Annotated in this window: 51 protein-coding genes and 3 tRNA genes (2 of these 54 running past the window's edge); 27 read left to right on the forward strand and 27 right to left on the reverse strand. The window is 71.7% G+C overall.

The window, feature by feature from the left end; genetic code table 11:
- Positions 1-427: the 3' end of a glycine betaine/L-proline transporter ProP gene (gene proP, locus ACIRL2_RS22345; RefSeq protein WP_395863288.1), read on the forward strand. The gene continues 989 nt to the left of window position 1, outside the view; 427 of the gene's 1,416 nt are visible here — the last part of the coding sequence; its start codon lies off the left edge, out of view; its stop codon occupies positions 425-427.
- A gap of 15 nt (positions 428-442) precedes the next feature.
- Here the strand turns inward: proP and ACIRL2_RS22350 are convergent, their stop codons facing one another.
- A complete protein-coding gene (locus tag ACIRL2_RS22350) occupies positions 443-2,086 on the reverse strand; it encodes an amidohydrolase (RefSeq protein ID WP_395863286.1) in 1,644 nt (547 codons plus the stop codon).
- A 66-nt stretch (positions 2,087-2,152) separates the two neighbouring features.
- Positions 2,153-3,601 carry a purine-cytosine permease family protein gene (locus ACIRL2_RS22355; RefSeq protein WP_402234144.1) on the reverse strand — a complete coding sequence of 483 codons (1,449 nt, stop codon included), beginning with the start codon at positions 3,599-3,601 and terminating at the stop codon, positions 2,153-2,155.
- A gap of 199 nt (positions 3,602-3,800) precedes the next feature.
- Here ACIRL2_RS22355 and ACIRL2_RS22360 point away from each other — a divergent pair, with 199 nt between their 5' ends.
- The 3 genes from ACIRL2_RS22360 to ACIRL2_RS22370 all read left to right on the forward strand — a co-directional run bounded on the left by ACIRL2_RS22360 (position 3,801) and on the right by ACIRL2_RS22370 (position 5,379).
- Entirely contained in the window at positions 3,801-4,436 is a 636-nt protein-coding gene (locus tag ACIRL2_RS22360; protein WP_402234146.1) for a TetR/AcrR family transcriptional regulator, read from the forward strand.
- 204 nt (positions 4,437-4,640) lie between these two features.
- Positions 4,641-4,724, forward strand: a tRNA-Leu gene (locus tag ACIRL2_RS22365).
- Between the two features lie 163 nt (positions 4,725-4,887).
- Positions 4,888-5,379 carry a hypothetical protein gene (locus ACIRL2_RS22370; RefSeq protein WP_402234148.1) on the forward strand — a complete coding sequence of 164 codons (492 nt, stop codon included), beginning with the start codon at positions 4,888-4,890 and terminating at the stop codon, positions 5,377-5,379.
- Positions 5,380-5,484: 105 nt separating this feature from the next.
- On the opposite strand, the gene gndA is transcribed toward ACIRL2_RS22370, so the two are convergent.
- Positions 5,485-6,921, reverse strand: a complete 1,437-nt coding sequence (gene gndA / locus ACIRL2_RS22375) for an NADP-dependent phosphogluconate dehydrogenase (RefSeq protein WP_395863279.1) — start codon at positions 6,919-6,921, stop codon at positions 5,485-5,487.
- 360 nt (positions 6,922-7,281) lie between these two features.
- Between gndA and ACIRL2_RS22380 the strand changes: the two genes are divergently transcribed.
- Positions 7,282-7,935, forward strand: a complete 654-nt coding sequence (locus tag ACIRL2_RS22380) for a hypothetical protein (RefSeq protein ID WP_395863277.1) — start codon at positions 7,282-7,284, stop codon at positions 7,933-7,935.
- Positions 7,936-7,992: 57 nt separating this feature from the next.
- Here ACIRL2_RS22380 and ACIRL2_RS22385 read toward each other — a convergent pair whose 3' ends face one another.
- Positions 7,993-8,628 (reverse strand): TetR/AcrR family transcriptional regulator, encoded by a 636-nt coding sequence (locus tag ACIRL2_RS22385; protein ID WP_395863275.1) that lies wholly within the window; start codon positions 8,626-8,628, stop codon positions 7,993-7,995.
- 35 nt (positions 8,629-8,663) lie between these two features.
- On the opposite strand from ACIRL2_RS22385, the gene ACIRL2_RS22390 reads away from it, so the two are divergent.
- On the forward strand, positions 8,664-8,990 hold the full coding sequence (locus tag ACIRL2_RS22390) for a rhodanese-like domain-containing protein (RefSeq protein ID WP_395863273.1): 327 nt from the start codon (positions 8,664-8,666) through the stop codon (positions 8,988-8,990).
- A 112-nt stretch (positions 8,991-9,102) separates the two neighbouring features.
- On the opposite strand, the gene ACIRL2_RS22395 is transcribed toward ACIRL2_RS22390, so the two are convergent.
- The 4 genes from ACIRL2_RS22395 to ACIRL2_RS22410 form a co-directional block, all read right to left on the reverse strand.
- Positions 9,103-9,564: a hypothetical protein gene (locus ACIRL2_RS22395; RefSeq protein ID WP_395863271.1), complete on the reverse strand. Its 462-nt coding sequence runs from the start codon at positions 9,562-9,564 to the stop codon at positions 9,103-9,105.
- A gap of 204 nt (positions 9,565-9,768) precedes the next feature.
- Positions 9,769-10,209, reverse strand: a complete 441-nt coding sequence (locus tag ACIRL2_RS22400) for a DUF6325 family protein (protein WP_395863269.1) — start codon at positions 10,207-10,209, stop codon at positions 9,769-9,771.
- Between the two features lie 230 nt (positions 10,210-10,439).
- Complete coding sequence (locus tag ACIRL2_RS22405; protein WP_402234150.1) at positions 10,440-13,025, reverse strand: serine/threonine-protein kinase; 2,586 nt, start codon at positions 13,023-13,025, stop codon at positions 10,440-10,442.
- 65 nt (positions 13,026-13,090) lie between these two features.
- On the reverse strand, positions 13,091-13,732 hold the full coding sequence (locus ACIRL2_RS22410; RefSeq protein WP_395863265.1) for a hypothetical protein: 642 nt from the start codon (positions 13,730-13,732) through the stop codon (positions 13,091-13,093).
- 781 nt (positions 13,733-14,513) lie between these two features.
- Between ACIRL2_RS22410 and ACIRL2_RS22415 the strand changes: the two genes are divergently transcribed.
- Complete coding sequence (locus tag ACIRL2_RS22415) at positions 14,514-15,044, forward strand: cell division protein SepF (protein ID WP_395863263.1); 531 nt, start codon at positions 14,514-14,516, stop codon at positions 15,042-15,044.
- A 61-nt stretch (positions 15,045-15,105) separates the two neighbouring features.
- Here the strand turns inward: ACIRL2_RS22415 and ACIRL2_RS22420 are convergent, their stop codons facing one another.
- Both ACIRL2_RS22420 and ACIRL2_RS22425 read right to left on the reverse strand, forming a co-directional pair.
- Positions 15,106-15,693: an NTP transferase domain-containing protein gene (locus ACIRL2_RS22420; protein WP_402234153.1), complete on the reverse strand. Its 588-nt coding sequence runs from the start codon at positions 15,691-15,693 to the stop codon at positions 15,106-15,108.
- A 259-nt stretch (positions 15,694-15,952) separates the two neighbouring features.
- Positions 15,953-16,026, reverse strand: a tRNA-Lys gene (locus ACIRL2_RS22425).
- A 206-nt stretch (positions 16,027-16,232) separates the two neighbouring features.
- On the opposite strand from ACIRL2_RS22425, the gene ACIRL2_RS22430 reads away from it, so the two are divergent.
- From ACIRL2_RS22430 to ACIRL2_RS22465, 8 genes are all read left to right on the forward strand, one after another.
- A complete protein-coding gene (locus tag ACIRL2_RS22430; RefSeq protein WP_395863258.1) occupies positions 16,233-17,576 on the forward strand; it encodes a hypothetical protein in 1,344 nt (447 codons plus the stop codon).
- Between the two features lie 44 nt (positions 17,577-17,620).
- The gene (locus ACIRL2_RS22435) at positions 17,621-19,678 is read left to right on the forward strand and encodes an AAA family ATPase (protein WP_402234155.1); all 2,058 of its coding nucleotides are present in this window, start codon (positions 17,621-17,623) and stop codon (positions 19,676-19,678) included.
- Positions 19,671-20,945, forward strand: coding sequence for a hypothetical protein (locus ACIRL2_RS22440; protein WP_395863255.1), 1,275 nt, complete (start codon positions 19,671-19,673; stop codon positions 20,943-20,945). Before ACIRL2_RS22435 ends, ACIRL2_RS22440 begins: the two co-directional genes overlap by 8 nt.
- Positions 20,946-20,952: 7 nt before the next feature.
- Complete coding sequence (locus ACIRL2_RS22445) at positions 20,953-21,414, forward strand: hypothetical protein (protein WP_395863253.1); 462 nt, start codon at positions 20,953-20,955, stop codon at positions 21,412-21,414.
- A complete protein-coding gene (locus ACIRL2_RS22450; RefSeq protein WP_402234157.1) occupies positions 21,414-22,295 on the forward strand; it encodes a hypothetical protein in 882 nt (293 codons plus the stop codon). The genes ACIRL2_RS22445 and ACIRL2_RS22450 overlap by 1 nt, the downstream gene beginning before the upstream one ends.
- Positions 22,292-24,859 carry an Hsp70 family protein gene (locus ACIRL2_RS22455; RefSeq protein WP_402234159.1) on the forward strand — a complete coding sequence of 856 codons (2,568 nt, stop codon included), beginning with the start codon at positions 22,292-22,294 and terminating at the stop codon, positions 24,857-24,859. The genes ACIRL2_RS22450 and ACIRL2_RS22455 overlap by 4 nt, the downstream gene beginning before the upstream one ends.
- Before the next feature lies 1 nt (position 24,860).
- On the forward strand, positions 24,861-25,268 hold the full coding sequence (locus ACIRL2_RS22460; protein ID WP_395863247.1) for a hypothetical protein: 408 nt from the start codon (positions 24,861-24,863) through the stop codon (positions 25,266-25,268).
- A 68-nt stretch (positions 25,269-25,336) separates the two neighbouring features.
- The gene (locus ACIRL2_RS22465; protein WP_402234161.1) at positions 25,337-25,900 is read left to right on the forward strand and encodes a Uma2 family endonuclease; all 564 of its coding nucleotides are present in this window, start codon (positions 25,337-25,339) and stop codon (positions 25,898-25,900) included.
- A 14-nt stretch (positions 25,901-25,914) separates the two neighbouring features.
- Here ACIRL2_RS22465 and ACIRL2_RS22470 read toward each other — a convergent pair whose 3' ends face one another.
- The 6 genes from ACIRL2_RS22470 to ACIRL2_RS22495 form a co-directional block, all read right to left on the reverse strand.
- Positions 25,915-26,838: a M56 family metallopeptidase gene (locus tag ACIRL2_RS22470; protein ID WP_395863244.1), complete on the reverse strand. Its 924-nt coding sequence runs from the start codon at positions 26,836-26,838 to the stop codon at positions 25,915-25,917.
- 4 nt (positions 26,839-26,842) lie between these two features.
- On the reverse strand, positions 26,843-27,226 hold the full coding sequence (locus ACIRL2_RS22475) for a BlaI/MecI/CopY family transcriptional regulator (protein WP_395863242.1): 384 nt from the start codon (positions 27,224-27,226) through the stop codon (positions 26,843-26,845).
- 45 nt (positions 27,227-27,271) lie between these two features.
- On the reverse strand, positions 27,272-28,321 hold the full coding sequence (locus ACIRL2_RS22480; RefSeq protein ID WP_395863476.1) for a cation diffusion facilitator family transporter: 1,050 nt from the start codon (positions 28,319-28,321) through the stop codon (positions 27,272-27,274).
- Positions 28,322-28,359: 38 nt separating this feature from the next.
- Complete coding sequence (locus ACIRL2_RS22485; RefSeq protein ID WP_402234163.1) at positions 28,360-28,605, reverse strand: hypothetical protein; 246 nt, start codon at positions 28,603-28,605, stop codon at positions 28,360-28,362.
- Entirely contained in the window at positions 28,565-28,954 is a 390-nt protein-coding gene (locus ACIRL2_RS22490) for a hypothetical protein (protein WP_402234165.1), read from the reverse strand. Before ACIRL2_RS22490 ends, ACIRL2_RS22485 begins: the two co-directional genes overlap by 41 nt.
- Before the next feature lie 348 nt (positions 28,955-29,302).
- Entirely contained in the window at positions 29,303-30,505 is a 1,203-nt protein-coding gene (locus tag ACIRL2_RS22495) for an amidohydrolase family protein (RefSeq protein WP_402234167.1), read from the reverse strand.
- Between the two features lie 212 nt (positions 30,506-30,717).
- On the opposite strand from ACIRL2_RS22495, the gene ACIRL2_RS22500 reads away from it, so the two are divergent.
- On the forward strand, positions 30,718-31,728 hold the full coding sequence (locus ACIRL2_RS22500; protein ID WP_402234169.1) for an acetamidase/formamidase family protein: 1,011 nt from the start codon (positions 30,718-30,720) through the stop codon (positions 31,726-31,728).
- Positions 31,729-31,811: 83 nt separating this feature from the next.
- Complete coding sequence (locus ACIRL2_RS22505) at positions 31,812-32,513, forward strand: endonuclease V (RefSeq protein WP_402234171.1); 702 nt, start codon at positions 31,812-31,814, stop codon at positions 32,511-32,513.
- A 200-nt stretch (positions 32,514-32,713) separates the two neighbouring features.
- Here the strand turns inward: ACIRL2_RS22505 and ACIRL2_RS22510 are convergent, their stop codons facing one another.
- The 3 genes from ACIRL2_RS22510 to ACIRL2_RS22520 all read right to left on the reverse strand — a co-directional run bounded on the left by ACIRL2_RS22510 (position 32,714) and on the right by ACIRL2_RS22520 (position 37,388).
- On the reverse strand, positions 32,714-35,281 hold the full coding sequence (locus ACIRL2_RS22510; RefSeq protein ID WP_395863230.1) for an ABC transporter permease: 2,568 nt from the start codon (positions 35,279-35,281) through the stop codon (positions 32,714-32,716).
- Between the two features lie 22 nt (positions 35,282-35,303).
- Entirely contained in the window at positions 35,304-36,062 is a 759-nt protein-coding gene (locus ACIRL2_RS22515) for an ABC transporter ATP-binding protein (protein ID WP_395863474.1), read from the reverse strand.
- Between the two features lie 333 nt (positions 36,063-36,395).
- Positions 36,396-37,388 carry a helix-turn-helix transcriptional regulator gene (locus ACIRL2_RS22520; RefSeq protein WP_395863228.1) on the reverse strand — a complete coding sequence of 331 codons (993 nt, stop codon included), beginning with the start codon at positions 37,386-37,388 and terminating at the stop codon, positions 36,396-36,398.
- A gap of 63 nt (positions 37,389-37,451) precedes the next feature.
- Here ACIRL2_RS22520 and ACIRL2_RS22525 point away from each other — a divergent pair, with 63 nt between their 5' ends.
- Entirely contained in the window at positions 37,452-37,949 is a 498-nt protein-coding gene (locus tag ACIRL2_RS22525; protein ID WP_402234173.1) for a pyridoxamine 5'-phosphate oxidase family protein, read from the forward strand.
- A gap of 171 nt (positions 37,950-38,120) precedes the next feature.
- Here the strand turns inward: ACIRL2_RS22525 and ACIRL2_RS22530 are convergent, their stop codons facing one another.
- On the reverse strand, positions 38,121-39,764 hold the full coding sequence (locus tag ACIRL2_RS22530; RefSeq protein ID WP_402234175.1) for an ABC-F family ATP-binding cassette domain-containing protein: 1,644 nt from the start codon (positions 39,762-39,764) through the stop codon (positions 38,121-38,123).
- A 231-nt stretch (positions 39,765-39,995) separates the two neighbouring features.
- Positions 39,996-40,802, reverse strand: a complete 807-nt coding sequence (locus tag ACIRL2_RS22535) for a YoaK family protein (protein ID WP_402234177.1) — start codon at positions 40,800-40,802, stop codon at positions 39,996-39,998.
- Between the two features lie 267 nt (positions 40,803-41,069).
- On the opposite strand from ACIRL2_RS22535, the gene ACIRL2_RS22540 reads away from it, so the two are divergent.
- The gene (locus ACIRL2_RS22540) at positions 41,070-42,344 is read left to right on the forward strand and encodes a hypothetical protein (RefSeq protein ID WP_395863220.1); all 1,275 of its coding nucleotides are present in this window, start codon (positions 41,070-41,072) and stop codon (positions 42,342-42,344) included.
- 240 nt (positions 42,345-42,584) lie between these two features.
- Here ACIRL2_RS22540 and soxR read toward each other — a convergent pair whose 3' ends face one another.
- The gene (gene soxR / locus ACIRL2_RS22545) at positions 42,585-43,067 is read right to left on the reverse strand and encodes a redox-sensitive transcriptional activator SoxR (protein ID WP_395863218.1); all 483 of its coding nucleotides are present in this window, start codon (positions 43,065-43,067) and stop codon (positions 42,585-42,587) included.
- Positions 43,068-43,201: 134 nt separating this feature from the next.
- Here soxR and ACIRL2_RS22550 point away from each other — a divergent pair, with 134 nt between their 5' ends.
- Together ACIRL2_RS22550 and ACIRL2_RS22555 are read left to right on the forward strand one after the other, a co-directional pair.
- Positions 43,202-43,909, forward strand: coding sequence for an SDR family NAD(P)-dependent oxidoreductase (locus tag ACIRL2_RS22550; RefSeq protein ID WP_402234179.1), 708 nt, complete (start codon positions 43,202-43,204; stop codon positions 43,907-43,909).
- Positions 43,906-44,922 (forward strand): S-adenosylmethionine:tRNA ribosyltransferase-isomerase, encoded by a 1,017-nt coding sequence (locus ACIRL2_RS22555; protein ID WP_395863214.1) that lies wholly within the window; start codon positions 43,906-43,908, stop codon positions 44,920-44,922. The genes ACIRL2_RS22550 and ACIRL2_RS22555 overlap by 4 nt, the downstream gene beginning before the upstream one ends.
- Before the next feature lie 55 nt (positions 44,923-44,977).
- On the opposite strand, the gene ACIRL2_RS22560 is transcribed toward ACIRL2_RS22555, so the two are convergent.
- From ACIRL2_RS22560 to ACIRL2_RS22570, 3 genes are all read right to left on the reverse strand, one after another.
- Positions 44,978-45,643, reverse strand: coding sequence for a DUF6629 family protein (locus tag ACIRL2_RS22560; protein WP_402234181.1), 666 nt, complete (start codon positions 45,641-45,643; stop codon positions 44,978-44,980).
- Between the two features lie 266 nt (positions 45,644-45,909).
- Positions 45,910-47,097, reverse strand: a complete 1,188-nt coding sequence (locus ACIRL2_RS22565) for an Ig-like domain-containing protein (RefSeq protein WP_395863210.1) — start codon at positions 47,095-47,097, stop codon at positions 45,910-45,912.
- Positions 47,098-47,251: 154 nt separating this feature from the next.
- Entirely contained in the window at positions 47,252-48,508 is a 1,257-nt protein-coding gene (locus ACIRL2_RS22570; protein ID WP_395863207.1) for an Ig-like domain-containing protein, read from the reverse strand.
- Between the two features lie 960 nt (positions 48,509-49,468).
- Between ACIRL2_RS22570 and ACIRL2_RS22575 the strand changes: the two genes are divergently transcribed.
- The 5 genes from ACIRL2_RS22575 (at position 49,469) to ACIRL2_RS22595 (ending at position 53,777) form a co-directional block, all read left to right on the forward strand.
- Positions 49,469-50,977 (forward strand): ATP-binding protein, encoded by a 1,509-nt coding sequence (locus ACIRL2_RS22575; RefSeq protein WP_402234183.1) that lies wholly within the window; start codon positions 49,469-49,471, stop codon positions 50,975-50,977.
- 83 nt (positions 50,978-51,060) lie between these two features.
- Positions 51,061-51,525, forward strand: a complete 465-nt coding sequence (locus tag ACIRL2_RS22580; protein ID WP_395863203.1) for a roadblock/LC7 domain-containing protein — start codon at positions 51,061-51,063, stop codon at positions 51,523-51,525.
- Positions 51,522-51,881, forward strand: a complete 360-nt coding sequence (locus ACIRL2_RS22585; RefSeq protein ID WP_395863201.1) for a DUF742 domain-containing protein — start codon at positions 51,522-51,524, stop codon at positions 51,879-51,881. The genes ACIRL2_RS22580 and ACIRL2_RS22585 overlap by 4 nt, the downstream gene beginning before the upstream one ends.
- Positions 51,862-52,485 (forward strand): GTP-binding protein, encoded by a 624-nt coding sequence (locus tag ACIRL2_RS22590; protein ID WP_395863199.1) that lies wholly within the window; start codon positions 51,862-51,864, stop codon positions 52,483-52,485. Before ACIRL2_RS22585 ends, ACIRL2_RS22590 begins: the two co-directional genes overlap by 20 nt.
- Complete coding sequence (locus ACIRL2_RS22595) at positions 52,482-53,777, forward strand: cytochrome P450 (RefSeq protein WP_395863197.1); 1,296 nt, start codon at positions 52,482-52,484, stop codon at positions 53,775-53,777. The genes ACIRL2_RS22590 and ACIRL2_RS22595 overlap by 4 nt, the downstream gene beginning before the upstream one ends.
- Before the next feature lie 45 nt (positions 53,778-53,822).
- Here the strand turns inward: ACIRL2_RS22595 and ACIRL2_RS22600 are convergent, their stop codons facing one another.
- Together ACIRL2_RS22600 and ACIRL2_RS22605 are read right to left on the reverse strand one after the other, a co-directional pair.
- Entirely contained in the window at positions 53,823-55,037 is a 1,215-nt protein-coding gene (locus tag ACIRL2_RS22600; protein WP_402234186.1) for a cytochrome P450, read from the reverse strand.
- 216 nt (positions 55,038-55,253) lie between these two features.
- Positions 55,254-55,327, reverse strand: a tRNA-Lys gene (locus tag ACIRL2_RS22605).
- A gap of 256 nt (positions 55,328-55,583) precedes the next feature.
- Here ACIRL2_RS22605 and ACIRL2_RS22610 point away from each other — a divergent pair.
- A protein-coding gene (locus tag ACIRL2_RS22610; protein WP_402234188.1) for a hypothetical protein crosses the window boundary here: on the forward strand, positions 55,584-56,300 show its beginning. It continues 1,089 nt past the right edge of the window; 717 of the gene's 1,806 nt are visible here — the first part of the coding sequence; its start codon is at positions 55,584-55,586; its stop codon lies off the right edge, out of view.

Consider the following 56,300-nt stretch of genomic DNA (forward strand, 5'->3'; position numbering starts at 1 on the left):
GATCATCGCCGGGTGCGTGGGCTTCATGGTGCTGCCGATCCCGTGCTTCGTGCTGATCAAGCAGGGCGACCTGGTACCGATCTTCATCGGCCTGCTCATCCTGGGCCTGGTCCTGGTCTGCTTCCTGGCCACCATGTCCGCCGCGTTGCCCGCCCTGTTCCCGACCGAGATCCGCTCCGGGGCGCTGTCCGTCTCGTTCAACATCTCGGTCTCGCTGTTCGGCGGCACCACCCCGTTCGTGGCCGAGGCGCTGGTCGACGGGACGGGCAACGACTACATGCCGGCCTTCTACATGATGCTCGCGGCGGCCGTCGGCCTGGCCGCCGCGCTCACGATGGCCGAGACGGCCCGCAAGCCGCTGATGGGTTCGCCACCGGCGGTGGAGACGGTCGAGGAGGCCCGGGAACTGGTCGCCGCGCAGCGGTGATCCCGACCGACGACGTTATGCGGTGTGCACGACCTCACCGCCGACCGCGACGATCTCGCAGACCGTGCCGGGGATGTCGGCCGGCGCGATGCCCATGATGTCGCGGGAGAGCACGACGAAGTCGGCGAGCTTGCCGACGGTGAGCGAACCGCGCTCGTGCTCCAAAAAGTTCGCGTACGCCGAGCCCATCGTGTAGCCGTGCACGGTGGTCTCGATGTCGAGCGTCTCGGTCGGGATCCAGGACGGGCCGCCGGCCAGCGGTGCCCGGGTGAGCGCGGTGTACACGCCGACCATCGGGTCCATCTCGGCCACGTTCCAGTCGCTGGACAGCGCCAGCACGGCGCCCGCGGCATGCAGGCTCCGCATCGGCCACGCCTTGTGCCAGCGCTCCTCGCCGACGTTCTCGGCCCAGTCCTGACCGGGCCCGGCGATCTCCGGCGCGCAGTGCCGCGGCTGCATGCACGCGACCACGCCCAGTTCGGCGAAGCGCGACACGTCCGCCGGGTCCAGGCACTCCACGTGCACGACCTGGTGGCGCGCGTCGCGTGCGCCGTTGACCGTACGGGCGTGCTCGACCGCGTCCAGGACGGTGCGGATGCCCCGGTCGCCGGTGGCGTGCACGAAACACTGGAAGCCCCGGCCGTCCAACTCGGCGAGCAGGCCGGCGAACTCCTCGGCCGGGTAGAACGTCTCGCCCCGGTGGTGCGCGCAGCCGCGGTACGGCTCCAGGAGCGCGGCCGTGCGCGGCTCGACCACGTCGTCGATGTACAGCTTGAGCGGGCCCACCCGCAGCCGGTCGTCGTTGTGCGCCCGGGCCGCCTCGGCGAACTCGTCCAGGTCCGCGGCGGTGGTGCCGCGCGGGTGGAACAGCGCCGCCACGATGCGCGAGCGCAGTCGGCCCTCGTGCCGGGCGCGGGTGTACAGCGCGAGGTCGTCGAGCGAGTTCTGCGGCTCGACCACGGTGGTGATGCCGAACCGGATCGCGTCGTCCAGGCTCTTGGCCAGTCGGCCGTACTGCCGGTCCGCCGAGGCCCACGGCAGGCCCAGCTCGCGCAGTGCCCGGTGCCCCTCGCGGGAAAGCCCGCGGATCGCGAAGTCCTTGACGAAGCCGGTCGGCTCGCCCGTCTCCGGGTCCTTGTCCACCCGACCGAACGGCAGCACGTCGCTGTCCCGGGTGATCCCCAGGCGCTTGATCGCCGCGCTGTTCAGCCACGCGGTGTGCACGTCGTAGCTGAGCACGAACGCGGGCACGTCGCCGGTGACCGGGTCCAGGTCGCTCGCGCGCGGCATCCGCCCGTCGGGGATCGCCGAGTAGTCGAACGCCTCGGCCTCGATCCACTCGGCGTCCGGGTTGGCCGCCAGCCACGCACCGATCCGCTCGTGGATGCCGGCGAGCGTGCGCACGCCGGCGAGTTGCACGCACGCGTCGTCCGAGCCGAGCCGGACGTGGTTGTGCGCGTCGATGAAGCCGGGCAGCACCCGCCGCCCGGCGCCGTCGAGCACGGTGGTGTCCGGGCCGATCCAGGCCGCCGCGTCGGCGTCCGCACCCACCCAGGCGATCCGGCCGGCGCGGACGGCGAGCGCCTCGGCTTCGGGCAGGTCGGGGTCGACGGTGTGGATGCGGGCGTTGCGCAGGACCAGATCGGCGGTGTGGGACACGGTGACTCCAGGGTGGTGCGGAAACGTGGTGCGGGGTGGGTCTTCGGGTGGGCCGCGCGCGGTCGGTCAGCGCTTGGCGAATTGTGGTTCGCGGCGGGCGAGTGCCCAGTACAGGACGCCGGAGACGACCGCGCCGAGCAGCGTGAGGTCGCCGTCGAAGGTCTCGACCAGCGCGCCGGTCCACAGCGCGGACTCGGCGGTCAGGCACGCGAAGACGATGCCGGCGGCGAGCGCGATCATCCCGGCGGGATGGAAGCCCCTGGTGTACCAGTACGCGCCGCCGCGCATGTCGTGCAGTCCGGCGTCGTCGTAGCGACAGCGGCGCATCAGCGTGTCCGCGATGAACACGCCGCCCCACGGCGCGAACACCACCACGAGCACGGACAGGAAGCTGGTCAGGTTGTCGGTGAAGTTGCCGTTGAACAGCGCCCACAACGAGCCGACCAGGATGAACGCGGTGCTGACCAGGATGCCCTTGGCACGCGACCACGGGATGCCGAGCACCTGGAGATTCAGGCTGGAGGAGTACAGGGTCAGGATCGAGTTGGTGATCGAGCCGCCCACCACGAGCAGCAGGAACAGCGCCTCGAACCAGCCGGGCACCAGACCGGCCACGCCGGCCACCGGGTCGGTCATGTCCGCCTGGGTGGCGGCGGCCACGCCGACCACGCCCAGCAGCACCGAGGAGAGCATGCCGCCGGCCGCGCCCCACAGGGTGATCGAGCGCAGCGAGGTGTCCCGGGGCAGATAGCGGGTGTAGTCCGAGGGCATCGGCAGGTAGGAGATCGGGCCGGCGACCAGGACGAGCACGGCGAGCGAGATCGCGTGGAAGTTGTTCGAGGTCTCCGGCGCGGACCCGGTCTCCAGGCCCGGTACGACGAACAGGATCAGCAGGCCGAAGCCGATGCCCAGGACGTAGGCCAGCCAGCGCTCGGCGGCCTGCACGGTGGCATGGCCCCACATCGCGACGGCGAAGGTGAGCGAGAGGGTGATCGCGAGCGCGACCACCCGGGCGAGGTCGCCGCCGGCCCAGCCGAGCTTGCCGAACAGCCCTTCCAGGGCGAAGGTGCCGACCACGGTGTTGAGGATGGTGTAGCCGATCCCCACGACCCAGTTGAGCAGGCCGGCCGGGAAATTGCCGTGTACGCCGAACGCGGCGCGCGAGATGACCAGGGTCGCGGTGCCGGTGCGGACGCCCGCGAAGCCGAGCGCGCCGACCGCGAAGAAGGCCAGGCCGGTGACCACGACCACGGCGATGGCGGCCCAGAAGGACAGGCCGAACATCACCGCGAGGGTGCCGTTGATGACGAACGTGAAGGACAGGTTCGAGCCGAACCAGAGCCAGAAGACATCCTTGGCACTGCCGTGTCGTTCGGCGTCCGGGATCGGGTCGATCCCGTGTACCTCCACCTGGAAGAGCTCGTCGGAGGCGACCCCCGTACCGAAGCCGGCCGGGGTGGCGCTGGTGGCGGCGCTCGGAGTGTCGCTCGCGGAGTCCGTGTGGGGCAGGGTCACCGGACCTCCTCTTCGTGGTGTGCGGTTCGGCTTCGAGGGCGTGCGCCGGCCGGACCGGAAGCTTGAATGTCATTCAAGAACTTTGAACGCCACTCAAGGTGCGCTGTGGGTCGGCGAGGTGTCAAGAGTTCGTGACGAATCGGACCGGAATTTGACTGTTGTTCAAGATCGACGCCGCCGGCGGGATAGGGTCGAGCCCTTGCGCGAGCGGGTCGGCCGCGCGGTCGAGAGGCGGGTGTCGGTGGTGGCCACGAGGCGGAGCGACGGTCGGATCGCCCAGGACCGGATGCTCGAGGAGGCCATAGCGGCGATTGCCGAGCACGGCCTGGCCAAGCTGACCATGTCCGGCCTCGCGGAGCGCCTGGGCACCAGCGGCGGGCACATCCTGTACTACTTCGGCAGCAAGGATCAGCTGCTGCTGGCCGCGCTGCGCTGGAGCGAGGACCGGTTGGCCGAGGAGCGCGCGCGACTGCTCGCGCGCCGGGTGCCGGCGGACCGCAAGCTCGATCTGTTCCTGGGCCTGTACCTGCCCGCCGGCCCGCGCGATCCGCGCTGGATGTTGTGGGTGGAGCTGTGGGCGCGGACCGCCGGCAACGCGGAACTGCGGGTCGCGCAGGACGAGATCGACCGGGGGTGGCAGGACGACCTGGTCACCGTCCTGGTCCGGGGCGCGGACAAGGGCGTGTTGGTGATCGACGACCCGGTCGCGGAGGCGTCCGAGCTGCTCGCGTTGTTGGAGGGGCTGAGCACGCGGACGGTGCTCGGGTTGGGCGGGACGACTCGGGACGGCGCGTTGGCGATGGCGCGGCGGGCGACCGGGCGGCTTCTTCGCTGAGGGGGCGTCTCGGGGGATCGCTCGGGGGCGGCCGGGGTCGCCTCGGGCTGGGGGCGGGCTGGGGGTCGGCTCGGGCTCTCGGACTCGGGCTCCGGCTCGGCCGGATGGTTGGTCGCGGGGGGATATGTGCCGGCCGCTCGATGCGGCGGGCACTAGCATGAAGCCTGGTCGACCTCGGGGCGTTGTCGCGCAGGTCGGTCGCGCGCGGCCGTGGCGCAATTGGTTGACGCAGCAGGTTTAGGTCCTGCCGTCCGAGAGGATATGAGGGTTCGAGTCCCTTCGGCCGCACAAGTGGTGATTTTCCGGTGATTTTCGGCCGGTCTTGTGCTGGCGACCCCGACCTCGCGCGCGCTAGCTTGCGGCATGTCGTCCCTGGGGAGGCGCCATGCACTGCGAGTACTGTCCGAAGGTTTCCGGCGGCCGGGCGCAGACGCCCCCCGCGGAGATGATCGTGCCGAAGATCGCCGGTGACTGGGTCGGGTGGGCGCGGGTCGCCGAGGCGCGGGTCGTCACCTCCGGGCGGGCGCTGCCGGCCGAGCCCGGCGCGGACTGCGTGATGAGCTTCGGCCGTCGGGTCTTCGAGGGCTCGCCGAAGCGCGGACTGCACGCCGAGATGGATTGCCTCCAGCAGGCCCGAATGCTCGGACTGCCCTTGGAGACGGGCGAGTTCACCGATGTCGCGAGCGGCTGCTGTCTGCTCTGCACGACCGCCCTCGCCGCGGTCGGCGTGCGTCGGGTGCCGGCTGTGGATCCCGATCCGGACGTGTGTGTGAACTGGCACGCTCCGGCGTTTCTGTTCGAGGATCCGTTGCTGTGTGCGGGGTTGATGGGTGACCGGGCGGCGCACCTGTGGCTGCGGCATCTGGCTCCGCCGGTGCGGCGGCAGTTGCGCGGGGTGTTGACCGGTGCGACGACGCGGTTGTTGGCGGGGCGCTGGGAGTGAGGCGGCGCCGGGCGCGCGTGGGTACGGGGCACCGGGAGTAAGGCGGGCTCGGCCGGTCGGCGGGGACGTGTGTCGTCCCCGCCGGGGGCGGCCTTCGGCTTCGGGTCAGACCGTGTGTTCCTTGCGGTCGCCGGACCACTCGGTGTGGAAGGAGCCCTCGCGGTCCACCCGGCGGTAGGTGTGCGCGCCGAAGAAGTCCCGCTGACCCTGGATCAGCGCGGCCGGCAGCCGCGGCGAGCGCAGGCCGTCGTAGTAGGACAGCGCGGCGGCGAAGCCCGGGGTGGGGATGCCCAGTTCGGCGGCGGTGGCCACCACCCGGCGCCACGCGTCCTGGGCACCGGAGATCGCGTTGCGGAAGTATTCGGCGGTCAGCAGGGAGTCGGGCTTTCGGTCCGCCGCGTACGCCTCGCGGATCCGGTTCAGGAAGCGGGCCCGGATGATGCAGCCGCCGCGCCAGATCTCGGCGACCGTACCCGGGTCGATCGACCAGTCGTATTCGGCACTGCCTGCCTGGATCTGGTGGATGCCCTGCGCGTAGGCCACGATCTTGGACGCGTACAGCGCCTGTTCGACGTCGTCGGCGAAGCGGTCGGCGTCGTCCCCGTCGAGCGTGCTCCGGGTCGGTCCGGGCAGACCCTGCGCCGCCGCGCGCAGGTCGGCGTGGCCGGAGAGCGATCGCGCGAACACCGCCTCGGCGATACCGCTGACCGGAACTCCCAGGTCGAGGGCGGTCTGCACGGTCCAGCGGCCGGTGCCCTTCTGCTCGGCGCGGTCCTGGACCACCTCGACGAACGGCTTGCCGGTGGCCGCGTCGGTGTGCGCGAGCACCTCGGCGGTGATCTCGATCAGATAGGACTCCAGCCGACCGGAGTTCCAGGTCTTGAACACCTCGGCGATCCGGTCGGGTTGCATCCCCAACGCGCGGTTGAGCAGGTCGTACGCCTCGGCGATGAGCTGCATGTCGGCGTACTCGATGCCGTTGTGCACCATCTTGACGAAGTGGCCGGCGCCGTCCGGGCCCATGTGCGCGCAACACGGTACGCCGTCGACCTTCGCGGCGATGTCCTCCAGGATCGGGCCGAGCGCGGCGTACGACTCGGGGGAGCCGCCGGGCATGATGCTCGGGCCGAGCAGGGCGCCTTCCTCGCCGCCGGAGATCCCGGTGCCGACGAAATGAATGCCGCGCTCGCGCAGTGCGGCCTCGCGACGGCGGGTGTCGGCGAAGTGCGCGTTGCCGCCGTCGACGATCATGTCGCCGGGTTCCAGGAGTGCGGCGAACTCGTCGATCACCGCGTCGGTGGGCGCGCCGGCCTTGACCATGATCACCAGCCGCCGGGGCGGCTCGAGTAGTGCGACGAACTCCTCGGCGGTGTCGGCGGGTAGGAAGGTGCCCTCGCCGCCGAACTCCTCGACTAGCGCGTGGGTCTTGGCCGAGGTTCGGTTGTGTACGGCGACGGTGTGCCCGTGTCGGGCGAAGTTGCGGGCCAGGTTGCGGCCCATCACGGCCAGTCCGGTCACGCCGATGCGAGCTCGCTCCGCCATCTTCTTCGTCAACTCCTGCTGTCGGTCCGGACGTCCGTCCGGAGGGAGGGCGGGATCGGGGCGGTCGTCGAGGCCGCGGGCCGATCCGTGATCGGCGCATGCGATCACTGGGACAACATCGTGCGTGTCCGGCGTTAATCCCCCGCGTACAACACGCCGGCCGTTGGTGGGCGGTACGGCAGGTCGGCAGGTCGGTCGGTCCCGGTCGGGGATCGCGGATGGGCACGGGCGTCCGGCCGGCGGCATCGGTGGACGCCCCGGAATCGGGAAGTCGTGCCGTGCGTGGTCGCCTTCGGCGGCGGTGGTTCGGCCGCGAAATCCGGTTGTCCGGGAGCTGCGGCCACCGGTACCCATGGGGCCATGAAGTCATCGATTCGACGTACCCGGCACGCGCTGCCGCGAGGTGAGGCGGAGCTCTGGGCGCCGGTCTCCGCGCGGTACGGGATACCGCCGTACGGCTGCAAGTATCTGTACACGGCCGGCGTGTTGCGCGAATTCATGGTGTCGGCCGGGTTGTTGGTGGCGCAGGGGCAATACCTCGCCGCGGCGTCGCTGTCCCTCAACGGTGCCGAACTCGTCGGGCGGTGCGTCTCGGAGCGCACCGAGCAGGGCGTCACGCAGCGGTTGCGCAACGGGTTGGGCTATCTGGAGAACCTGGAGCCGGCCGAGGAGGGGCGGTACATCCCCGAGTCCGACGCCCTGGTCAAGCTTCGCGGTTTCACCGCCCATCCCACCCTGGAACCGCCCGCCGGGTCCGAACTCCAGTTCTCCCACGCCACGTTCGAGTACCTCCTCGACCGTCTCGCGCTCGCCGCCGACCGCCTGTGGACGGACGCCGACCCGAGCATCGTCCGCAAGTTCTCCGGCGCGAAGGTCACCCCGATGCGCACGGACGGTGAAAACCTGTACGTCGAAACCCTGCTCGCGCACATCGACGCGGGCCACACGCCGGGTACCCGGATCCCGTACGAGGAGAGTTGGCGGGCACGCTCCGTGCCGGCGGTCGCCCGCTGAGGTCCCATCCTTCGGGCCCGATGCGCGAAGCGCCGGGGTGCGCGCGCCGGGGATCCGTCAGGCGCGGCCGGGGTGCACCTCGGCCAGGGCCGACCGGAGTACACCCGCGCGGATCCGTTCCGGACCCAGTTCCGGAAGCAGCGCGGTGACGTGTTCGGCAGCCAGCGGGGCCAGCAGGGCGTGCGCGGTGTAGTCCGGGTCGGGGGTTGCCGAGCCCAGCAGGATCGCCGCGTGGCGGTGCCAGAAGCGGTAGGCGCCGATGCGGTAGCGGGCGCCGGGGGACGAGGTCTCCGACACGCGAATCAGGTCCAGGTGTTCCAGTAGGTAGTCGAGGTAGGCGTCGAGGAACGCGGTGAGGCGTTCCTCCGCCGGTGCTCCCGGGCCCAGGGGTGGTGGGCCGTGCAGGACCGCCTCTTGCAGGGCGCGCTCTCGGGCGTCGAGGAGCGCTGTGGCCAAGCCGGACTTGTCGCCGAAGCGGCGGAAGAGCGTGCCCTTGCCGACGCCGGCCGCTGCCGCGATCTGGTCCATCGACACGGCCGCGACGCCCTGTTCGGCGAACAGCCCGGCCGCGGCCTCCAGGATGGCGGCTCGATTGCGAGCCGCGTCGGCGCGCTCCTTGGGGGGCGGGGTGCGGAGCAGATCCAGAGGGATTGCAGAAGCGGACTGCGGTCCGTTAATGTCGTCGTGAGCCACAACCGGACTATAGTCCGATTCTCTGGAGGTATGCCATGACCGCACTGATCACCCGGGACGAGCTGCGCGCCGAGATCGCCGCCGGGAGCGTGACCGTCGTCGACGCGCTCGGCGGCGAGTACTGGGCCAAGCAGCACCTGCCGGGCGCACTCGCCCTGGTCCGGGACCAGGTCGACACGCTGGCCCCGACCCTGCTGCCCGACCGCGACGCCGCGATCGTCACGTACTGCTCCAATCCCGCCTGCCCGAACAGCGGCCAGGTCGCCGACCGACTCACCCACCTCGGCTACACCAACGTCCGCAAGTACGCCGAGGGCATCGAGGACTGGACCAACGCCGGCCTCCCCACCGAATCCGCCTGATCCACGACCGCACGACGAGGGCGCCTTCGCCGCGGCGAAGGCGCCCTCGTGACGGTGTGTCGGATCGGTGACCCGCCGGGTGCGCGGTGGGCCTCAGGGCTGTTGGGGCGTGCTACCGGGGGGCGTCGGTCAGGTCGGTGATTCGGCCGCCGGACAGGGGGACCCGGTACCAGACGTCGATGGTGGAGTCGCCGAAGTGTTCGGTGACGACCACCGACGCGCTGCCCGCGCCGCTGCCCTCGTAGCGCACGTCGCGGCTCTGCGGTGTGTTCTGGGCGCGGAAGACCGGGTCGGCCATGTGCTGTTCGGCCCACGCGTCCAGGCGCGCGTTGAGTTCCGGGGTGAGGAACTCGTTCCGGACCTCGGTCGGGTTCATGTCCGGGTTGGTGCCGTTGACGGCGGACAGGTACTGGTCGTAGAAGGCGGTCACCTTCTCCACCACGCCGATCCTGCGGATCTGCTGCTCGCCGGGCGGTGAGCCGTCGGCGGCGAGGGCCGGAGCGGCGGCGCCGGCGGTGACGAGGAGTCCGGCGGCCAGGGTGATGGCGGCCGTACGGCGAATCCTGGTGGTCATGTCGACCTCCGCTTGCTGGGGGGTTGTGCCCTTGCACCGGTGGAGACGCCCAACCGGTAGGGCGGGTTGCCAGACTTTGCCCGGCTTTACCCTTTGGAAATCAAGTCGTTCCTTCGCGGCCGGGACCGGCCGACGCAGGCCGACGGCAGTCGGCGGGGGCGGACGCCGCCGGCACCGGCCGAAGCCACCCGCCCCCATTCGCCCTCAACTGCCGTCCGACGTACCCGCGAGCGCCTCTTCCGCGTCGTCCAGGACGGACTGCGGCAACCGGGTGTACGAGAGCAACCGACCGCCCGAGTCGCGGATTCGACCGGCTACCTCGCGGGCCCAGATGTTCTCCACGAACAGCACCACCACCAGCGAATCCGGCGGCATGACCTGCCCGATCTGCTCGGCGTCCTCGGCCCCGGCCAGGCCCAGCATCTCGCGCGCGGCCAACTCCGCCGCCATGTCGCGCAGCCCCTCGAACTCGCTCACCTCGTGGCTGGTCACCTCACCCGAGATGTCCTTGACCACGATCAGCGCGTCGATCAACCGCACGTCGCCGCGCTCCTCGACCGCCTCGAACGCGTCCAGTACGGACGAGGTCAGCCGCTGGCCCGGAAAGCCCAACACGATGGCGTCGACGGGTCCCAACTCGACCATGCTTCCTCGTCTCGGGGAGTAGGTGCTCTGCGGCGTACGCGTCCGAGGGAGCAGGTGTCTCGCGGAGCACGTGCGTCGGTGGAAACGGGCACATGCCCGCAACCTCGTTCCCGTTCCCGCTGCGCGCGCTTTCATGTGTCACGGATGGAGCGGTCCGTCCCTCGCCCGGCGCTCCGTCCCCGGGTCACGGTGGGGGCCGTCGCTCGGTGACTCGACCCGCCGACCCCGGCTCATGCCTCGTACGCGACCACCGATGCCGCCGGCCTCGCGGAGTTCGAGGACTGCCACTGGCCGAGATAGGCGTTGCCCTTCGCCAACACCACCCGCGACGAGACGGGCGCCGGCAACACGACCTTCCAGGCCGGTTCGCCGGTCTTCACCCGCAGCGCGAACAACTGCGCGACATCGTCCCCCGTCGCGTCCGCCGCCGTGGCGTCCATCGAGACGTACACCTTGCCGTTCTCCACGACCGGTGTCCCCAGTACGCCGAAGGACGGCAACTCGCGCGACCACACCACCACGCCGGTCCTCGCGTTCAGCGCGTAGACCTTGCTCCTGGTCACCGACGTGGGCGGCTCGCCCGTGGGCGACGCGCTCGCGGTGCTGCTCGGCTTCACCCCCGCCTGGACCTTGGAGGGGTGGTTCGTCACATAGACGACGTCCCCCACCCGGGTGATCTCGCCGACGTTGCGTGCCTCCATCTCGTACTTCCACATCTCGGCGCCGGTCACCGGATCCACCGCCACCACGCCCGACTTGGCCGTGTCGTCGGCGCCGTCGTAGGCGAGGTACGCGATGTCGCCGGCGAGGGTGAAACCGCGGCTCTGCCCGCCCTTGACCGAGATCGGACCCCAGGCCGGCGCGCCGGTGGCCGCGAACCGGGCGTAGCGCTGCCAGGTGTAGACACCGCCGCTGCTTCCGGAGGTCACCACAGTCAGTACCCGCTCGCCGGCCACCACCACGTCGCGGCCCCAGGGACAGTCCTTGAACGGGATCTCCCACTTCGGGTTCCCGTTGCGTTCGTAGGCGCGGATCACCGACGGGTACGAGGAGTACCTCGGCTGGGCGAACACGTACACCATGCTCCCGGTGAACACCGGCGTCGACGGCATTCCGGCGTCGCCGGTCATCTCCGCCCTCCACACCTCCTTGTTCCTGGTCACGTCGATCGCGACGATCCGGCCGGCATCGGGTGAGGTCGAGTTCTCCTCGGAGACGCCCAGGTACAGCACGTCGCCGTCCAGGGCCGCCGGCAGGTTGACCCAGCGAGCGGCGTACTCCTGGCTCCAGCGCTGTTCGCCGTCGCCCAGGGCGAAGGCGTGCACCGTGCAGATCGAGGGCTGGGTCTTCTCCGCCGACGCCGAACCGTCGACCGTCCAGGAGACGACGAACACGTGGTCCTTCGCGGTCAGCGGCGCGGACACCGAACTGCCCGCGGTGGCCTTGCGCCAGACCTGCTTGCCGGACTCCGCGTCGATCGCGGTGATCTGGCCCTTGGCGCCGCCCACACCGTCCGCGACGTGGTAGACGAGATCGCCCTGCACCTTCAGCGACGAGGCGGCGGCGGCGCCGGCCGCGTACTGCCACACCTGCTTGCCCGGATCGGCCTCGTCGCCCATCAGCAGCCACCCGGCGCCACCGCCCATCGCGGCCACCGCGAGCGCACCGCCGCCGAACAGGAAGGCGCGACGGGCCAACGCCCTTTTCTCGGGCGGGGGTTCCGGCATGCCGACGGTCGGTGGCAGGCTCGGTTGCGGTGGCGGCCTCTTCCGGCCGGCGGGCGGCGCGGACTCCGCGGCCCGGGTCTGCCCGGCGCTCGCGCCGTTCTCCACCCCGACGCCCAGCGCCCGGGTCGGCGGCTCCGTGACCTCGCCCGTCGGCTCGACCGGCGAGAGCGCCGACCCCGACGCCGGTGCCGGTGCCGCCGGGTCTCCCAGGTGCCGCCGCTCCAGTTCGGCCGCGAGCGCAACCGGCAGCCACGACGTCGTGGCCGGCGGCTCGTCGTCGCCCATGAAGCGATTCAGCACGGCGGTCGGCGTGGGTCGCCGGTCCGGGTTCTTGTCCAGGCACTCGGCGAGCAAGTCCCTTACGCCGTCCGGCACTTCCGCCAGTGTCGGTTCGTCGCGCAGCACCCGCATCATCATCTGCAACTGCGGCACCGGCGCGTCCTGGTGGAACGGACCCTGCCCGGTGGCCGCGAACACCAGCACCGAGCCGAGCGAGAAAACGTCGCTCGCCGGTCCCAGTGCTCGACCACCCGCCTGCTCCGGCGACATGAACGCCGGCGACCCCACCACCCGTCCGGTCCCGGTCAGACCTTGGCCGCCTTCGTCCACCGCGCGCGAGATGCCGAAGTCGATCACCCGCAGCCGATCGCGGCCCAGTACGACGTTGGACGGCTTGAGGTCGCGATGGATCAGGCCCGCGCGGTGGATCGCCATCAGCGCCTCGGCCAACTGGGCACCCAGGATGCGCAGCGCGCCCTCGGGCAGTGGGCCGTACCGGTTGATCGCCTCGGACAGCGACAGCCCGGTCAGGAACTCGGTTGCCAGCCACGGGGGTTGCGCGTCCGGGTCGGCCTCGGCGATCGGCGCGGTCCACGCGCTGTCCACCCGCCGGGCGAGGTCGATCTCACGTCGGAACCGGTCCCGGAATCCGTGGTCGGTCGCGAACTCGGGACGGACGGTCTTGACCGCGACCCGCACTCCGCTCGGAGACGTGCCGAGGAACACCTCGCCCATCCCGCCCTCGCCCAACCGGCCGCGCAGCCGATACGGCCCGAGCCGTATCGGATCCCCGTCGCGCAGTTCTTCCATGTCTACCGTTCCCCGTTCCGGCCGTACAGGAGTGGCTACTTTAGCCGCCGCCCGTCGGCCCGAATTCAGCCGCTTCCCCCTCGGAAATACCGTTGCCAGACCTGGGTCTGTCGGGTCTCCGCGTGGTCGGGGCCGAGTACCCGGACGAAGTCGGCGATCAGCGGGTCGTACAGGGCCAGCGCCTCGCCCCGGTAGCCGGCGAGTCCGCGATTGATCGCGTGGCCCGCGCGCGCCACCAGCGACTCCAGGCAGTCGGCGCCCAGGATCCGGATCGAGTCCAGGGCGAGCGCGCCGTACATCCCGGCGGCCCGGAGCGGATCGCCGGACTCGCCGGTGAACCGGGCCAGGAAGCTGCGCGCGGTCAGCGTGCTCTCCGCCTCCGGCCCCAACGCGCGGGTCATGTCGGCGACGATCTGGATGAACAGCGCGACCGCGCGCGGTGCCTCGCCGCCCTCGCCGGTGAACCGGGCGTGACACAGCCGCATGTCGAGGGTGACCCAGTCGCCGGGGCCCAGGTGCTGCGTGGCGACCGGGATCAGGCCGGCCAGCAACTGCGCGGCACGCCGGGGATCGCCGTCCTGGCCGACGAAATGCGCGTACGCCCGGCGGATGTTGAGCGTGTCGCGATCGGTGCTGCCGAGCACCCTGCTCGCGACCTCGCCGAGGTGGTGGTAGAGCCGGATGGCCGCGGCGGGATCCTCACGCATCCCCCAATCCCAGACGACTCCCACCTGTTCGTTGATGCGGGCCCGTGAGGGATACGGCTCTTCGAGCGGACGAGGGGGCCGCACGATGCGGAAAGGCGAATCCATGCTCACCTCCGAAGATGTCGCATCCGAGTGTGCGACCTGCCCCCGGTCCACCGGTAGAGGTGCGCCGGGGCGGACCGCACGGGATTCCCGGGGTCGGGTACGGGGCTTGCCGAGGGCTCGCGCGGGCACGTCGGTGATCCGCAACGGCCCTGCCGGTCAACGGGGTTCGGTCATCCCAACGCTTTGCTGCGGGCCGGGGTTCGGCCGAGCGTCGCGGACCGGGCGTGGGAGGTGGAAAGGCGGTGGGGCGTGCGGTTCCTCGCGTGCTTCCGCGCCCGCCGTCCTTCCGGTGCCGCGCTCGCTTCCTCGTTGGGATCCGCGCCCGCGTTCGCTTCCGCTTCCGCGCCTGCCTCCGCTTCCGTTCTCCGCCCGAATCCTCGCGCGTTTCCTGCGCATGGCGTCGGAATTCCCGACTTTCGTACATCAGTTCGAGTTATTGTGTTCGACCGGTGCGGGTCGGAATTACGATGCGGTTCGATTCGGAATGCACGGATAAAGATCTCAAATGGCGTCAGAAGCCGCACTGGGTACGCCCGTTCGAGGTTGCTTGGATGATCTGTCCGTTTATAGGCGCGTCGTTCGACGCATCAGACCCGGCACTCGCATACAGTTCGGTCGAGTGGAGGATGACGAGATAGCCCGGACGGGGCCGGGACGAGCGGACGCGGAGGTGCCCATGGGCGCATTGCGCAAGGCCGGCTCGTGGCTCGGGATCGGTTCGGGGGACGTGGACGACGACCTGTACCGCACCGGCGCGGGTGCCTACGAGACCGGTACATACGACGCAGACGACGACGACACGGGGTCGCGCTGGGTCTACGACGACGAGCCCGAGGAGTCGCGTTCGCGTGCCCTGGAGGGCAGCGTGGTTCCGGCGTCGGAGGTGTTCGCCGCGCGGGCGGCCGCCACGGAGACGCCGGCTCGGCCGAGCACGCGCATCGCCGTCGTACACCCGAAGAGCTACCACGAGGCAAGGGCGATAGGCGAATACTTCCGGCAGGACATTCCGGTCGTGATCGACCTGACGGCGATGGACGAGTCGGACGCCAAGCGGGTCGTCGACTTCGCCTCCGGGCTGACCTTCGGTCGGCGCGGCGCGATCGAGCGGCTGGCGAAGCGGGTCTTCCTGCTGATGCCGGCCGACGCACGGCTGCTGACGGGCGACCCGTCCCAGCAGAACCACGACGGGTTCTTCAACCAGGCGTGACCCGCGCCGCACACAACGCCTCGCGCGGACCCGGGCCCCGCCGGCTCGGGTCCGCGCGCCGTCAGGAGTCGAGCCGGTCCAGGTCGGCGGGGGTGTCGATGTCGTACGGGTCGGCGATATCGGCGCACTCGATCAGACGTACCCGGGCGCGCTGCGCGGCCAGCAGGGCCCGGGCGCCGGCGTCGCCCTCGGCGGTACGCATCAACTCGGGCCACCAGGCGCGGCCGAGCAGGACGGGGTGGCCGCGGGTGCCGGCGTAGCCCGCCGCGATCAGGTCCTCGGGGTCGCCGGCCGCGGCGATCAGGCGCGCGACGGCCGGGGCGCCGACGCCGGGCATGTCCACGAGGGTGACCACGACCGCGTCGGCGTCGGTGGGCAGGGCGGCCACTCCGGCGGCGAGCGAGGAGCCCATACCGCTCGCCCACTCGTCGTTGCGCACCACGACACAGCCGGTCAGATCCGCCTCGGCCAGTACGGCGTCGGCCTCGGCGCCGAGCACCACGACGACCCGCTCACACCCGCCGCGCACCAGTTCGCCCACTCCGAACTCGACCAACGGCCGGCCCCGATGCGTCAACCGCGCCTTGGCCCGCCCCCCGAGCCGTCGCCCACCACCGGCCGCCAACAACAACCCGACCACAGCAACCACGGAATGCTCCCGTCCTTGTCCCCACCGATACCCAGACCGTCACCCGAACCGCCCCGACGCACGGCGGCGGGCCCGAGCGCGCCGCGCCGGAGCGCGGTGCACCCGCGGGCTCGGTGCGTGACGCGACGGGCGGAGCGGGCGGGCACACCCTACGAATCCCCAGCGTGCAGCGTCAGCTCCGCGAGTGCCCCGCCCTAGAGGGTGTGGACGACGAGAAGGGCCCGCCGAAATCGGCGGGCCCTTCTCGATGTTGCCGCTGTGCGCCGCCAGGGACTCGAACCCCGGACCCGCTGATTAAGAGTCAGCTGCTCTAACCAACTGAGCTAGCGGCGCTTGCTGCGAGAGAAATACTACCCGATGTTCGGGACCGTTCTCACCCGGGTTTCCCGGCGCGAGGGGCCTCACCGCCGGTGACGATCACGTTACGGGGACGGGTTCACCGGGTGCGCTCCCTGGTGTTGGTGTGGCCGAGTACCGTGCTGCTTGTACGTCGTCGCGATCGGTCCCGTCGGGCTGTTCGTGCTCGCGGGGGAGACGCCATGTCGGATGCCGGGGCGGTACGGGCGTTCCGGACGGCCACGCATCGGGAGGGCGAGGTGGAGCCTCGACTCGTCGCGATGCGCGACTTTCTGGCCAACGCCTCCGACGCCGAGGTGGCCCGCAACCGGGGCCTGATCGAAAGTCAGATCGAGGCGGTGGCCGCACAGCAGTCGGAGACCGCCGCGCGCATGCTCGCGGAGGTGCTCGGGCGCGACCCGCAGGGTCGCTATCCGCGCGCGGTGGACGCGGTGCTGCGCTGGTGGGTGGTACAGCCGGGCGACGGCTTCACCGAGACCTGGAACACGCTGGAGCGGGCGTTGGCGAACGGCCCGCGCCCGCTGGAGCGGGCACTTTTGGACGTTCTCGGCGGCCTGGACCCGCGCGCGCCGGTCCGGCACTGGCGGGTCGCCGCGACCACGCGCGTGCTCGAACGCCTGGAGGAGCGCTTCGAGCAGCCCTCGCGACACCCCGACCACGACCTGTGGCGGCTGCTGCCGGTGGTCGCGCCACCCGGTGCGCCGACCGGGCGCGGCGACTGGGCGTGCGTGCTGGGAGATCGGGCGGCGGCGCGCGGCGACGAGGCCGAGGCGCGGACCTGCTACCGGCTCGCCTTCGAGCAGGGCTACGCCGCCGCGGCGCCGCGACTGGCCCACCGGCTCGCCGTCGAGGGACATCGTGAGCTGTCCGCCGGCGACCCGGCCCGCGCGGTCCGGTTCCTGTACGAGGCGGCGATGCTGGACCCGGACCACGCGGAGTACCGCGAGTTGCACCGTGCCGCCGTCGCGGCCCGGGACGGCGGGCCGGCCGCCGGCGCTCGGCCCGGCTCGGCGGCGGCCCTGTTCACCGAGGCGGTCGACCTGCTGGAGCGCGGTGACGACATGGGCGCGGTACGGCTGCTGCGGCGCGGTCTGCCCGACGCGGAGGCCGACGCCCGGGCCGCGGCCGGAAGCGCGAAGGGAAGCGGCGCCGCCGACCGGCCGCACCCGGACACCTGGCCCGTCCGGCTGTTGCTCGGCGCGCTGGAGGACCACGACACGATGGTGGCCGGCGCCGCGCGCGACCTGTTCGAGCGGTACGGCGCGGCCTGGTCGCGGCGCACGCCACTGGGCCCGGGCCTGGTGCTGCACCGGGTCACCCGCGCCGACCCCGAACTGGCCGCCGCGCTGGTCGAGTCGCTGCCGCCGGAACTGCGCGCCGGCCGGCTGGGCCAGGCCGTCTCGACCGCCGCCGCGTACCGAATACTGGCCCTGGGCGTGCGGGCCCTGGGCGCGGGCCGACCGGAATCGGCCCGGGCTCGGGCGGAGCTGGCCGAGCGACTGCTGACCGGCGGCGACGAGGCGTGAACCGACGCGACGTGGACGGCCGGCGAGGCAGGGGAGAAGGCGACGTGGACACGGACATCCTGGGAGTGCCGGAGCGGGTGTTCGACAGCGGCCTGCTCGCGGCCACGCGTCGGTTCGGCACCGCCGCGGCGGTGACGCGCGAACTGGGCGCGGACACCGTCGAGGTCGCGCACGCGCTGATCGCGCTGGCCCGGATCGACGGCGGTCGAGCCGCGGGGCTGTTCGACCGCCAGGGCATCCCGCCCGACGTGCTCGCGGCCGGCCTGCTCGGCTCCGGCGGGCTCGGCGGCGGGCTCGGCGGCGGATCCGCCGGTGCCCTCGTCGCCGATCGAGTCGGTCTCGATCCGGGCCGCAACGGCCGGGCCCCGGCCGGCGTGCTCGGCGGCCTGCCGGTCACCGCCGACCTGCGTGCCGCCTTCACGGCCGCCGCCGATGCCGGGCTCATCGACGAACGGGCGCTGCTCGTCGAGTTGTTGCCCCGCCTCGAGGCGGGCGCGGTGGACCTGCTCGTCGGCTACGGCCGGGTCGACCTGGCCGCGTGGCAGGCCGAGGTGGCCACACCGCGCCGGGTGGTCGAGGTGTTCCGGCCCGATGGGTCGATCGATCCCGCCGCGTTCGGTCCCGGCGCCCGCCGCGTGCTCGCGATGATGGCGACCGAGGCGGCCGGCCTCGGCCACGAGCGGTACGGCATCGCGATGCTCCTGCACGCGCTGGCCACCACCCCGGGCGGCCTGCTCGAACAGGCATTCCTGTTTCTGCGTCGGGACGTACGGGCGCTGCGCGAACAGACCATCACGCTCACCGGTACCCGAGGACACGGCGCGGCGGGCGCCGGTCCGGCCGAGCCGGACGAGTCGCTGCGGTCGACCCTGCGCCGGGCGGCGACCTTCGCCGCGACCGGAGCCGGCCCGGGCGGGGAACCGGGCGCCGACCCCGACGTGGGCACCCCGATCACCGAACGCGACCTGCTCGCCGCGCTCCTGGACACCCCCAGCGGCCTGGCGGCCGGCTTCTTCCGCGACATCGGCCTGGACCTGGACCGACTGCGCCGATTCGCCGACACCTACTACCGCGAGCCGGCCGAGCCCGAGCCGAGCCGGACCGCCGAACCGCTCTCCCCGGAGGAGGCGGTGCGCTGGGTGCGATCCCGGCTGATCGGCCAGGAGAGCGTGGTCGAGCGGCTGGCCTTCCACATCGAGCTGATCAAGCGCTCGCTGACCCGGGGCTTTCGGCCGGACGACCGGCCGCGCGCCGCGCTGCTGCTGTGCGGGCCCAGCGGCTCGGGCAAGACGATGACCGCGCGCCTGCTCGCACAGGTCGTCTACGGCTCGGAGGAGGACGTACTGGTCTTCGAGATGGGCCAGTTCAGCGCGCGCGAGTCGATCAACAACTTCATCGGCGCGCCGCCCGGCTATGTCGGCTTCGGCGAGGGCAAGTTGACCAACGGACTGCGCGACAACCCGCGCCGGGTCTTCCTGTTCGACGAGGTGGAGAAGGCCGACGCGCGGGTGCTCGACGCGCTGCTGCGACTGCTCGACGAGGGCCGGATCAGCGATCCGGCGGGCCCGGTCCGCGAGGCGCACGACGCGGTGGTGATCCTGACCACCAACCTGGGCGCGACCCACTCGGCGGCCGAGGCGGTCGAGGACGACGTGGACAGCGTGGAGAACCTGATCGGCTCGATCCTGGCCGAGGGCTCGACCGGCGGCAGCGCCGCGAGCGCCCGGCTGCGGCGCACCATGGAGGGCTTCTTCCGGCCCGAGTTCCTCAACCGGGTGGACGAGGTGATCCTGTACTCGCCGTTCGGCCCCACCGAACTGCGCGGCATCGCCGAGAACGGCCTGGCCCGGCTGGCCGCGCGGCTGCGCGAGCAGCTGGGCGTCGAGTTGGGCTGGACCGACGAGGCCGCCGACCACATCGCCACCGTGGCCTGGCGCGGCCGACCGGAGGAGGCCGCGCGCGGCGTCAACCGCTGCGTCAACGCGGTCGTGCCGGGCGTCCTGCGGCTGCTCGACGAGGGCGACGCGGCCGGCAGGCCGATCACCTCGGTCCGGGTCCGCGTCGTGGCGGACACGCTCGCGGTGGGGAGCGACGATGACTGACCGGGCCACGCTGCGCGCGTTCGCCGCCCGCCTGCGCGAGTACGGCGCCGACGCCGACGCGGTGGACGGCGAGGCGTACGAGAGCCTGGGCGAGGGGGCGGAGGCGCAGCCGTGGAGCGCGCGGGCCGAGGAGTTGTGGACCGCCGGCGGCGGCTTGTGGCGCACCCACCACCTCGCGGTCGCGCTGCACGCGCGCGCCTACGACCTCGAACTGGCCGCCGACCACGAGGCGGCCTTCCCGTACTGGAAGCGGGCGTTGGCGCACTGGGCCGAGCTCTACCACGACAGCGCGTTCTGGGACCGGATGCACGAGCACCTGGAGACGGTCGGCGGCGCGCCGGTCCCGGCCGGGACCGTGCAGGAGGTGCGCGAGCGGCTGCCCCGGGACCTGCTCGCGCCGCACCTGACGCTGGCCGCCGAACACCGGGTCGGCGATCCGCCGCGCGCGCGGGCCCATCTGGACCTGGTCCGCGAGTCCGGCTTCCCGCGCTCGGCGATCCTCGGCGCCCGGGGCGACCTGGTGCGCGAGGTGTTGGCCGAGGTGTCCCGGGACGTCGAGGAGGGCCGTTTCGACGACGTCGTCGAACAGCTCGCCTCCTGGCTCGCGGTGGATCCCGGTAACCTCGGACTGGCCCGGGCCCTGCTGTACGCGACCCGGCGGCACATCGAGATCGTGGTCGCCGCGCCCGGCTGGGCGCGCAAGATCGAGGCGCTGGTCGAGCGGGTGGCCCGCCTGGTGCTTCCGGCCTGGGACGAGGTGGGCACGCCCGAGGGCTCGTTCGCGGTCGAGCTGGCCCGGCACGAGTACTGGCGCGGGATCGTGGTGCGCGAACTCGAATCCGGCCCGGCCACCGAACCCGCCACCCTCGAACAGGCCGCGCTGCGCTCGGGTCGGCACCTGCTGCGCGCGCTCGAACTGGACCGCGATCTCGCGGTCAAGAGCATGTACCGCGACGTGGAACAGCTCGCCGCCGAGGAATGGGCGCTGGCCGCCACCGCCCGACAGCGTCAGGGCCTGCCGGACGGTCACGTCCGCGACGCGCTGCGCCGGGCGTTGGCGATGTCCGCGCCGGGGCCGTGGGGACGGCTTTTCATGGCACGGGTGTTGATCAACCTGGACACCGTGTCGCCCGACGATCTGGCCACCGCCCGCCGGCTCGCGGACGAGGTGGCCGCCGATCCGGACGCGAACCATCCCGACATCGCCAACGCGCTCCGAGGGGTCGTCCTGTCCCTGGCCTCGGCGCGTGGGCCCGAATGGAGTTGAGCGCCCCATGAGCAGCGCCGTGAACGAGCCCGCCCGGGAGAACCCCTGGGCCTGGCAGGCCGGCCGAAATCCCTATCGGGGCACCGCCTTCCAGATCCTGGACCTGGCTCCGGACCTGGCCGGCCGGGCGGCGATCAAGGCGCGGGTGCGCAAGCGCAGACAGCGGATCGCGCGCGGCGCGGAGCGGTTCCCGGTGCACGGTCGGGTGCTCGCCCCGGCCGACGTGAACGCGGCGGAGGAGACACTGGCGGATCCGGCCGGGCGGCTGTCGGCCGAACTGCTCACCCACCGGCCCGAGCGGCCCGGCGCGGATCCGGCCGAACTGGCCGAGGAGTTCGCCGAGTTCGATCCGCCGGAGGCGTCCGGCCCGGTGCGGATCGGGATCGATCGACGCGTGCTCGCGGGTCTGGTGCCGGCGCCCGCGCCGCGCGAGTTCGTACCGTTGTGGACGGAAGAAGGGGCGCACTGATGGCAGCGACACCGGAGCGGGCCCCCCTCGTGGCGGACCCGCCGGCGGATCCCGAGGCGGACCCGATGGCGATCACCGAGAGCGAACGGCCGGTGCCCGAGCGCCCGCTCGACCCGCCGTTCGCGCTCGTGTACGACGTGGTGCGCGGCGCGGCGCGCGAACGCGAGGCGGGCCGCGAGGAGATGCGCAAGCGGCTGGAGTCGACGCACGAGCGCTACACCGGTCTGGCCGCGGACGCCGCGGTCGCGCTGCACGAACTGCGCGGCAGCCTGGAGGGTGAGCCGGTACCGGCCGTACTGGCCTCGATCGCCCGGCGGTTCGCCACCGCGCTGGACCGCGCGGGCGTTCGCTTCGACGACCCGGTGGGCGAGGCGTACGCGGCGGTGGGCCGTCGGGTGGACGTCGCGCACGCGCCCGACAGCGGCGACGAGAGCGCGATGATCGTGGCCAGGACGCTGCGGCCGGGCGTGCTGCTCGACGACGGCGAGGTCATCAGGCGCGCGCAGGTCGTGCTCGGCTTCGTGCCCACCGCGGCCCAACGCGAGGACGCAGCGCGTGCGGAGCGGGGACCCGCCGATTCCGGTGTTCCGGCCGAGCCCGATGCGCGGGTGGAGTCCGACGCGCCGGTGGAGCCCGAGGCACCGACCAAGTCCACCGCGTCGACCGAGCCCGAGACTACGGCCGAGCCCGAGACCCCCGCCGAGCCCGAGACCCCGGTCGCACCCGAGACCCGGGCCGAGACCGACGCGCCGGGCGAGCCCGAGCCGAGAGCCGGCAGCGCCCGGTCGACCGCCGAAGAACCCCCGGCCGGGTCGGATCCGACCCCGCCGAATCCCGACACCTCGAACGACGCGAACCACGAAGGCGGTACCACCGGATGAGCATCGTGGTCGGCATCGACCTGGGCACCACCAACTCGTGCATCGCCATACCGGCCGACGCCGAGATCCCCGGAAAGGCCGAGTTGATCGCGGCCCGCCGGCTGCGGTCGGTCGGCGACTCGCTGATCGTGGCCAATCCGGACCGTTCGCCGACCACACCCTCGGCGGTGTGGATCGATCCGAGCGGCAAGGCGATCGTCGGCCAGTTGGCCAAGAACAAGGCCCGCCTGCCGGGCGCCCCGCCCGCGATGTTCTTCAAGCGGAACATGGGCACCGACCAGGTGGTCACCGCCGGACACGCGCGCCTGACCCCGCTGGAGGCGTCGACGCACATCCTGCGTCACCTCAAGCAGGTGGCCGAGGAGGCCCTGGGCGTGCCGGTGGAGCGGGCCGTGGTGACCGTCCCGGCGTTCTTCGAGACCCGGGCCAAGAACGAGACCACGCGCGCGGGACAGGCGGCCGGCCTGGAGGTGGTCGAGACGCTGATCGAGCCGGTGGCCGCGGCCCTCGCGTACACCCACGAGCGGGCCCGCGAGCTGACCGAGCCGCAGACCTTCCTGGTCTACGACCTCGGCGGCGGCACGTTCGACACCTCGGTGGTCACCTGGGATCCCGAGGTGGGCTTCGAGAACCGCTCGTTCAGTGGCGACCGCTATCTGGGCGGGTTCGACTTCGACCGGCGGATCGTGTCCTGGATCGCGGCCCAACTGCCCGAGTACGACCTGGCGATCGACAGCGAGAACCCCGCCGACGGCAAGGTCGAGGCACAACTCCTGTCGGTCGCCGAGGGGGCCAAGCACGACCTGTCCCGCTACCCCGAGACGGAGATCGTCAGCCAGTACTGCGAGGACCGGCGCGGTACCCCGATGAACATCGGACTGCCTATCCGCCGCGAGGAGTTCGAGGAGATGATCGCGGACCGGATCCGCGGCACGCTGGACGACTGCGACCGGGCGCTGGCGCGGGCCGGGATGACCGCGGCCGACCTGGACGAGATCGTCATGGTCGGCGGCTCGTCCCGGATCCCGCTGGTGGCCACGATGCTCACCGAGCACTTCGGGCGCGGCCCTCGGCTGCTCAACCCCGACCTGTGCGTCGCGCTGGGCGCCGCGATCAAGGCCGCGAACGTGCCCAGCCGCAGTGGGCACCTGGAGTTGGACCGCCCCGAGGCGCTGCCGCCGGAGACCGACATCGGCGGCCGGGTGCTGGCCGGACCCGCGCTGGCCTCGCCGGCGGGTGCTCAGGTGCTGCTCAGCTCGGACGACGGGCGGGTGTACCTGACCGAGACGGCCGACGCGGAGGGCCGCTTCCTGTTCGCCGACGTGCCGTTGCGCGACGGCGAGAACGGCTTCACCGTGCAGGTGTTGGCGCACGGACGGGAGATCGAGTCGCGGCAGTTGACGATCGAGTCCGACGGCAAGCCCCGTTCGGACGCGACCGGCGATGTGCTCGCGCACGACTTCTCGGTCGAGTTGGTGGACGGGCTGCACGTGGTGGTCCGGGCCGGGACGATGGTGCCCTACCGCACCGACTTCCGCCTGGAGACCGCCTCGCAGGGGTCCAGTCTGCGGGTCGGTCTGGTCGAGGGCCTGGTGCCGATCGGCGAGGTCTCGATCCGGGACCTGCCCACCGACGTGTCGGTCGGCTCGACCGTCGAGGTGACGCTCGAGTTCGAGGCGGGCTGGACGATCCGGGCCGAGGCGCGGCTGCCGCAGGTGGGCGCCGAGGGCAGCGCGGTGATCGACATCCCGCGTCGGGAGATCCCGGGCTGGCCGGAACTGGCCGAGCGGCACCGGCAGGTGCTCACCGGCTGGGCGGAGAAGCGGGACGCGATCCCGCCGGCGGACGCGATCCGGGTCGGCCCGGCGCTGGATCGACTACTGGCCGAGATCGCCGAACTGGTCCGGGACCGGATCGACGCGGGCAAGACGCACCACAAGATCCTGGAGGCGGAGACGCTGGTCCAGGGCCTGCGGGTGGCCACCACGGCGGGCAGCGCGCTGAACCCGGCGATCGGCGAGTTCGAGGACAACCTCGCCTTCCTGGCCCGGCTGGCCGACCGGCTGGTCGACCACGACCCGGTCGAGGCGGAGCGCTTCCGGGGCGCGGTCCCGGGTCTGCGCGCGACCGGGCGGGCCGCGTACGCGGCGGGCAACAAGATGGACTGGCACCTGGCCAACGAGGCGGTGCGGGACCGGATCAACGCGGCCGAGCGGATGTTGCACGGGGGGCGCTCGCCGCAGCAGTTCACCGCCGCCGAGTTCCAGGTCGCGGTGCTTCAGGAGGTCGAGTACCTGCGCCGCTCGATCCAGGAGATGGACCAGGCCTCCGCCGGCCGGCACCGGGCCGACGCGGATGGCTATCTGCGCGAGTTGGACACCATCGCCGAGGACGCTGCCGAGGTGGACGTGCGGGACGAGGCGGCGGGCAACCGCCGGTTGGTGGAGATCTATCGAGGTCGGATCATGCCGCTGCGGGCCCGGGCGGACCGCTGGATGGAACAGATCCGGGAGGGCTCCCCGCACATCGGGTTGCGGCTCCCGAAGAGCTCCCTGGAGAAATGACATGGCGTTCGCGATCACCTGCCCCCTGTGCCGCCGCCGGATCGCCGACCTGACCGAGCGCTGCCCGGCGTGCGGCGGCGACCTGGGCGCACTCGCGGGCCTCGTCGAGTTGGCCGACAGGCACTTCAACGACGCGGTCCGGTCGGCCCGGCGTGGCCGCTGGAACACCGCGGCCGAACACCTGGCGGTCACCCTCGCGCTCAACCCGGCCGACGCCGAGGCCCGCCAACTGCTCACCAAGGTCCGCTACCACCAGGACCCGAGGACCCTCCCGGACCGCCTGTGGCGCAAGGCCCGCACCCGCCTGCCGTACGGCGAACGGCTCCCGGCGCAACTCCCCCGCGAAGCGGACCTGCGCCGCCTCCTCGACGTCGCGAGCAAACGCCTCGCGGCGCGGAAACCGGGGTGACGAGCCGGGTGCTCGGTGGCGCACGGACGGACCATGGTCGCGAAGCCCGGCGACCTACCATGGGGGACATGGACCGCGAGGAGTTCGACCGGCTGACGGCCATCGCCAATTCTGTCCGCACGCCGTCCAACTACAAGATCGAGATCAGCGACGGCACGCTCGTGATGATGACCGGCCCGTCCGGCATCCACGAGTTCATCGTGCGCCGGCTGCGGATGCGCATCGAGCGCGGTATCGCCGGACGCGAGGAGTGGGCCGGGATGGCGGTTCACGGGGGGATGGACGTCCTGGACGACGCCAACCTGATAAGGCGCAATCCCGACGTTTGCGTCTTTCCGGAGGATGATCTCCTCACCGTCGAGAATCATGTGCCGGCCGCCGACGTGCGGCTTGCCGTCGAGGTCGTCTCACGGTCGAACCCGGAGAACGACTGGGAGGCCAAGTTGCGCGACTACCCGCGCATGGGCATCCCGGTCTACCTGATCATCGACCCTCGTCAGGGCACGATCGCGGTGTACTCCGAGCCGAAGGGCGGTCGCTACACCGCGCGAGCCGCCTACGCGTTCGGCCAGGACGTACCGCTGCCGCGGTTCGGCTTCTCGATCGCGACGGCGGACTTTCCCATGTACTGATCGCGCGGCCGGCCTCACAACACGTGGTCGGCCGTGCGCAGGATGGCGTGCAGGTCGATGGCGGCGTCCCAGGTGGCCCAGGTGGAGAGGGCGGCGCCGCCGAGGGCGATCAGGGTGGCCGCGCCGGGGCGGCTCCACGGGGTGGGCCAGCGGTCGGTCGGAGACGGGCCCAGCAGCGCGGCCACCCGGCGCGGGACCGGGCCGCCGGTCGCGGCCATCGCGCCACGCGGTGCGGCCGGTCCGGCCAGCGCCGCCTTGCCCACCGCGCGGGCCACCACCCGACGGTCACCCACCACGCGCGCGGCGTCCTCGTCCGCGCAGCGCTCCAGCGCGTAGCCGATCGCCGTGCGCATCGGCCGCAGCAGCGGATGCGCGCACATCGCCAGTGTCGCGACCAGCAGCACCCGATCGTGCCGGCCGCTCAGATGCGCCCGCTCGTGGGCCAGCAGCGCTCGCCGCTCGTCCGCGTCCAAGCGCGCGAGCAGTGACGCCGAGACCACGATCCGCGGCCGCCTGCCCGGCAGCGCGAACGCGGTCGGCGGTCCGGTGGGCAACACGGTCAACTCGGTGCCGCCGGCCGTCGGCACCCCCGCGCGCAGCAGTGTCAGCGCGCGTCGGCGGCGGCCCAGGACGACCGCCGCGCACAGCAGCGCCGAGGTCAGCGCCGCGCTCGCCAGGGAGCCGATCACCTGGACGTTCGGAATCGAGGCCCGCACCTGCGGATCGGACCAGTGATCGGGCAGCGGTACCCCCGGGAGCTGGGCCGTGCCCACCACGGTGAGCAGGCCCAGGCTGATGGTCGCGCACAGGGCCAGGACCGAGGTCAGCGCGGTGAGCAGGACCACCACCCGGCGCGGCGCGAGGTGGTCGGCCGCGAGCCGGGCCACGGGCACCGAGGTTATCGGCAGCAGCAACGGCAGGTAGACGATCCAACGCACGCGGCTACGACCCGCTCTCGTCCAGCAGTCGGCGCAGCAGCGCCTCGTCGTCGGTGGACAGGTCCGAGACGAACCGCGCGAGGACCGCCTGCCGGTCGCCCTCCTTGTCCAGCACCTGCCGCATGCGTCGCGCCGCCAGCCCGGCCTCGTCGTACACCGGCGCGTACACGTACGAGCGGCCCGACCGGGTGCGCTGGAGCACGCCCTTGTCGTGCAGGCGGGACAGGATGGTCACCACCGTCGTGTACGCCAACTCGCCGGACAACTGCTCCTGTACCGCGCCCGCGCCCATCGCCGTCGGCGACGTCCACAGCAGCGACAGGATCTCGGACTCCAACTCGCCGGGGCCACGTCGCGCGGGTGATCCGCCTGCTCTGCTTTCGGTCACTTCGGCCTCCGGTGGATGGGCACAACGCCCCGGCAGCCTAAACGGTCACCCTTCGCGATCGGCGACGCGTACCTGTTCCTCCAGCTCACGGCGCCGCGCCGCGGCCCGGTCCCGATCGTGCTCGCCCGCGTCGGTGATGTCCAGAAACAGTTGCTCGATCTCGGGCCATCGCTCGCGGATGGCGGCCTTGATCCGCACCGCGGCGATCTCGACGTCCTCGCTGTCCACGCCCTCGGTCAGGTCCACGCGTGCCGCGAGCAGCACCTGTCCCATCCCGATCCGCATCGTGTACACCTTGGTGACCGTGTCCACCTCGGGCTGCTCGTCGAGGAAGCGCTGTACCTCCAGTTGCAGCGCCGGGTCGGCGGCCTCGCCGATGAGTTGGTCGCGGGAGGCGATGCCGAGCCGATAGGCGACGTAGACCAGGAGCAGACCGATCCCGATCGACGCGCCGCCCTCCCACACCACGTTGCCGGTGAGTTCGTGCAGCGCCATCCCGATCAGCGCGAGCGTGACGCCGAGCACCGCGGTGGCGTCCTCGGCGAGCACCGTGCGCAACGCCGGGTCCTGGATCGCCCGCGCCTTCGCCAGCGGCCCGCGCGCACCGCTCGGCGCGTCCCGGTACATCTGCCGCACCGCCCTGACCAGCGACGCGCCCTCGGCGATCAGCGCCACCAGCAGCACCGCGTAGCCGACCAGGTAGCCGGTCGGGCTCTCCTCGCCGGACTCCCGCATCGCGTGCAGCCCCTGGTAGAAGGAGAAGCAGCCGCCCATCACGAAGATGCCGACGGCGGCGAGCAGCGACCAGAAGTAACGCTCCTTGCCATAGCCGAACGGGTGTCGTGCGTCGGGCGCGCGCTTGCTGCGGCGGATCGCGGCGAGCAGGAAGATCTCGTTGCAGCTGTCCGCGACCGAATGCGCGGCCTCGGAGAGCAGCGCGGGCGACGCGGTGATCAGTCCGCCGACGACCTTGGCCAGCGCGATCGCCAGGTTCGCACCGAGCGCGACCAGGACCGTGCCCTTGGTGTCGCTGTCGTCGCCGGGCAGCCCGGCGCTCCCGCTCGTGCCGGGCCCGGGCCCTTCTCGTTCGTCCACTTCGTTCACGAGGCGGCGTCTACCCGTCGGGCGCGGGCTCAGGCTTGGTAGCCGCGCATCGGGACGTCGAGCAGCACCTCGAAGTCCATCGGCGGATCGGCCGGGAAGCGTCCGCCCTCCTCGATCGCGGACCAGCCCAGTACGGCGGCGGCGAACACGTACCGGTATTGCCTGGCCCGCTCGGGGTCCGCGCCGCCGAGCATGAACGCGGCGACCGCGTCGTCCTGGATCCGCAGGCCGACGTCAGGCGGCGGTGACCACCGGATCCCGGGAGACGAGGGCACGCGCCTCGGCGCGGTCCACCCGGATCGCACAACCCTCGGCGCGCAACGACTCGACCAGGACGTCGTGCCGCCGGCCGCGCGTGCGAACCGGCTCGGCGCGTGCCGGGAACAACACCGCCACCCGCCGCTCCGGCAACCCTCGGACGATGCCGGCCGGCGCCTCGACGAGCCGATCGTGCTCGTCGAAGACCACGCTCAACGGCGCGTCCACCCCGGACGCCTCCCACGCGGCCACCAACGCGTCCCGCGCGACCCGCTCACCGGCGTGCGTGACGTGCACGGCGATCGCCCGCCCGGCCGTCCCGCGCGCGGCGGTCAGCTCCGCGACGGCGGCGTCGTCCATCCGCATGATCGGCACCACGACGACCCGAGGACCGCCCTCGGGAGCGCGGCACCGGCCCGACGGATCGAGGCGGTGCGGCGGATCCCGTCGACCCGACGAATTGCGGCGAACATGGCGGCCTCCTTTCGACCACCCCCAGCCTCCCCCCGGATCCGCCCGCCCGGCCCACCCGTTGACGCGCTCATGGCGCTGCCGGCGGCAATCCGAGCGCGTCCCTGACCCGACCAAGCCGGCGATCGTGTTCGATGTCCGTCGGGGCCCTGCCGCGCCGGTCGGGCGACGGTGTTCCCGGGTCGGCGGCAACGGCTCGCCCGGCGGCGTGCGGGCCCGCGTTCGGCGCCGGTCCGGGTCGAGCTACGCGGCCTCCGGCACCGCGCGGCCCGTTCGCCCGGGTCGCGCGGTGCCGGCGAGACGGGCGAGGCGGGTGCTGCCGGCGACCACCCGGCCGGCACGGATGGCGACGCGGTCCTGCGGGCGGGTGCGCAGCGCCTCGGGCAGGGAGTGCGCCCGGACCGCGAACAGGTCGGCGCGGGCCCCCGGTTCCAGACCGCCGGCCTCCACGCCCAGTACGCCCCGCGCGTGCCCGGCCACCGCGGCCCAGGCCCGGGCGGGCGCCAACCCCGTGGCGGCGGCGGTGGCCAGCGGGTCGGCCAGACCCATCGGGTGCCCGGCGTCGCGCAGATGGTCGCCGCCGGCCGCGACCGTGACGCCCGCCGCGACCAGTTCGCGGATCGGCAGCCCACAACCGCGCTCCGACGGCAACGCCACGACGCGCATCCCGGACGCGGCGATCGTCTCGCCGACCCGACCCAACGCGGACGGCGAGAGCCGGTTCAGGCCGGCCAGATGACTGGCCGTGACCGGCCGGTCGAAGCCCGACGCGCGCAACAGCCGGGCCAGGTCGCCGACCACGAGCAGGCGCGGATCGAAACCGTCGTCCAGGTGCAGGTCGAGCCCGACCTCGACACGATCCGCGAGCCGCAGCAGCCGGCGGATCTCCTGCCGGCAGTCCGGCGCGAACCTGGGTCGTCCGCCGATCACCCGCGCGCCCGCGCCCACCGCGTCCACGATCGTGCGATCACTCGTCCCCGGGGTCGGGACGGCGACGATCTGGAGGTCGAGGAGCCGATGGAACTCGGCGCGCAGTTCGGCCATCACCTCGACCGAGCGCAGCGGCGTGCGGCCCTCGCCGATGTCCAGGTGCGTGCGCACGGCGGTCACCCCGCGGACGACCAGCGTTCGCAACACCTCGCGCGAGCGCCGGCGCAGATCGCCGGGTCGATAGCGGGCGGGCCGCACCTGCCAGGACCGCCACGCGCCGTCGCGTCCGTCCGGATCCGAGCCCACCGGCTCCCAGGTCAGCGCGCGATCGAGGTGCAGGTGCGGCTCGGCGGGAGCCGGCAGCAGCAGATAGCCGGTCAGATCCAGCCCGGAGCCGGCCCGCGAGTACGGCCGACCCGGCTCGCGCAGCACCCCGATCCGACCGTTGCGCAGCACCACGTCACGCGTACGCCCGTCCGGCAGCGTGGCGCCGAACAGGGTGATCGTGTCGCTCATCGCTACCCCCTGGGACTTGAATCCGCGACCCCGATCCGACGCGGGGTCGAGGAAACGCCCCGATACCGCGTCGCCGCGCCGCCCGACCCACTGTGACCGGGCGCTGTTGCGGCGGCGTTTCGGCGCCGTTAAGGACCACCCCTTCGGGGGCGAAACGGGCACGTAACGTGCGCGACGCCGACCGGCAACGGCGAACCCGTACAACCGACCCCATGACCATCACCGAGGCGCGCCCCGTCGCCGTACCGGGTCCCCGACGGCACCGGCAACATTTGTCGTCCAGGCCCGGCACCGTCCTGTGGGGTTGGCTGCCTGGTGCCCGGGACCGGCCGGTGGCGTTCGTCGAATCCGGCGAGACGCTCACCGCGGACACCGTCTCGCACGAGGGCCTGCTCGGCGACCAGGGCCGCGACCCGGTGGCCTTCTTCGGCCGGCACCACATCCGGGCCGATCGTGTCCCGGAGGACCACCGCGCACTGGCCGCCTCCGACCTCGCGCACGACCGCGCCGTGGACGGTCCGCACGTGATCACCGGCCCGATCTCGGTGGCCGGCGCCCGCCCGGGCGACGTCCTCGCGGTGCACCTGCTCGAACTGCGCCCGCGGACCTCCTACGGCGTACTCACCGAGCGGCACGGTCGCGGGCGCGGCGCGCCGCCGGTCACGGTGTGTGCGATCCGGGACGGTCGGGCCCGGATCCCGACCGCGACCGGCGACCTGACCCTGCGACTGCGGCCGAGTCTGGCGGTACTGGGTGTGGCCACCTCCGACGGCCTGCGCCGGTTGTCCACCCGGGTGGGCTCACACGGCGGCAATCTCGACCTGCCGATCCTGGGCGCGGGCAGCACGCTCCACCTGCCGGTGCAAACCGCCGGCGCGCTGCTCTACCTCGGCGGCCCCCGCCTGGCACACGGCCACGGCGCGGCGCTGGAGGGAGCGCTCAAGGTCACTCTGCGCGTCGAGGTGATCCCGTACGAGCGGGCCCGCGCGCGATTCGGCAACCCGCGCGGCCCGTTCGTGAGCACGGCGGACGCGCTGATCCCGCTGGGCATCGGCGCCGATCCGACCCTCGCGCTGCGTCGATGCGCCGCCCAGGGCGAGGAACTGCTGTGCTGCGGCCACGGCCTGACGCGCGATCAGGCCCGCGCCTACCTGGGTGCCGCCGCCGAGTTCGGCACTAGCCGCACCGGCGTGCACGCCCGGGTCCCGCTGCCGGGGCGGTGAGCGTCGAGCGCGACCTTCGGTGGTGCGGTCGGGGATATCGGCCGCACCACCGAGGGTCGCGCGCGGGCGGTAGCGTTTCGCGGATGAGCACCTCTTTCGCGATCGACGCGAGCGAGCCCTGGCCGAGCACGGCTGCCGAGGGGTTGGCCGTGCAGGATCGATTGCGGCCGCTGGTGGACACGGTCGGGCCCGGGCCGGGGCCCGCGCAGGTGCGGTTCGTGGCCGGGCTGGATGTGGCCTACGCCGAGGACTCGGACGAACTCGCCGCCGCCGTGGTGGTTTTGGACGCCTCGACGCACGCCGTGGTGGAGCGGTCGGTGGTGCACGGCGTGGCGACGTTTCCGTATCTGCCCGGGCTGTTCGCGTTCCGGGAGATCCCGGCGTTGTCGGCCGCGCTCGAACGGCTGGACACCACACCGGACCTGCTCGTGTGCGACGGTCAGGGGCTGGCCCATCCGCGCCGGTTCGGGTTGGCCTGCCACCTCGGCGTGCTGACCGGGCTGCCGACCGTCGGGGTCGGCAAGACGCACTTCGTCGGCACCTACGAGACGCCGGGGGACAAGCGCGGCGACGCCGCCGACGTCGTGTACGAAGGAGACGTGGTGGGGCGGGTGTTGCGCACCCGCGACGCGATCAAGCCGGTGTTCGTCTCGATCGGCCACGGTGTCGACCTGGATACGGCCTGCGCGCATGTGTTGGCCCTGACCCCGCGCTATCGCCTCCCGGAGACCACCCGCCAGGCCGACCAGGCCTGCCGCCAGGCGCTGAAGAGCACCCGGCCGTAAACCGCCGGCCGGCCCGCGCACCCGCCCGCGCCCACCCGACGGTGCTCCGCCGGGACGATGCCGCCGCCACCACCGCGACGGCATGGAAGAGCCCCCCGAACCACCTGCGCAAGGTGGTTCGGGGGGCTCTTCGGTCACCGGCTCCCCAAGGGGGGAGGATGGGGAGCCGGCTGCTTCATGGGTGGAACACCCGATTCGGGTCAGTCCGTCGCGATCGCCCGCAGGACGTTCATCCGCGCCGCCCGGAAGGCCGGCATCACGGCGGCGAGCAGGCCGACCACCGCCGCGGCGATCACGATCCCGATCACCGTGCCCCACGGGATCTCCAGGACGTCCAGGCCCTGCTTGGCGAGCAGGCGCTGGGCCCCGATACCCCACGCCATGCCGAGCGCGAGCCCGACCAGGGCGCCGAAGGTCGCGATGACCATGGACTCCAGGCGGATCATTCGGCGGATCTGCCGGCGCGAGGCGCCGATCGCCCGCATCAGGCCGATCTCCCTGGTGCGCTCGACCACCGACAGCGCCAGCGTGTTGATCACACCGAGGATCGAGATGATGATCGCCAGGCCGAGCAGACCGTAGATCAGGTACAGGAACGTGTCGATCTGCTTGCCGATCAGTTCCTTGTAGTCGCTCTGGTCACGGGCCTTGACCTGCGGGAAGGGATCGAGCGCCGACTTGAGCGCCGCGCCGACCTTCGACGCGTCCTGACCGGAGGCCGCGTTGACCATCATGATCTGGTACTGCACGTTCGGGACGAACTGCTTCATCACCGTGTTCGGGATGATCGTCGTGTCGCCCGCGCCGATGTCGGCGCCCTCGGACTTCTTGCGGATCGCGCCGACCTCGACCGTGGTCTTCTGCCCGTTCGGGAAGGCGATCTCGATCTTGCCGCCGATGCCGAGGTTGTGATCCTTGGCGAAGTTCTCGCCGATGGCCGCCTTGCCCGCCGAGATGGCCGCGTTGCCGCTGCCCTGGAGGTAGGTGGTCTTGAGCGTGTCGTCCATGCCCGGGTCCGAACCGACGACGAAGTCCTTCTTGCTCTTGCCGTCGGCGGTGAGCGTAGCGTTGCTGAGCGTCTGGCTGACCACCTCGCCCACGCCGGGGGTCTTCTTCGCCGCCTGGACGACGTCCTCCGGGAAGGTACCGACCAGCGACTGGATCGTGTAGTCGGCGCCCAGGGACTTCTCGATCTGCTTGTCGAACGAGGCCGACATCGACGAGGCCGCGACCGCCATGCCGCTGACCAGGGCGACGCCGATCATGATCGCCGACGCGGTGGCGCCGGTGCGGCGCGGGTTGCGCAGCGCGTTCTCCCGGCTGAGCCGGCCCATCGAACCGAACACCTTCGGGTACCAGGACGCCAGCGCCGGGACCACCGTGCGGGCCAGCAGCGGCGCCAGCACGATGAAGCCGAGCAGGGTGAACATCACGCCCAGGCCGAGGAATCCGCCGCCCTGGCTGCCGCTGTCCGCGGTGGCGCCGGCGACCAGTGCGAGCGCGCCCAGGGCGAACAGCACCAGGCCGATGATCGAGCGGGTCTTGATCGACTTCTGCGGCGGGGCGCCGGCCTCGCGCAGGGCCGCCATCGGGGCGACCTTGCCCGCGCGGCGGGCCGGCACGTACGCGGCGATCACGGTGACGATCACGCCGACCAGGTAGGCCACGATCGGGGTCGAGGTCTTGATCACCAGGGACGTGCCCTTGAGGTTGATCCCGACCGCGCTGATCAGCGCCTTGAGCCCGACGGCCAGACCGAGACCGGCCAACAGACCGAGCGTCGAGCCGACCACACCGAGCAGGACCGCCTCCACCAGCACCGAGCGGTTCACGTCCGCCCGGCTCGCGCCGATGGCCCGCATCAGACCCAGTTCACGGGTGCGCTGGGCGACCAGCATCGAGAAGGTGTTGAAGATCAGGAAGATCCCGACCAGTACGGCGACACCGGCGAAGCCGAGCATCGCGTACTTCATCACGTTCAGGAAGCCGCTCAGCGAGTCGCCGGCGTCCTTGGCGGACTCCGCGGCCGTCTTGACCTCGAAGTTCGTGGTGTCGCCGAGCGCCTGCTCGACGCGCTGCTTGAGGACCTTGTCGGAGACGCCGTCGGCGGCGGAGACCGAGATCGAGGTGATCAGGTTCGGGTCGCCGAGCAGCCGCTGCGAAGCGGTCGCCGAGTCGAAGGAGAGCAGGGCCGCACCGGGGTTGGTGGTGGTGAAGGTCATGATGCCGGTGACCTTGACCGGGAACTGCCCGATCGGTGCGATCACCCGCAGCTCGTCACCGATCTTCACCTTCTTCTTGTCGGCCGTGTCGGCGTCGATCATCACCTCGGCCGGGCCCTTGGGCAGGTTGCCGCTGGTGACCTTGACCGGGGTGCGGTCGGTCTCGTACCAGTTCGTGGCGATGGTCGGGGCGCCCGAGGACGGGCCCACGGACTTGTTGTTCTTGTCGACGACGGTGACCGACTCGAGGTTGACGTCGCCGTGCGCTTCCTTGACGCCGTCGACCTTGGCGACCTTGTCGATGACCGAGCGCTGCAGCGTGGGCGTCTGCCCGGTGAGCGCGAGGTCGTCCTTGTCGAACTCGGACTTCGGGTTGACCGAGACGTCCGAGGCGGTGGATTTGAACAGCTCGTCGAACGTCTTGGTGATCGTGTCGGTGAATACCAGGGTGCCGGAGACGAACGCGACCGACAGCAGTACTGCCAGGGCGGACAGCACCATTCGCCCCTTGTGGGCGAGGAAGCTGCGGAACGTGGCTTTCAACATGGTGGGGGACTCTCCGCCTGTTTCAGCTGGTCCGGGCGCCGTCGAAGCGCTTCATGCGCTCCAGTACGGCGTCGGACGTGGGACGCAGCATCTCGTCGACGATTCGACCGTCTGCCAGGAACAGGACCCGGTCCGCGTAGGACGCCGCGTTCGGGTCGTGGGTGACCATCACGATGGTCTGACCGAGCTCGTTGACACTGCGCCGCAGGAAGCCCAGCACCTCGGCGCCGGAGCGCGAGTCGAGGTTTCCGGTCGGCTCGTCACCGAAGATGATCTCGGGCCGGCTGGCCAGCGCGCGGGCGCACGCGACACGCTGCTGCTGACCGCCGGAGAGTTCGCTCGGGCGGTGCTTGAGCCGGTCGCGCAGGCCGACGGTCTCGATCACGGTGTCCAGCCAGGCCTTGTCCGGCTTGCGACCCGCGATGTCCATCGGCAGCGTGATGTTCTCCAGCGCGGTCAGCGTCGGGAGCAGGTTGAACGCCTGGAAGATGAAGCCGATGTTGTCGCGGCGGAGCTTGGTGAGCGCCTTGTCCTTCAGGCTCGTGATCTCCGTGTCGCCGATCCAGCTCTTGCCGCCGCTCACCGAGTCGAGACCGGCGAGGCAGTGCATCAGGGTCGACTTGCCGGAGCCGGAGGGGCCCATGATCGCGGTGAACTGACCGCGACCGATCTGGACGTCCACGCTGTCGAGAGCGACGACTCGGGTCTCGCCTTCGCCGTACGCCTTGGTGAGCTGCTGCGCGCGGGCGGCGATGGTGCCCCTGGAGTCCGCGTCGGTCATGGCAGCCGTGGCCGTGGTCACGAGTCTGTCCCCCAGATGAGGTGAAAGGGTGGCGCGCTCCGCGGTTTGCAGTGCACAGGATCACCGTAGGGGGGATGGGGCTCCGGCGAATCCTCTCCAAGGACAGATCCGGCCGTCCTACGCAGGGAGGACCCCGGGTACGCCGAACGACCCTTCCCCTAAGGGGAGCCCCGTACCGGTGGGGTACGTCCCGGGGAAGAGTCGACGATCCGTCACGCTGTGTGGACCTCGCCCGTGCCAACGATCCGCATCCGACCCGGGGTTCCCCAAATGTCGGGTCCGGGTGCGCCGCGCTCCCCGAGGTGGGTGGCGTCAGTCTTGCGAGGGACCTTCCGGCGTCCGATGGTGGGCCACGATCGCGGCGCCGATCCCGGCCACCGCGCGGCGCAGGCTCGGCGGCGACACGGCTTCCATATGCGTGCCCAGACCGATCAGTTGGCCCAGTGCGACCTCCTCGGACTCGGTGCGCAGCCGCAGTTCGCGCCACCCGTCCGGGTCGGGCGGCCCCGCCGAGGCGAGCGCGTCCGCGGCGACCACGGGGCCGAAGATCCGCGGCAATCGGCCCAGCGCGGACGGCGACACCCGGACCACGCAGGCGAACTGCATCAGCGATCGGGCGAAGTCCTCGTTGCTGTGTGCCCACCACGTGCCGAGGTCGAAGCCGTCCGGGCGCTCGAAACGTTCCGGCCGACTGCTCGCGGCCACCACCCGTGACACCCGGTAGCTGCGGATGTCGGTGCGATGGCGGGCGACCAGGTACCAGACGCCGGCCTTGAGGACGAGACCGAACGGGTCCAGCCGGCGGGACACCTCGCGGTCGCGGCGGGCGTACCGCAGATCCAGCCGGCGGCCGGTCCACACCGCGCTCGCGATCTCGGTGAGGTACGGGACGTCCTCGTCGCGGTGGAACCAGCCCGGTGCGTCCAGGTGGAAGCGCTGCCGGACCCGGCCCGCGCGGGTGCGCAGGTCGGCGGGCAGGGTGGCCATCACCTTGGTCTGCGCCGCGACGAGCACGGTGTCCAGGCCCAGCGCGTCGGCGGCGTGCGGCGCGCCGGACAGGAACAGCGCGGCCGCCTCGTCGCCGGTGAGTCCGTCCAGCCTGGTCCGCCAGCCCTCCACGAGCCGGATCCCGCCGCGTGGTCCGGTCTCGGTCCACAGCGGTACGCCGGACGCCTGGAGCGCGGCGACGTCGCGGTACACGGTGCGGACCGACACCTCCAACTCGTCGGCCAGCTCGGCGGCGGTGGCCCCGCCGGGTCGGTTCTGCAGGTGGAGCAGGAGTGCCACCAGTCGGCCGGATCGCATGACTCGAAACTAACCCGGAATCCTTGCCAAAGGTTGTCAGGGATGGCGGTGCACGATGTGCGTATGACGAGTTGGGCGGAGTTCGAGAAGGCCGAGCCGGAGTTCGCGACGACGGTGCGCGAGCGCTTCGGGATGTACAAGCACCATGTGCTGGGCACGGTGCGGCGGGACGGTTCGCCTCGGCTGAGCGGGTTGGAGGTGGATTTCCGGTCCGAGCAGATGTGGCTCGGCATGATGCCCGGTTCGTTGAAGGCGCGGGATCTGCTGCGTGATCCGCGGTTCTCGATCTTCGCGAACCCGGGGGAGGGGGCCGAACTGGCGCACGGTGACGTGCGGGTGAGTGGGCGGGCGGTCGAGGTCGTGGACGACGCGGTGAAGGGGCCGTACGCGGGCGAGACGGGGGCGCCGGTGCCATTTCATCTGTTTCGGGTCGAGCTCGACGAGGTGAGTGGGGTGGGGGTGGAGGGCGAGGAGATCGTCCTGCGGGTTTGGCGGCCTGGCGCGCGGGTTCGGACGATTCGGCGGGGGAACGACGATGGGTCTGCGCGGGATGTGGGTTGAGTTTGGTTGGCCTCATGCGCCGGCCGGGCTGGGTTGGCCTCATGCGCCGGCCGGGCTGGGTTGGCCTCATGCGCCGGCCGGGCTGAGTGGCCTCATGCGCCGGCCGGGCTGGGTGCCCTCAAGCGTCGGGCAGGCTGGGTTGGCCTCATGCGCCGGCCCGGCTGGGTGGTGTCATGCGTCGGTTGGGGTTTCGGTGGGGGGATTGAGGCCGTGGCCTCGGTGGAGGGGGAGTTCTCGGGTGATGGCGATGTTGGTGAGGAAGGGGCGGTCGTGGGTGGCTACCAGTAGGGCTCCTTGGTAGGCGTTGAGGGCCTGTTCGAGTTGGTGGACCGAGGCGAGGTCCAGGTTGTTGGTGGGCTCGTCGAGGATCAGTAGTTGTGGGGGCGGGTCGGCGGACAGGAGCGCGGCCAGGACCGCGCGGAAACGTTCGCCGCCGGAGAGGGTGCCGACTCGCTGTTCGGGGCGATTGCCCTTGAAGAGGAAGCGGGCGAGCCGGCCGCGCAGTTCGGAGTCCGACGCCGTGGGCGCGAAGCGGCGGAGGTTGGCCAGGACGCTCGCGTCCTCGTCGAGGATGTCCAGCCGCTGCGGCAGATGCCGCACCCCGTCGACGCCGATCCGCACGCTGCCCCGGGCCGGTTGCTCCGCCCCGGTCAGCAGCCGCAGCAAGGTGGTCTTGCCCGATCCGTTGTCGCCGGTCAGCGCGATCCGTTCGGGACCGCGCACGTTCAGGTCCAGGCCGTCCGGCCCGTACAGCAGATCCGCGGTGTTCAGACCCTCGGCGACGAGCACCGTGCGCCCGGCGGGCACCTCGGTCCCGGGCAACTCGATGCGGATCTCCTTGTCGTCGCGCACCGCGTCCCTGGCCTCGGACAGCCGCGTTCGGGCGTCGTCGAGCCGACCCTCCTGCGTGCCCCTGAGCTTGCCGGCGGAGACCTCGGCGGCCCGCTTGAGGTTGCCCGCGACGATCCTGGGCACGCCCCCTTCCAGTTGGGCCTTGCGGCCGGTCCGGACCCGGCGGGCCAATCGCACCTGGGCCTCGGCCAGTTCCCGCTTCTGTTTGCGCAGATCGGTCTGCGCGGTGCGGACCAGGCGCTCGGCGGTCGCCCGCTCCTGTGCCAGGACCTCCAGATACGCGCTCAGATTGCCACCGTAGGTGCGGGCCCGGTCCGGGAGCAGTTCGACGATCCGGTCCACCAGATCCAGAAGCACGCGGTCGTGGCTGACCACGACGAGCACACCCGGATAGCCCCGCACCGCGTCGTACAACCGCTCGCGCGCGGAGCCGTCGAGGTTGTTGGTCGGCTCGTCCAGGAGCAGTACGTCGGGCCGGCGCAGCAGCAGCGCGGCCAGCCCGAGCAGCACCGACTCGCCGCCGGACAACGTGCCGACCGTGCGATCGAGGTCGACGTGCGGCAGTCCGAGCCGGTCGAGTTCGGCGCGGGCCCGCTCCTCGACGTCCCAGTCGTCGCCGACGGCGTCGAAGTGCCGCACGTCGGCGTCACCGCCCTCGATCGCAAGCAGCGCTGCGCGCGTGCCGGCGATGCCCAGCACGTCGTCGACCCGACGGTCCGCGTCGAGCGGCAGATGCTGGGGGAGGTAGCCGAGGTCGCCGCCGGCCGTGATCGATCCGGAGGTGGGCGACAGGACGCCGGCGATCAGTTTGAGCAGGGTCGACTTGCCCGCGCCGTTGACCCCGACCAGGCCGGTTCGGCCGCCGCCGATGGCGAGATCGAGGCCCGCGACGACGGGGGTGCCGTCGGGCCAGGCGAAGGACAGGTCGGAACATACGATCGCCGGTGCGGTCGGAAATGACATGGAGTGGCTCCCATGGACGCGTGGTGAACGGATCGCGTGGGACACCGCGCGGCGGGATCGGGAGGGGGCCGGACGTGAAAGATCGTCCGGGACGGCCACACCGAGGTCGAGACGCGACCGCGAGCACACAGGGGCTCGAGCGGCGCGATGTCCGGACCTCAGATGCGCAACGGACCATCCAGACGGACGACAATGTGACCGGTCCAGGCTAACCCTCGGACGCCGAGGACCTCAAATGTTTTTCCCGTCCGGCGCGACGAGTGGCCCGGAACCGGTGTCCGGGGCGGCGTCGTCCGGAGCCGGAGCCGGATCCGCGGAGGCGGCCGGACCGGCGCGGCGGTCCAGGACGTACCCGGCCACTGCCGCGCCGAAGAGCAGGATCAGGGGTGCGGCGAAGGCGACGAGGATGTGTACGTGCAGTACCAGCGTCGCGCCGGTGAACGCGCCGAGCGCCATCGCGAACGCGGAGAGCATTCGACGGCCCGCGCGCGAGCCGGGTCCGCCGAAGCGGCGCAGGTCGGCGGCCAGCCCGGTGAGCGTCTGGGACAACACCGTGGTGGTCAGGTCCGGTACGGCCAGCCGCCGGGCCACCGCGTTCTGTAGCCCCATGGCCAAGCCGAGGAGCAGGATCAGCGAGTACCGCGCGCCGGTGCCGAGCCCGCTCACCGCCGCGGCCACGGTCAGGGCCGCCGCGATCAGGACGGCCTGGAGGGCGCAGCCGACCCAGAGCAGGCGCAGTCGTCGATCGCCGAACCCGGCGCCCAGGCGGCCACCGCCGGCGGCGCCGACCAGGAACGCGGCCAGGGCGGCGAGCGAGGCGGACACCGACAGGCCGGGGGCGCCGGCCAGGGCGAAGCCGGTGAAGACCACGTTGCCGGTCATGTTCGCGACGAAGACCCGACCCAGTTCGAGGTAGCTCAGCGCGTCGACCAGGCCGGTCACCACGGTGAGCACGATCAGCAGCGGCGAAAGCGGGCCGTGCGGGTCGTCGCGCGGCGGCATCAGGGTGTGTTTGGCCTCCCGAAGCGTTTCGCGCATCGATGTCCCTCCGGATCGGCCGCCCTGTGCCCGGCCCCGAGCACCGGCCCGGTTATCCATAGCCCGTTCGGGACGTACGGACACCTCGGCCGGCCGAAGAGCGCGGTCCCGTTGCCGCCGAGTGGCCGTACCCCTTCATCCCATGTGGTGATCATGATCGTGCGCGCGGCCAGGCATATCCCCAACCGTGACGATGGGCGATTTAGCCTGCAATGGATTTCCCTATATTTCCGATCATTTGGGGCATTCGTGCGATCATCTCGCGGCGTGGCCGCAATCGTCCTGGTGGTGGCGGTGGTCGCCGCCATCGGCTTCGTCGTGTTCGCCGGTGGGCATGGCGAGGACCCGAAGCAAAAGGCCGCCGCGCCCGCCCAGGGTGCCCCGAAGGTGCAGCCCGGGCAGGGGCCGGTCACCCTGATCGGCGACGGCTCGACGTCGAGCACGGGCGAGCAGCCGGGCCGGCTCAAGCCGGAGAAGCTCGCACCGGGCCAGGCGCCGCCGCAGTTCCTGGTGTTCTCCTGGGACGGCGCCGGCGAGGACGACAAGAAGCTGTTCTCCCGCTTCCGCCAGGTGGCCAAGGAGAGCAACGCGAAGATGACGCTGTTCCTGTCCGGGGTGTACGTGCTGCCGGAGGCCAAGCGGGCCAAGTACCTGCCGCCGCACAAGCCGATCGGCGCCTCGGACATCGGCTACCTCGACGACGTCCACCTGCGGATGACGCTGGAACAACTCGGCGCCGCGTGGAACGAGGGCCACGAGATCGGTACGCACTTCAACGGCCACTTCTGCGGCCCCACCGGCGGCGGCTCGTGGTCGGCGGACGACTGGCGCAGCGAGGTCGACCAGGCCAAGGCGTTCGTCAAGAACTGGAAGACCAACACCGGTTGGGCGGATCTGCCGGCGCTTCCGTTCGACTACGACAAGGAACTCATCGGCGGCCGGGCGCCGTGTCTGGAGGGCCAGAAGGCGCTGCTCGACGCCGCGCCGTCGCTGGGCTTCCGCTACGACGCGAGTTCGCCCGGTGGGCGCCAGGTGTGGCCGACCAAGGTGAACGGGATCTGGGACCTGCCGTTGCAGCAAATCCCGCTGCCCGGGCGCAAGTTCGAGGTCCTGTCGATGGACTACAACGTGATGTTCAACCAGTCGCGCACGGTCAAGGGCGACCCGGCCAAGTTCCAGGAGTGGGAGGAGCAGGCGTACGCGAGCTACATGGCGGGCTTCGAGCGCGCGTACACCGGGAACCGGGCGCCGTTGATGATCGGCAACCACTTCGAGGGCTGGAACGGCGGCATCTACATGAAGGCGGTCGAACGCACCATGCGGACCGCGTGCGCTCGGCCGGAGACGAAGTGTGTGAGCTTCCGCGACCTGGTGGACTGGCTCGACGTCCAGGATCCCGCGGTGCTCTCGAAGCTGCGGACGTACGACGTCGGGGCGAAGCCTGATTGGTCGACGCTTGCCGGCTCCGCGCCCGACGCTCCCGCGGTTCCGGCTGCGGCTTCCGGTGGGGGACGGGCCGCGGCGGTGCGGGACCGGTACTGATCGGGCCTGCGGCCCGGGTGGCCTCAAACGCCGGCCGGGCTGCGGGGAAGCCGGTCTGCGACTGGGGTGACCTCGAACGCGGGCCGGGCTGGGGAGCGACCGTCTGCGACGGGGTGGCCTCGAACGCGGGCCGCTTTGGGGGGACTCGGTCCGTGACCGGGGTGGCCTCAAGCGCCGGCCGGCTGATTTCGTCGGCCGGCGCTTGAGGCCACCGGGCGATGGGGCGGCACCCGGTCGGTGTCAGCCGTGTGGGTGGGGATGGCGGCGGTCCTCGCGGAGGAGTTCGGGGAGGGTCACCGCGCCGGAGCCGTAGCGGCTGGCGACGTCGTCGGGGTTGGAGATGCGGCAGCGCTTCATCGACAGGCAGCCGCAGCCGATGCACTGTTCCAAGCCGTCCCGCAGCCGTACCAGAGCCTCGATCTCCTCCTCCAGACGCCCACGCCAGGCCCGACTGATCTTCGCCCAGTCGGCCGGCGTGGGCGTGCGGCCCTCCGGGAGCTTGCCGAGCGCGTCCTTGATCTCCTCCAGCGACAGGCCGATGTTCTGCGCCGCGCGAATGAACGCCAGGCGCCGCAGGATGTGCCGTTCGTACCGGCGTTGGCCGCCGGTGGTGCGACTCGCGCTGATCAGCCCCTCGGCCTCGTAGTAGCGCAACGCGGATGCCGCGAACCCGCTGCGTGCGGTCATCTGGCCGACCGTCAACAAATCCGTCCCGGTGAGCACGCCGCCTCCTGAGATCCCGGCCCGGCGGTCCGGTCGATTCCGGATTCGTCCGCTTGACCTGAAGTGCACTTGAACTTGCAGTGTAGAGGGGCAGCCCATCACCGGGTGGGGTGTGGATTCCCCTGGAGATCACCATGCCTGTCGCACTCATCACCGGCGCCTCGCGGGGACTGGGCCTGGCCCTGGCCCGCACGCTCGCCGCCCGATCCTGGACCCTGGTCCTGGACGCCCGTCGAGCCGCCGACCTGACCCGCGCGGCCGACGAACTGCGCGACCTCGGGGCCGAGGACGTGATCGCCGTTGCCGGCGACGTGGCCGACCCCGCGCACCGCAGCGAACTGCGGGACGTCGTCCGCGAGTCGGGTCGGCTCGACCTGCTCGTCAACAACGCGAGCGTGCTCGGCCCGAGCCCGATGCCGCCGCTCGCCGACCACTCCGTCGCCGACCTGGCCCGGACGTACGACGTGAACGTGTTCGCGCCGCTCGCGCTCACCCAAGCCAACCTGCCGCTGCTGCTCGGCGCCGGCCGCGGCGCCGTCGTGAACATCAGCTCGGACGCCGCCGTCAACGCCTATCCCGGCTGGGGCGGCTACGGCTCCACCAAGGCCGCGCTCGACCACGTCACCGCGACGCTCGCCGCCGAGCATCCGGACCTGGATGTGTACGCGTTCGATCCCGGCGACATGAACACCGATCTGCACCAACAGGCTTTCCCGGGCGAGGACATCTCCGATCGGCCGGCCGCCGCGACAGTGGTGCCGGCGCTGTTGCGGCTGCTCGACGAGCGGCCGGTGAGCGGCCGGTACACCGTGGCCGAGTTCGCCGCGGCGGTGACCTCGTGAGCACCCCGGTCATCCACGACGCGACCGAACCCGCCGAGGCGCGCGGGCTCGCGCGGGACGGGATCCGGCTCCTCGTGCACTCCGAGGGGCGGGTCGAGCACACCGTGTTCCGCGACCTCGGTCGCCACCTGGGGCCCGGAGACCTGCTGGTGGTGAACACCTCCGCGACGCTGCCCGCCGCGGTGGACGGCTACCGGGCCGACGGCTCGCCGGTGACCGTGCACTTCGCCACCCGGCTCGACGACGAGACCTGGGTGCTCGAACTGCGGCACGCCGACGGCACGCCCGGACCGGTGGACGGTGTGCGCCGGTTCGAGGCGGTGCGCTTTCCCGGCACCGGATGCGGGATGGCGCTGCTGCTGGAGGCGTACCCGAAGGAACATGCCCGGCAGCGGCTGTGGAAGGCACGGATCACCGTCCCGCAAACGCGGGTGGAGACCTTCCTGGCCGAGCGCGGGCGCCCGATCGCCTACTCGTACCTGCGCGAGCGCTGGCCTCTGACGGCCTATCAGACCGTCTTCGCGCGGGACGAGGGCAGCGCCGAGATGCCCAGCGCCGGACGACCCTTCACCCACGAACTCGTGGTCGACCTGATCACGCGCGGCGTGGCCATCGCGCCGATCGTGCTGCATACCGGGGTGTCCTCGCAGGAGGTGGGGGAGCCGCCGCTGCGTGAGTGGTTCAGCGTGCCGGAGCACACGGCCGCCATGGTCCGGCAGGCCCGCCGGGTGGTCGCGGTGGGCACCACGGTGGTCCGGGCGCTGGAATCGGCGGTGCGCGACGACGGCGAGATCGCGCCCGCGAGCGGGTGGACCGACCTGCTGCTCGGCCCGGACCGACCGGCCCGCGTGGTCGACGGCCTGATCAGCGGCCTGCACGCGCCGGAGGCCACCCACCTGCTGCTGCTGGAGGCGGTGGTGGGCCCGACGGTGCTGCGCCGGGTGTACGACGAGGCCCTCGCGGAGGGCTATCTGTGGCACGAGTTCGGCGACAGCACGCTGCTGCTTCCCTGACCCGGACGATGCCCGACCCGGACGATCCGACGCGCGCACGCGGTACCGCCCGAGTTCACCGCACGAGTTCGGAGACCGGACCGTGTCGGTGTCCCGTGCCTCCCGGCGGGAGATCGCGCCGGGAGCGCACCCACCACAGCACGATCACGCTCGCCACGGCCGCCACGGCACACCACGTCGAGGCGAAGGAGTGGAACCACAGCCGCATCGTGACGGCCGCACCGACGGCGCAGACCAGCCCCAGGATGCGGAGCAATCGGTCCCGCGCGAGCAACAGCGACCCCAGGGTCGCGACCAGGTAGCCGGCGATCACCCACGGGACGGCCGGGATGCCCACCGAGTAGCGCACGGTGTGCCCACAGATCTCGGCGTTCACCGGGCGGGTCGCGACCGCGTGTCCCAGCGCGCCGGCGACCACCAGGCCCAGCACGATCAGGACGGTCGCCCGGACCCGCTCCCGGCCGCGCTCGAGCGGCCATTGCGCGGCCAACACGGCGAGCGGGACGAACGCGGGCAGCAGCGGGAAGGCGATCACGGCCCAGGCCTCGCGCGCGATCTCGGCGGTGCCCGGGGACACCGCGCCGCGCTCGCCCTTCCACACCACCGCCTCGATCAACTGGTGGGCGCCCAGGATCACCGGCAGCATCGCCATCGGAAGGTCGTTGATCCGTCGCACCGACGCGACGCTCGCTATGCCCACGGCCGTGATGGCACTGCCCATCACGAGATCGGCTTCGGCGCTCCAACACACGGCTGCCTCGTCTCGCCAGGGAAGGTTGTGGTCGGGAGGGTTGTCGGGACGCCTTTCAGCGGGGTGGTCGAGTGGCTCGTTCCGTGGCAGGCGTACCCGTAGTCGATGTATTCAACAGTTCATACGCTCATTCGGGCGCAGTAATAGCCGTGGTCTCGGTCACGTTCGCGTGTAGGGCGCACGTACCGCCGGCCGGCCCCGTTGGTCGGGGCCGGCCGGAAGCGGGTCGGAGCGGGTCAGTTGCCCGCGGTCCACTGCTCCCAGGTCAGGTTCCACGCGCCGTAGCCGTTGTCGGCCGCGACCGGCTTCTCCTCGTTGCCCTTGACCTGCACGATGTCACCGCGGATCGAACGCTCGTAGAACCACTTGGCGTTCTCCAGGGTCATGCTGACGCAGCCGTGGCTGGTGTTGGCGTTGCCGAACGGGTTCGTCGTCGCCCACGTGTTCGCGTGCAGGAACGTCCCCGACTCGGTGATCCGCATCGCGAACGGCACGGCCTTCTGGTCGTACTCGTTGCCCAGGCCCACCGTCTGCGAGTTCATGTCGAGCGTGGGGTAGCGCTCCTCCATCACCATGATCCCGTTCCACGTCGTGTACTTGGGGTCCTCGCCGGCCGTGATCGGGATCGTCTTGACCACCTGGTCGTTCTCGGAGACGGTCATCGTGTGCGCGTTGGCGTCCACCACGGCGATCCGCTTGGTGTCCGAGATCTTGAACGAGAAGCTCTTGAACTGCTTCGACATCACGCCGCCGCCGAGGTCCACGCCGCGCAGGTTCAGGTCCACCTTCACCTGGGTGCCGACCTGCCAGTAGTCCTTCGGCCGCCACTCCACCCGCGAGTTGCCGAACCAGTGCCACGCGCCGTCCACGGCCGGGGTGGGCGTGACCTTGATCGCCTCCTGGACGGCCTTGTGGTTCTTCACCGGCTCGTCGAACGTGATCGAGACCGGCTGACCCACGCCCACCGTGGAGTCGGCGTCCGGCATGAACGTCGCGGTGGCCGGCCGGGTGGGGTTGAGCACGGTGAACGCCGAGGTCGCGGTGGTCGGCTTGTTGTCCGCGTTGGTCGCGGTCGCGGTCACCGTGTACTTGCCGCCGTACATGAACGGCACCTTGGGCTTCCACGCGTTGCCCGCCAGCGCGCCGTCCACGCTCTCGCCGCTCGCGTTGGTCACCTTGACCTCGGCGACCTTGCCACCGCCGACCGCGATCGTGACCGGCGCCCCCGGGTCGACACCGGTGGCCTTGTCCGCGGGGGTCAGGGTGACGACGGCGGGCTCCGCCGGTCCGGCCCGATTCTCGCCCGCGGCCTTGGCCGGGTCCGGCGTCGTCTTCTTCGCGTCGTCCTTGTTGCAGGCGCCGGTCAACAACAGCGACGCCGCGACGAGTGTGGCGACTCCGGTGCGTCGGATGATTCGAGACATGGACAGGGTCCCCCGTGCTCGGCCGTCTGGTGAACTCACCTGAGGGACGCTGCCGGCGCCGCCGGCGTTGCGCGGGGGACCCTGTGATCGCGATCACTCGGGAGGATCGCCGGGCGACGCGGGCCTGTCGCGTGGCGCGATCGTCACGCCCGGCTCACTCCTTGGTCGCACTGGTCGACAACCACTGGGCCCAGGTCAGGTTCCACGCGCCGTAGCCGTTGTCGGCCGAGACGGTGCGCTCCTTGGAGTTGACCACCTTGACCACGTCGCCGCGATCCGCGTGGTCGTAGAACCACTTGGCGTCCTCGGGCGTCATGCTCACGCAGCCGTGGCTGGTGTTGGCCCGACCGAACGGCGGGTTCGCCTTGTCGTACCAGTAGTTGCCGTGCACGAAGGTGCCCGACGTGGTGATCCGGACCGCCGACGGCACGTCGGCGATGTCGTACTCCTTGCCCAGTCCCACGGTCGCGGAGTTCATCCGGGTCTGGGTGTACTTCTCCATCACCACCATCACGCCGCCCCAGGTGTCGTACTTGGGGGACTCGCCGGTGGTGACCTTGGTCGTCTTGACGACCTTGCCGTTCTCGGTCGTGGTCATCGTCTTGGCCGCCACGTCGACCGTGGAGATCCGGGCCACGCCGGAGATCGCGAAGTTGAAGCTCTTGTACTGCTTGGAGCCCGCGCCGCCGCCGAGGTCGACGCCGCGCAGGTTGAGGTCGACCTTGACCTTGGTGTTGACCTTCCAATAATCCTTCGGTCGCCACTCCACGCGGGTGTTGCCGAACCAGTGCCACGCGCCGGACACCGCGGGCGTCGCGGTGACCTTCATCGCCTTCTCCGTCTCGGCCTTGTTGGTGATCGGCCGGTCGAAGCGCACCGAGACGGGCTGGCCGACGCCGACCGTCCCACCGTCCGGGAAGATCGACGCGGTCACCTCCTTGCCCAGCGTCTGGGTGGTGAACTTGGTGGAGATCGTGGTCGGCTGGTTTTCCGGGTTGTTCGCCGTGGTGCTCACCGTGTACTGGCCGCCGGGCGTGAACGGGACCTTCGGCTTCCAGGACTTGCCGTCCGCGGAGAGGGTGCCGTCGACCGCCTCGCCCCTGGCGTTGAGCACCTTGACCGAGGCGATCCTGCCGCCCTCGACCGCGAAGGTGAGTGGATCGCCCAGGTCGACGCCGGTCGCGCCGTCCTCGGGCGTCATGGTCACCTGCGGGGCGGCACCCTTGGGCGGATCCTGCGGCTTGCCGGACTCGGCTCCGGCGGTGGCACCGGCCGTACCGGGGGTCACCTTGGAATCGCTGCCCGCGTTGCTCGTCTTGTCGCCCTTGTCCTCGCCGCCCAGCAGCCCGCAGGCCCCCGTGAACAGGATCGCGCCGGCGACCAGGACGGCCGGAACGGTGCGCCGTCGCATCGCTTTACCTGCCACGTTTCGGGATTCCCTTCAAACGGGTCGAAAAGATGGAGGTCGCGCGACGCGAGTCTCCGCATCATTGACTGTCGGAGGGCCCCTCAGGTTGCTCCCCGGGCGATGTGATGTACGTCTCGTATCGAACGTGGCAAGCCCGGATCGGGCCGCGTCCGGAGGCGGTGGTCGGGGGCCCGCGAGGGCGGTCGAGCCCCGACGGCACAGGGAATTCCCGGGTCGACACCCGGTTCGGGGGCCGCGTCCGGGTCGGGCGGGACGACCGTAGGGCCCGATCGTCCCCGCGCATAGCGGCTTGCGCGGACGACATCGGCAAAGATATACGCGCCGCATCGCAGTCGGGCGGAATGCCCGGACCTCCTCCGTATCGACCGAAAATCGGTATGGATGGACGGATTCCGGCCGGCCACACGCGGCGGCGGCACGGCGTCGCCGTCGACGTGAGACTGATCACCGTCCGGGCTCTCGGCGGTGGGATCCGCCCGGATCCGTGCCCGGTGCGACCGGCACACGCCGCGCCGTGTCGCGGGTCGTCGGGGTGGACTCGCCCGACCGCGGGCCGGGTGGGTCCGACTGCCCCCGTGCAGGTGGGTGACGGGTCCCGAGCCGCTCTCCCGGATCGAGCACGCCGCCGACCGGTGTGCTGGTGGGGCAGCGGGCGAGCGGCGATCGGGCCCGCCCGGCGCGATCGGCGCGACCCGTCGGTCGTAAGGATCGGCGCTTTCCGCGCGCCCCCGGCCGGCCCCTGCGGTGGTGGCCCGGGGCCGGTCGCCGAGAGGGTTGCGGCGCGTTGAACGGCGTCCCGTCGAGAAGGGTAAGTCACGGACAAATCAGGGCGGTTGACGACACGTCAGGCTACGCCTGCGTCCGGAAGGTCGGTGTTGGGAACGTCCGGATCGCGCGGGTAGGCTCACGCCCGACCAGCCCCCGGCAACGAGGATCCGCTTGATGTCAGTTGCACACACGCCCCCTCGCGCCCGGTCGGAACGACCGCCCACGGGACGGGCACTGCTCGCCTTCGCGGCCGTGTCGATCATCACCGCCGGCGCGGTCGTGTGGGCGGTGTCCGCCGTCGGCTCGAAACATCGCACGACGGTCGCGGTGGGCGGCGTGGCGGTCGCGCTCGCGCTGGCCATCGCGGTCGCGGCCACCGTGTACGCGGTCGGCAGCGCGGATCGGCTGCGCGCGCGGATCGCCGAGATGGAGGGCGACGCGGCTCGGTGGAACGACGACAACCGGGACCGGATGTCCGCGCTGGAGGCCGAGGCGACCCGGCTCGCCGACGAGACGCTGCCGGCGCTGGTGGCGCTGCTGCGCGACGGCGCGTCGGTGGACACCGCGCTCGCCGGCGTACCCACCCCGCATCACGAGGCGCTGGAGCGGATGTTGACGACCGTCGCCAGCGAGGTCGGCCAGGGCGAGCGCATGCGCGCCGCGGCGATGTCCGCGTGCGCGAACGCCGCCGGGCGGGTCCAGGCGCTGTCCACCAGCATGCTCGCCGATCTGCGCGAGATGGAGGGGCGGCACGGCGAGGAGGTCTTCGGTGATCTCCTGCGGCTGGATCACAGCACCGCCCAGGCGGGTCGGCTCGCGGACAGCATCGCGGTGCTCACCGGCGCCCGTTCCGGCCGTCGGTGGACCAAGCCGATCGTGATGGAGAGCATCCTGCGCGGCGCGGTCGGCCGGATCAGCGCCTACCAGCGGGTGCGGGTGCACTCGACCAGCGAGGCGACGGTGGCCGGCTACGCGGCCGAGGGCGTCATGCACGCGCTCGCCGAACTGATGGACAACGCCACCAAGTTCTCGCCGCCCTCCGAGCAGGTGCACGTCTACGTCGAGGACGTGCCCGCCGGCGTTGTGGTGACCGTCGAGGACGGCGGCCTGGTGATGGGCGAGTTCGCCCTACGGCGGGCCGAACAGGCGGTCGCGGCACAGGCGTTGGACCTGACCACGCTGTCCGGGACCCGGTTGGGCCTGGCCGTGGTCGGCTGCCTGGCCCGCAAGCACGGGTTGACGGTGTCGTTCCGCCCGTCCTCGCGCGGCGGCACCGGCGTCGTGGTGATGATTCCCCGGCAACTGGTCGGCGAGGCCCGGCCCGAGCCGCGCAAGCGGGCGGAGCCCGGCACGCGACCGCCGGCACCGGCGGCGGTGCCCCGACAGCCGGCCGCGGCCCCGCCGGTGTTCGAACCGGTGGCCGGGCACCCACCGGCCGAGCCGGAGCAGGCGCCCGAGGCGGCGCCCGCGCCCAGGCTCTCCGGGCTGGCCAAGCGCCGCCCCGGACAGACCCTGGCCGCCGCGGCCAAGGCGGCGGAGCGGGCCGAAGGGCGCTCGGACCCCGCTTCCCGAACGGCCAAGCCGCGCCCCGCGCCCGGAGCCCGCTTCGGCGCCTTCCGCCAGGCGGTCCAGGGCGAGAAGCCGGGTCGGGACGTGACGGCGTCCCCCGACGACAATTCCTGATCGCCCCTTCGCCGGGTCGTACGCAACGAGAGAACGGAGGCAGGGGTCGGCCATCCGGACCGGATGTCCGCCTCGGAAGCCCTATGAGCGCAACAGCACACGGCACCGACGCACAGCCGATCGGCACGCAGCGGCAGCCCGAGCGGGAACTCGACTGGCTGCTGGAGAACCTGATCAAGGGCACTCCGGGCGCCCGGCACTCGCTGGTGTTGTCCAAGGACGGCCTCAAGTTGTGCCGTACCTCGGGCCTGACGGTGGACCAGGCGGACCAGCTCGCGGCCATCGCGTCCGGCATCCAGAGCCTGTCGCACGGTGCCTCCATCGAGTTCGGCGACGGCAGCGGCGGCGTCCGACAGTCGATGACCGAGTTCCACGGCGGCATCCTGTTCATCGTCGAGGCCGGTGAGGGCGCGCACCTCGCGGTGATCGCGGACGACGACGCGGACGCCGGGGTGGTCGGCCACAACATGAACGAACTGGTCGAGCAGATCGGCGAGTACCTGAGCGCACCGGCCCGCGAGTTCGGCGAAGGCGGCCGATCGGCATGATCCGGCGACCAGTCGACAGCGGGGACCCGGACCGGCTGTACACGGTCACCAACGGTCGGACGCACGCGAACGAGGACGCGTTCGACCTGGTCACGCTGATCGTCAGCGAGTGCGAACCGACCCCGGGAATGCAGTCCGAGCACGTGCGGATCCTGCGGATGTGCGATCGCCCCACCGCGGTCGTGGAGATCGCCGCCGAACTGGGCCTGCCCGTGGGCGTGGTGAAGATCCTGCTGTGCGACCTGCTCGACACGGGGCGAATCACCGCGCGGCACCCGCGCCTGTCCCCGCGCCGGGCGCAACTACCCGATACCGAGATCCTGAAGCAGGTGCTCGTTGGACTCCACAACCTCTGAGCTCGCCCCGTCCGAGCCGGCCGTCCGTACCCCCCTGGCGAGCACCGCGAGCGACGGGCTCAAGATCGCCATCGTGGGCGGGTTCGGCGTCGGCAAGACGACGATGGTGCGCTCGGTGAGCGAGATCCGTCCGCTCAACACCGAGGAGACGATGACCCGGGCGGGCGTGGGCATCGACGACGCGCGTGCCGCGGACGGCAAGACCACGACCACGGTCGCGTTCGACTTCGGTCGGATCTCGCTCAACGACGAGATGGTGCTCTACCTGTTCGGTGCCCCCGGCCAGGAGCGGTTCTGGTTCCTGTGGGACCGGCTGTTCTCGGGCACGCTCGGCGCGGTGGTGCTGGTGGACCCGCGGCGGCTGGAGGACTCGTGGTACGCGATCGACCGGCTCGAGCACCACGGGATGCCGTTCGTGCTCGCCCGCAACAACTTCGGCCCGCCCGAGTACACCCTGGACGAGGTGCGCGACGCGCTGTCGCTGCCCGCCGACATCCCGATGATCGACTGCGACGCGCGCAGCCGCGAGTCCAGCAAGGCCGTGCTGATCGCGCTGGTGAACCACCTCTACACGTTGTCTGCCGCCCGGGAGCGCGCCCTGTGACCACGCCTTCGGACATCGACGACCCGAACGCCGCCGTGCCGCCGCAGGGTTGCCCCGCGCACGTGGACGGACCGCCGCTCGACCCCTCGCACCTGGGCGCCGCGCGGCTGGCCGGCCCGGGCCTGTGGCAGGACCCGCACCGGATATACCGCACGCTGCGTCAGGAGCACGGTTCGGTGGCGCCGATCCTGCTCGACGGCGACATCCCCGCATGGTTCGTGCTGGGCTACCGCGAGGTGCACCACGTGACCGCGAACGACCAGCTTTTCGCGCGCGATTCGCGACGCTGGCACGCGTGGGACACGATCGCGCCGGACTGGCCGCTGATGCCGTTCGTCGGCTACCAGCCGTCGGTGATGTTCACCGAGGGGCCCGAACATCGGCGGCGCTCCGGGGCGATCAGCGACGCGCTCGCGGCGGTGGACCAGTTCGAGCTGCGTGCCCAGGCGGAGCGGATCGCGGACCGGTTGGTCGACGAGTTCGCGGGGGTGGGCGAGGCCGAGTTGATGGCCGACTACGCGCACCGGCTGCCCTCGCTCGTGGTGGCCCGGCTGTTCGGGCTGCCCGAGGAGGAGACCCCGGCGCTGGTACAGGACCTGGCCGCGTCACTGGACGGCGGCGACGGCGCGGTCGACGCGCACCTGCGGGTGGGGGCCACGATGGCCCGGCTGCTGGAGCGCAAGCGCGAACGCCCGGGCGCCGACGTGCCCTCGCGGCTGCTCGCGCACCCGGCCGGGTTGGCCGAGGAGGAACTGATCCAGGACATGCTCGTGGTGATGGCCGCCGCCCAGCAGCCCACCGCGAACTGGATCGGCAACACCCTGCGGCTGATGTTGACCGACGACCGCTTCGCGCTGACCCTGTCCGGCGGCCGGCGCAGCGTCGGGCAGGCGCTCAACGAGGTGTTGTGGGAGGACACCCCGACGCAGAACTTCATCGGCCGGTGGGCGGTGCGCGCCACCGTGCTCGGCGGTCGCAAGATCAAGGCCGGCGACCTGTTGGTGCTGGGTCTGTCGGCGGCCAACACCGATCCGCAGGTGCGGCCGGACTCGCACCTCGGCGCCGCGGGCAACAACGCGCACATGTCGTTCAGCCACGGCGAGCACCGTTGTCCCTACCCGGCACCCGAGTTGGCCGAGGTGATCGCGCGCGCCGCGATCGAGGTGCTGCTCGACCGGCTGCCGGACGTCAACCTGTCGGTGCCCACCCGGGAGCTGGTCTGGCGCGACTCGGTGTGGATGCGCGGCCTGGAGAACCTCCCGGTCGAGTTCACCCCCGCGTACGTGGGCTGATCCGGGCCGGTGCGGGGGCGGGCACGATCCCGCCCCCGTCGAGGCTCAGGCCACCGGCGTGAACGTCACCGGCAGCGCCACCGGGCCGCGGGTGAACACGCCCTTCTCGGCGGGCGCGAATCCCGGTGCGAAGGCCAGATCGGGCATCGCGTCGAGCAGTTGGTTGGTGCCGACCTCGACCTCGGCCACCGCGAGCAGCGCTCCGACGCAGAAGTGCCGGCCGAGCGCGAAGGACAGGTGGTCGGCCGCCGCGGAGAACGCGGTCTTCGCGGTCAGATCCTCGCGGAAGATGTCGAAGCGATCCGGGTGGGCGTAGCGCCGGTCGTCCCGGTTCGCCGCGCCGATCAGGCACGTGAGCGTGCTGCCGGCGGGCACCACGCCACCGCCGAACTCGACGTCCTCGGCGGGCTGGCGCATGATCATGTGCACCGGCGGCGAGAAGCGCAGCGTCTCCGCGAAGGCCCGCGGGATCAGCGACCGGTCCGCGCGCACCGCGGCGAGCTGGTCGGGATGCTCCAGCAGGTTCTTGAACAGGCTCGCGATCGCCTTATCCGTCGTTTCGCCGCCGGCGGCCAGGAGCAGGCTGCAGAAGGCCTTGATGTCCTCGTCGCTCATCCGGGTGCCGTCGATCTCGGCCAGGCACAGCGTGGACAGCAGATCCGTGCCGGGGTTCGCGCGTCGCTCGGCGATCAGCGGCAGCAGGTACGCGGCGAACTCCTCGCGTGTGCGCAGCCCGGCCGCGGCGACGTCGGGGTCCTGGCTCAGGTTGCCCAGGAACGCGATGACCGACGTGTACCAGCCCTGGAACCGCGCGTGGTCCGCCTGGTCCAGGCCGAGCATGTCCGCGATCACATCGACCGGGAAACGCTGGGCGAACTCCGGTACCAGGTCCACCGATCCGCGGTCGCGAAAGGTGTCCACGAGCCGCCGCGCGTTGCTCTCGATCACCGGCAGGAAGGTCTCCTGGAGGGTGTTTCCGCGAAACGCGGGCGCCACCAGCGCGCGGCGCACCGAGTGTTCGCGCCCGCTCATCTGCAGGATCGTCCGCCCGTGCACGGGCTCCAACTGCCAGTCGTAGTTGTCGGTGGTGAACACCGGCTCCTTGAAAGCCCGTTCGAGGTCCTGGTAACGGGAGATGATCCAACTCTGCATCCCCTCGTGCCACAGCAACGGATGCTCGTCGCGCATCCGGCGGTACAGCGGATACGGATCGGCCGCGAACTCGGGCGAAAGTATGTCTGGCACGTCCAGGGCGGTCATCGAATCCCCTTGTCCAACAACGCAATCGAAGATCATCAACCAACCCGACCAGGCTATGGATCGGCACACCCCAGGGTCCACCCCGTCCGTACGCCCACGTATTCATTCGGGCGAACAAATGTTCGTGAATTCGACGCGGGGAAGCGACAATGCGAGAACGCGGAAACGGCGATGGGGCCCTCGGTGAACCGAGGGCCCCATCGCCGTTTCGCAAGGTGCGCCGCCAGGGACTCGAACCCCGGACCCGCTGATTAAGAGTCAGCTGCTCTAACCAACTGAGCTAGCGGCGCTTGCGTTGCGGGGGAAACATTAGCAGGGGTCGGCGGTGATCGAAAATCGACACCCATCGACAGCCTCGGATCGCGGGCGGGGGCGCGCGGGGAGCGTATCGAGGGCGCGCAAGGTCCCTCGTAGGACTTCTTTGAGGACACGGGGAGGACGCCCCTTTCCGGACATCCGCAAAGAGGTCCCCCGGCCCGTCTCACGGCGGGTACCGTCGGCATCACAGCCTGCACAGCACACCGCACGTCGTAACCGGGAGGGCCGATGGCCATGCGGCAGGGGGCCGGTCCTTCGTCCGGGAATGTCCGGCTGAAGGCCCTACGGCACTCGCATGGCTGGGTTTCCCAGCAACAATTGGCCGACGCCTTCGAGAAGAAGGCGCTCGAATGCGGACTTCGACTCGGCGTCAGCGTGCGGCAGGTACGGCGTTGGGAAAGTGCCGATCCGCCCTGGCCGACCCCCGATTATCAGCAGGTCCTGCAGGCTTTGTTCGAGCGGCCGTTGACCGACCTGGGGTTCACCCCTCCGTGGCAGGCCGAGTTGGCCGAGTACGGTCAGGGCTACACCGACGCACCGCCCGCCCTGGAGCAACCGTCCGTTCCACCCGCGTTCCCCGCGCCCGCCCGGGAAACCGGGCGGGCGCCCGATCGCCCGGAGTATCCGGGCTACGGCGAGGCCCGGGTGCGCCGGCAGCCGCCGGCCACCGGCGGTCCGGTCGGCGGGGCGATGGCCGTGCCGACCCACCCGGCGCCCGGGGTCAAGCGACAGGTGCCGCCACCGCGCTCCGGCCCGGTGCCGCCGCCCGGCCCCGTGCCACCCCCGGGGCCCCCTCCCGCGCCCGGCCCGGTGCCGCCTCCCGGACCCGCGATCGTGCCACCCCGGTCCCCCTTCGAGACCGGGCCCACCGTGGTCGGCGGTCGTCGATTGGAAGGAGACGGCCCACCGGCCCCACCGGGCCTGCCGGTCCGCCCGCCGCTGCGC

Source organism: Embleya sp. NPDC127516 (assembly GCF_044765325.1).
In the GTDB taxonomy this organism is placed as follows: Bacteria; Actinomycetota; Actinomycetes; order Streptomycetales; family Streptomycetaceae; genus Embleya.

Coding starts and splice junctions, on each gene's coding strand:
- gndA (WP_395863279.1), bottom strand. CDS start 6,921: ATGGCGGAGCGAGCTCGCATCGGCGTGACCGGACTGGCCGTGATGGGC.
- ACIRL2_RS22380 (WP_395863277.1), top strand. CDS start 7,282: ATGAAGTCATCGATTCGACGTACCCGGCACGCGCTGCCGCGAGGTGAG.
- ACIRL2_RS22390 (WP_395863273.1), top strand. CDS start 8,664: ATGACCGCACTGATCACCCGGGACGAGCTGCGCGCCGAGATCGCCGCC.
- ACIRL2_RS22395 (WP_395863271.1), bottom strand. CDS start 9,564: ATGACCACCAGGATTCGCCGTACGGCCGCCATCACCCTGGCCGCCGGA.
- ACIRL2_RS22400 (WP_395863269.1), bottom strand. CDS start 10,209: ATGGTCGAGTTGGGACCCGTCGACGCCATCGTGTTGGGCTTTCCGGGC.
- ACIRL2_RS22405 (WP_402234150.1), bottom strand. CDS start 13,025: ATGGAAGAACTGCGCGACGGGGATCCGATACGGCTCGGGCCGTATCGG.
- ACIRL2_RS22410 (WP_395863265.1), bottom strand. CDS start 13,732: ATGCGTGAGGATCCCGCCGCGGCCATCCGGCTCTACCACCACCTCGGC.
- ACIRL2_RS22415 (WP_395863263.1), top strand. CDS start 14,514: ATGGGCGCATTGCGCAAGGCCGGCTCGTGGCTCGGGATCGGTTCGGGG.
- ACIRL2_RS22430 (WP_395863258.1), top strand. CDS start 16,233: ATGTCGGATGCCGGGGCGGTACGGGCGTTCCGGACGGCCACGCATCGG.
- ACIRL2_RS22440 (WP_395863255.1), top strand. CDS start 19,671: ATGACTGACCGGGCCACGCTGCGCGCGTTCGCCGCCCGCCTGCGCGAG.
- ACIRL2_RS22445 (WP_395863253.1), top strand. CDS start 20,953: ATGAGCAGCGCCGTGAACGAGCCCGCCCGGGAGAACCCCTGGGCCTGG.
- ACIRL2_RS22450 (WP_402234157.1), top strand. CDS start 21,414: ATGGCAGCGACACCGGAGCGGGCCCCCCTCGTGGCGGACCCGCCGGCG.
- ACIRL2_RS22455 (WP_402234159.1), top strand. CDS start 22,292: ATGAGCATCGTGGTCGGCATCGACCTGGGCACCACCAACTCGTGCATC.
- ACIRL2_RS22460 (WP_395863247.1), top strand. CDS start 24,861: ATGGCGTTCGCGATCACCTGCCCCCTGTGCCGCCGCCGGATCGCCGAC.
- ACIRL2_RS22465 (WP_402234161.1), top strand. CDS start 25,337: ATGGACCGCGAGGAGTTCGACCGGCTGACGGCCATCGCCAATTCTGTC.
- ACIRL2_RS22490 (WP_402234165.1), bottom strand. CDS start 28,954: ATGCGGATGGACGACGCCGCCGTCGCGGAGCTGACCGCCGCGCGCGGG.
- ACIRL2_RS22495 (WP_402234167.1), bottom strand. CDS start 30,505: ATGAGCGACACGATCACCCTGTTCGGCGCCACGCTGCCGGACGGGCGT.
- ACIRL2_RS22500 (WP_402234169.1), top strand. CDS start 30,718: ATGACCATCACCGAGGCGCGCCCCGTCGCCGTACCGGGTCCCCGACGG.
- ACIRL2_RS22505 (WP_402234171.1), top strand. CDS start 31,812: ATGAGCACCTCTTTCGCGATCGACGCGAGCGAGCCCTGGCCGAGCACG.
- ACIRL2_RS22510 (WP_395863230.1), bottom strand. CDS start 35,281: ATGTTGAAAGCCACGTTCCGCAGCTTCCTCGCCCACAAGGGGCGAATG.
- ACIRL2_RS22515 (WP_395863474.1), bottom strand. CDS start 36,062: ATGACCGACGCGGACTCCAGGGGCACCATCGCCGCCCGCGCGCAGCAG.
- ACIRL2_RS22520 (WP_395863228.1), bottom strand. CDS start 37,388: ATGCGATCCGGCCGACTGGTGGCACTCCTGCTCCACCTGCAGAACCGA.
- ACIRL2_RS22525 (WP_402234173.1), top strand. CDS start 37,452: ATGACGAGTTGGGCGGAGTTCGAGAAGGCCGAGCCGGAGTTCGCGACG.
- ACIRL2_RS22530 (WP_402234175.1), bottom strand. CDS start 39,764: ATGTCATTTCCGACCGCACCGGCGATCGTATGTTCCGACCTGTCCTTC.
- ACIRL2_RS22535 (WP_402234177.1), bottom strand. CDS start 40,802: ATGCGCGAAACGCTTCGGGAGGCCAAACACACCCTGATGCCGCCGCGC.
- ACIRL2_RS22550 (WP_402234179.1), top strand. CDS start 43,202: ATGCCTGTCGCACTCATCACCGGCGCCTCGCGGGGACTGGGCCTGGCC.
- ACIRL2_RS22560 (WP_402234181.1), bottom strand. CDS start 45,643: ATGGGCAGTGCCATCACGGCCGTGGGCATAGCGAGCGTCGCGTCGGTG.
- ACIRL2_RS22565 (WP_395863210.1), bottom strand. CDS start 47,097: ATGTCTCGAATCATCCGACGCACCGGAGTCGCCACACTCGTCGCGGCG.
- ACIRL2_RS22570 (WP_395863207.1), bottom strand. CDS start 48,508: ATGCGACGGCGCACCGTTCCGGCCGTCCTGGTCGCCGGCGCGATCCTG.
- ACIRL2_RS22575 (WP_402234183.1), top strand. CDS start 49,469: ATGTCAGTTGCACACACGCCCCCTCGCGCCCGGTCGGAACGACCGCCC.
- ACIRL2_RS22580 (WP_395863203.1), top strand. CDS start 51,061: ATGAGCGCAACAGCACACGGCACCGACGCACAGCCGATCGGCACGCAG.
- ACIRL2_RS22585 (WP_395863201.1), top strand. CDS start 51,522: ATGATCCGGCGACCAGTCGACAGCGGGGACCCGGACCGGCTGTACACG.
- ACIRL2_RS22600 (WP_402234186.1), bottom strand. CDS start 55,037: ATGACCGCCCTGGACGTGCCAGACATACTTTCGCCCGAGTTCGCGGCC.